The sequence below is a fragment of the Winogradskyella sp. KYW1333 genome (genome assembly GCF_003335675.1).
In the GTDB taxonomy this organism is placed as follows: Bacteria; Bacteroidota; Bacteroidia; order Flavobacteriales; family Flavobacteriaceae; genus Winogradskyella.
In genome coordinates this window covers 1-41535 of the sequence record NZ_QPHL01000007.1, presented here as the reverse complement: position 1 = coordinate 41535, position 41535 = coordinate 1, and the positions used below count along the sequence as shown (strand labels likewise).

Here is a 41535-nt window from a genome sequence, read left to right as displayed (position 1 = left end):
ATATATTTGACCGCTACGGCAAACTTCTGAAGCAGATCAGCCCTACGGGATCCGGATGGGACGGGACCTACAACGGGAACAGCATGCCGAGTAACGATTACTGGTTCACCGTAGAGTACGACGAGCCGATAACAAACCAAAGGAAGGAACTGAAAGCCCATTTTACCTTGAAACGATAATAAAGAGATGAATTTGAAAAAGTATAGTTTAATAACATTTATAGCCTTAATAGTTAATTTTAGTTTTGGGCAAGAGGGTATTCCTATTTATTCGGATTATTTGACTGACAATTATTATTTAATTCATCCATCAATGGCTGGTGTAGCTAATTGTGCAAAAATTAGAATGACTGCAAGGCAACAATGGTTTGGTATTGATGATGCTCCTAGCCTACAAACAATAAGTGCGAATGGAAGAGTTGGAGAATCGCCTGTTGGAATTGGAGGTGTTGTTTTTAATGATTCAAATGGGTATCATTCTACAGTAGGCGGTTATGCTACATTTGCTTATCACTTAATGTTTTCAAGAAATGAGATTGATTTAAATATGCTTTCATTTGGATTAAGTGCTGGATTTTTGCAGTATAAGTTAGATGAAACAGATTTTTTAGCACCAGGAGAATTTGATCAGTTAATCGCAGGAATTGAACAAAGTGCAACAAACTTCAATATTGACTTTGGGTTTTCATATCAATTCCTAGATTTTTACGCACATTTCACTGCGAAGAACATTCTTAAAAATGAAGGAATAAACTTCAATGAACAAGGATTTGAATTTGATAATTTAAGAACCTATTTATTTTCTACAGGATATGTTTTTAGTAAATATGGTAGTGATTGGAGTTATGAGCCATCTGTAATGTTAATGCATAGAGATGCGACTGAGGAAACGACTATTGATATAAACGCTAAGGTTTATAGAGAAATGGACTTTGGTAAAGTTTGGGGAGGATTATCATACAGACGTAGTTTAGATGGAGCTGAATTTGTTGACGGTTCTGGAATTAGTAATCAAAAATTACAATATTTTACGCCGTTCATTGGAGTTGATTATAATCAATTCGTTTTTGCATATACCTATTCTTATCAAGCAAATACAATTAATTTTAATACAGGTGGTTTCCACCAAATTACTCTAGGATATAATTTTAATTGTAGACGTGAGAAATACGAGTGTAACTGTCCAGCTGTAAATTAATAAATAAAAAAAGGCTCAAAAAATTTCAACCTTTCTTATTACCAAATAGAATCCTCAGTCTTATTATGAAATTTAATTAATTTATTATCCCGTTTTCTAATCCATTTTTTGATTCGGTGGATTTATTGAAATAATAGATACTACAGACATAATGTGTTACAAAGCAGATGACAGTTACACTGAAATATATTTAAATAACAAAAAAATTAGTGACTAAAACTCAAAAATATTGAAGAAGGTCTAAAGGATGGTAATTTTGCAAGAGTTCATAAAAGTTATTTAGTCAATATCAATGAAATTGTAAAATACGTGAAAGGAGAAGGAGGAAGTGCTATGTTAAGTAATGGAAAAGAGCTTATGGTATTGGCTTCTAGAAAATCTGAATTGTTATCTTATTTTAAATAATTATGCCAATTATAAAACAAGTAAGAGGAATAAATCCTCAAATACCAGAAGATTGTTTCGTCGCAGAGAATGCAACAATTGTAGGAGAAGTCATAATGGGGAAAAAATGCAGTGTATGGTTTAATGCTGTAATTAGAGGAGATGTGCATTTTATAAGAATGGGTAATAAAGTTAATGTACAGGATGGTGCTGTGATACATGCCACATACCAGAAATCTCCGACGACGATTGGTAATAATGTTTCCATAGGGCATAATGCAATTGTGCATGGATGTACTATACATGATAATGTTCTTGTGGGTATGGGTAGTATAATAATGGATGAATGTATTGTAGAAAGTAACTGTATAATTGCTGCAGGCGCTGTTGTAACCCAGAATACAATTGTTGAGTCTGGAAGTATCTATGCAGGTGTACCAGCTAAAAAGGTTAAAGATATAAGTGTTGAGTTAATTTCTGGTGAAATAGACAGAATTGCGAATAATTATGTGAAGTATTCAAGTTGGTTTAAAACCGATTCTTGAGAATCTCAGTCAATTCCTCAATACTTTGGATGGAATTTAGTTTTTCATTATTTAATATAGGAGTTAACAGTTTATTCATAAGTTTTAATACAGAAGGATATTCAACTCTAATATTTGGATAGATGGCTTCAAATTCATCTTTATGGTAAAAGATCAAATAAGGGTTACTTTCATCTCTAAAATTTTTCCATGTATTTTTTTCAGAAAAGGCATTGTAAGTTAGGGTGCATAAACTGTAAGGATAGGTTTTTTGGACTTAATAGTTTGTGTCCTGCATCAAATAGGGCATTTAACTTAGCTGAATTGACATTATATATAAAAATGAACTTCACTATATTAATACATGACAGAACATATTCCTTACTAAAATTCTAAAAACGAAGTATCAAACCTATTATTAAGAATTGAGTTGAGTACTACAATATCTCTATTAGAATACAATTTTATTAAAGGCTTAGTCATATTGGAGTTTAGTAAGTCATTTGCCTTTAATATAGCTTGAGTTTGCTTGGCAACTGCTAGCCCAGAATCTATAATAGTTACCTTTTTAGGCAACATCTTTTCCAAAATTGGAATTAAATATGGATAATGTGTGCAACCTAAAACTAAATAATCTATATCTGCTTTGATCATTGGGTCAATATAGTTTTTTAATAAAGCCAGCATCTTTTTTGAATTTAATTGACCTGTTTCAATTAAAGGAACAATGCCTTCACCAACTTGTTCAATGACTTTTATACCACTAGCATATAAGTCCGTGGTCTTATGAAATAATTGACTACTCAAAGTACCTCTTGTAGCCAGGATACCGACTACTTTAGTCCTAGTCTTTAAGGCTGCTGGTTTAATTGCAGGTTCAATTCCTATAAAAGGCACTTCATATTTTTCTCTTAAATAGGATATGGCATTTGTTGTAGCAGTGTTGCATGCAACTACAATAATTTTACATCCTTCGTCAAGCAATAATTCTGTATTTTTGATACTTAGGTGAACAATTTCATCCTTTGTTTTATTACCATAAGGCGCATGTTTACTGTCTGCCAAATAAATAAAGTGTTCAGCCGGTAGTAGGCTATGTATCTCCTTAAAAATAGAAGTTCCTCCAATGCCAGAATCGAATATTCCTATGGGTTTATTACTCATTATCACAAAAATAAAAAGTCGCTTATTAAATAAGCGACTTTAATAATATTTATTTGAGTCTGAATTATAATCCTAATTCAGCCTTTACGTCTGCCATTAAATTTTTTCCCTTAGCAACAATTAATCCTCCTGCCTCAAGCACATATTCAATATTTTGTGCAGTAGCAACTTTTTCAATTGCACTCTTCGCTTTTTCTGTAATTGGCTTTAATAGATCAAATTCCTTTTTTTGCAGGTCTTGTTGAGCTTGTTGCTGGTATTGACCTAAGCTTTGCTTCATTTCCTCAACTTCTTGCATACGCTTTTGATTCTCTTCTTGTGTCTGGCTTGGTGCTTCAGCATCGTACTGCTTTAATTTTGTCTCAAGTTCTTTAATAGAGCCTTCTATTGTTTGTTGATAGGTTTTCCCAAGTTTTTCAATTTCCGCTTGTGCAGCTTTATACTCAGGCATAGCTTTTATTAGTTCTTGTGTGTCAATATGTGCAATACTACTTTGTGCAGCTGTAAAACTAGTAGCTCCTATAAAAAGTGCTGTTGCAAATAATAAAGTTTTTAAATGTTTCATTTTTTCTAAGTTGTATTTGTGTGTTATAATTAATTATTTCCTTCCTCTTTCTTAGCTTTTGCTATAGAATCTCTCTTTTTTAGTTGTTTCTCTCGTTCTTCACGAGCTTTTTTACGCTCTTCGATTATTTGTTTTTTTCTATCTTCTAATGCTTTCTTTCTGGCCTCTCTTTCCTTTAATTTTTCCTGACGCTTTTCTTCTAAAATCTCAGCTTGTGTTTTAGGCTTTGTTGTTTTACTTGAGTCTTTTTTTGGTTCAGCTTCAGGTTTATTGGTTTCTATTTTATCCTTACTTTTTTCTTTTGCAACCTCTCCTACAACTGCTCCTTCTTTAGTTTTAGTTTTGGCTTCTGTTTCTTTCTTAATTGTTTCTGTCTTAGCTTCAGTCTCTGCTCCAGTATTATTCGGAGCATTTCTTGCCTCAAGAACCTTTCTACGTCTTTCCTCTGCCTCACGCTTTTTTGCTTCCCTTGTTTCTTGCTGTTGCTTTCTTCTTTCTTCAAGAGCTTTTTCTCTTTCAGCGCGTTTAGCCGCTAATTCAGCTTCACGAGTTGCTTTGCGTTCTTCTAAGGCTTTCTGACGTTCATCCTTTTCTGAATCTACAATTGGTACAACTTCTTCCTCTTCTAATTCCTTTCTTTCTTTTTTGCTTCTCGCTTGAGTCCTCTTAGATGTTCTAGTAATAGTTCTTAGAACTTGCTCACTAATGTCATATCGTTCAGCTGAATAAAGCATAACAACGTCAGCAGATTTATCAAAAACAAAATCATATTTCTTTGTTGAAGCTATCTCTTGTACAGCTGAAAAAATTTGATCTTGAATAGGAGCAATTAATTGTCTTTTTTGAATCATTAAATCTCCATTAGGACCAAAACGTTTTTGTTGATAATCTAAAATCTCAGCTTCTTCAAAAGATATGTCTTCCATTCGTTCTTCATAGAGCTCCTTGGTTAAAAGAACACTTTCATTTTCAAGTTCTTTCTTCTTCTGCTCAATGGCGCTAAGCTGTTTTTCAATTTCAGATTTCCATTGCAATACTTTCTTGTCTAATTGCGTAGTAGCTTCTTGATATTCAGGGACATTTTGTAAAATGTATTCAGTATCTATATAACCAATCCTAACACCACGTTGTGCCATAGCACTAAAGCTCATTAACCCAGTAATTGCCAGTAAAAAAAGAACTTTAAATTTCATCATGAGTATGTTTTTATTAAGAGTCTTTAATGGTGTGACCAAATGTTTCACTTGTTTTGAGTATTACTTTACTTCAAATTAACGAAATATATTCTTAAAAATTTTAACACCATGATGAAATCCTTATATAGCTTTCAGAAAATATCGTGCCAAACTTAAAATTGTTGTCCGATAATGAAATGAGTTTCCCATCCATTTTTAACAGTTTGACCTGGTAATGGATCGAAACCATGACCAAAATCTATACCCAATAATCCAAAGGCTGGCATAAATATTCTTAAACCAACACCTGCAGATCTATTGAGATCAAACGGATTGAAATCTCTAAAGCTATTAACAGATGCTCCAGCTTCTAGAAAAGTTAAAGCATAAATTTTAGCTTGTGCACCCAAAGTTACAGGATACCTCAATTCTAATGAAAACTTATTATATATTGATCCACCATCTTGAGTAGATAGCGATTGATTTGGATAACCACGTAACTGAATTATTTCTCTTCCATCTAATGAAAAGTTTCCTAGACCATCACCACCAAGGAAGAATCTTTCGAAAGGTATAACACCTCTATCATTGTTATATGCGCCTAAAAAACCAAATTCTACACTCGGTCTTAAAACGAGCTTTTTAGTTAATTCGGTATACCAATCTGCTTTAAACTTTATTTTGTAAAATTCTAACCAATTAAAGCGTTCTTGGTCAATTTCACCAATGCGCTCCAAATCATCTGGATCAGTTGGATCTAGCGATTCCCTTTCATCAGCTAAGGCTTCATAATCAACACCATTAACCAAGGAATATGGAAAAGTAGCTTTTGCTGATATAGAGAAGTTTGATCCGCCGGTTGGATATATAGGGTCGTTGTAAAGGTTATTTCTACTTAAACCAATGGTATAAGATAAATTATTTGAGGTTCCGTTTCCAAATGTAAAGAGCCCTGTATTATAATTATTAAGATCATAATGCTGAAAACTAATTGCTTGAGAAAGCAAAAAGAAATCATCTGGTTTCTTTAATCTGGTAGATGCACCAAACGTTATACCTGTAATATTAAAACTTCTACTTTTATCTGCTCTTCTACTTTGAGGATCAAATAAAAATTGTCTAGAATAGGATAATGAAGTTGAAAGTTGGAATGGTTTTTTACCACCTAACCATGGTTCACTAAAAGAAAAACTATAAGTCTGAAAGAACTGACTAGCCTGAAGCCTTAATGCTAAACTTTGACCATCACCTCTAGGTACTGGCTTATATGCTTCCTTTTTAAATATGTCTTTTATTGCAAAGTTGTTAAAAGATAAACCTAGTGTTCCGATAAAGCCACCACCACCGTAACCACCTTGTAATTGAATCTGGCTAGAGCCTTGCTCTACAACTGAATACTCAACATCGAGAGTTCCATCAACAGGGTTTGGGTTTTTGATATTTGGAGCAATTTGCTGAGCGTCAAAAAAGCCTAATTGACCAAGCTCTCTAATAGTTCTAATAATTTTCGCCTTACTATACAATTGTCCTGGACGAGTTCTAATTTCTCTATAAATAACATGGTCGTTAGTAACATCATTTCCAACTACAGTTACATTATTAAAATAGGCTGGTTTACCCTCTGAAATTCTTATCTCCATATCAATAACATTGCCTTCTGCACTAACTTCTACGGGATTAATAGTAGAAAACATGTATCCGAAGTTTTGATATGCATTTGTTAAATCATTGGCATCAGGATTATTTGGATCTGCTATACGCTCTCTTAATTCAACACCATTATAAGTGTCTCCTGGTTTAATTTTTAAGATACTTGATAAATAGCTATCTGAATAAACCGTATTACCTACAAAATCTATTTTACCAAAGGTGTATTTTTCACCTTCCTCAACATTAATATTTAAACTTATGGTGTTGTCATTGTTGTAAATAATTGAATCTGATACTACCCTGGCATCTCTATATCCTTTAGCTTTATAATAATCTACAACACTTACAAGGTCGGTTTTATAGTCTTCCTCAATGTACTTAGATCTTTTAAGAATACGAATTGGATTTTTCTGCTTCGTATTTTTCATTGCTTTACGAAGCTTTTTCCCTTTAATTTTTTCATTGCCGATAAAAGATATGTCCTTAATCTTAACCTTTTCACCTTTATCTATCTTAATAAGCATATTAACACGCTCCTTCTTAACTGAATCTATTACCTCAGAAGTGACTATGTTTATTTTAGCATTAAGAAATCCTTTCTTTTGGTATTTATTGGAAAGATAATTACGCGTATTAGCTATTAAATTTTCAGTAACCTTAACCCCAGATTGAAGATTGTTTTCTTGGATGATTTCATCTTTTTTTCCTTTTTTTACCCCAGATATCGTAAGGTCCAATAATTCTGGTAAATCCATAAGGTTAATCTCTAGATTTGCAGTATTCCCATCAATGTTAGTTATGTATATATCTATACTGCTAAATAGGTTAGATTTCCACAATGTTTTTACAGCATTTGCTATTTTCTCGCCACCTATTTGAATTTCTTCATTTTTTCTGAGTTTAGAATAAGCTATAATTGTTTGTGGACTAAAATTAGTATTTCCAGTAACTGCAATTTCTTTAATTAAATACTTAGCGCCTTCAACCTGAGCATTAATAGTTATCGTTGCAATAAAGAACAATACTATGGTTAAAAACGTTGTAAAGGAGATTAGTACTCTATTAAGGGGTAAGTTGTTCGCTTGTTTTTCCAAATCTTCGTTCTCTATTTTGATAATTTATGAGGGCCTCATACAGATTTTCTTTTTTAAAATCTGGCCATAAAATATCTGTAAAATATAATTCTGCATAGGCGATTTGCCAAAGCAAAAAATTACTAATTCGTTGTTCTCCACTTGTTCTAATTAGTAGGTCAACGTCTGGTAAATTTTGCGTGTAAAGATGCTTATTTATAATGGATTCATCAATACTTTCAGAGGAAATTATATTATTTTTAACTTTAACTGATAATTCCTTAATGACATTAACAATTTCTTCCCGAGAACCATAGCTTAACGCTAAAGTTAATGTCATATTCGTATTATTTTTCGTTTTTTCTATAACATCTAATAGTTCAGAATGTGCCTTTTTAGGTAAATCTTTTAAGCAACCAATAGCAGAAAGTCTAATATCATTCTCTTGTAAAGTTTTAATCTCTTTTTTTAAAGACCTGACCAACAACTTCATTAAAGTTTGCACTTCTAATTTTGGTCTATTCCAGTTTTCTGTTGAAAACGCATAAAGGGTGAGGTTTTTTATACCAAGTTCAGCACTAGCTTCTACTGTTTCCCTTACAGCTTTTGTTCCGTTTTCATGACCAATGACACGCACTAATCCTTTCTGTTTTGCCCAGCGTCCATTACCGTCCATTATTATGGCAACATGGTTAGGTAGTTTGTTTTTGTTTATTTGGTCTTTTAAGCTCATTTAAAAATTACAATAGCAAGGTCTTCTTCCAAAGGTGTAAGTTAGTGTAAATCCTGTAAATACATACCAATCATTACTATTAGTATTTCCAAAACTAAATCGTTCTCTAAATTCTGCATCTGGAACGCTTCCATCAATCTCGTCAGTAAAGGTATATCTTGCGCCAATTTCTGCTGCTAGGACCAAATGATTTGAGATGTTAGTTTTATAGCCTAAAACCATTGGTATTCCATAGGCCCAACTAGAAGTGTTTTCAGATGTTATAATGCCGTTTTCATCAAAATAGAAATTATCATGATTTGTTGTAGTTATACCAGTATATAAATATGGTGTACCTTGTATGCCTACCTCATGAAGATCAAAATCCCAAAAGGTAAACTCCATACCCACAGAAATTTCTAATATATCGTTACTAAAACTATAGCCTCTTTCTACTCGCCTAGGATCACTAGATTTAGTATCAAGCCCTTCTAATTCGCTAAAAATAATTGACGCTCTAAAGGAATGTCTGGAGCTTCTATTCCATTTAAAAATAGCACCTAATGCAGGTTGATTTGGAGAAATGTAATTGGTAGCTCCAACATCACCTATAAAATTACTTCCGCCAGCAAAAATACCAACTTCATAAATCTGAGCGTCTATTGTTTGGCTTATGAAAATACTCAATATAACTAGGAAAAAATACCTCATAAAATTCTCAAAGTTTGCAAATATAATAATTATGATGAGCCTTTAACAATTTGAATTAAATTGTCTTAGAGATAAACAGATTAAATGGGTATTTATTGTTTAGTTTCTACGATCTTCTCCCCAGAGTAATTTTTTTCTTAATGTATCTAAAAATGACTCATCAATCAATTCTACCATTCTTATTACAAAGTCAGCTTTTTTAATAATCACCTTAGTGCTGTTTGGTAAAGTAATGATCCGGGAATCTAGTGACAAGAGAAACTGGTCCTCTCTACCGTCAACTTTAAACTTCACTGACGTGTTATCTGGTATTATTAGAGGCCTGGCACTGAGGTTATGCGGTGCAATAGGCGTTAATACAAAGTTGTTAGCATCCGGTGTAATAACAGGTCCTCCACAACTTAATGAATAACCTGTCGAACCTGTAGGTGTGGAAAGTATAAGGCCGTCCGCCCAATATGAGGTTAAATATTCATTATTAAGGTGAGTTTCAACAGTAATCATTGAGGTTGTATTCTTCCTACTTATGGCAATTTCGTTTAGTGCGAAGTTCGTGTTTTCAATATCCTCATTCATTGGACTAGTTGTAACACTTAACAATGAACGCTCTGATATTTTATAGGCACCTTTGAATATTTCATTCAAGGCATTTGAGATTTCATCTGTTTGTATTGTTGCCAGAAATCCTAAGCGCCCAGTATTTATACCTACAATCGGAATCCCTAAATCTCTTACAAAAGTTATTGCTCTTAGAATTGTACCGTCTCCTCCAATACTAATTAATAGATTAAAGGAATCGTCCAGGGTATTGAAAAGATTTACAGATGAATTCTCTTGAATAGAATCAGTTTGCTTGCTTAAAAAACCTGATTCTACAAAGACATCTACGTTATGTTCTAAGAGTATTGTTAGAAGAAAATTAAAGGCCTCTTGGTTGGATTCCTTCGCATAATTTTGACCATAAACAGCAATTTTCATAGCAATTACATGTTTAAATATTTATCAAGATATTGTGAGCGTTCTTTCAAACTATTTAGATAAGTGTCATCTTCATGACCCGAAACTATATTGTAACTGTAACGTCTAAACGTCTGAATAACTTCATTGAGACTAGCGTTGGTAATCTTTAACGTAACCTTGACGAGATCTCCATCCATTTTTGAAATAAAGGCACCGAGTAATTTTGCATCATTAGATTCAACAATCTGGCTAATTTCACTGAAAGAATAGTCATTAATACCCTTTTCAACAATTATTATTCCGCCTGGCTCAGAAAAAAATGGAGTTTCATTAAATAAGTGAATAATATCATTTAGTTCATAATAACCAATATAGGTATTATCCATCCTTAACACAGGCATTATGTTAGAATCGTTTTGTGCAAAAGCCTCTAAAACATCAAGCCAATTTGTGGTGTCTCTAACGTAGAAGCCCTCTACAGCATAATTACAATCGCTTATAGAACTTGCACCATCAAAACAGTGCGCGTCTGTTTCAGAAATACAACCCATATAAATTCCATCTTTGTGAATTGGAACATGCGAATAAGTCAGATTATTAAATAGTAATTGTAAATCACTTATTTTATCTGTTATACAGAGTGGTTTAATATCATTTATTATGTATTGCTGTAATTGCATTATGGGACCATTAATTAGGTGCAAATTAATCAAAAATAACCACAAAAAGCGTCATGTACTTCGTATTTTTGTGTTTCAAAAAATTGAGATCAAATGACCAAGTTAAGTGTTAATGTTAATAAGATTGCCACACTAAGAAACAGTAGAGGAGGTGACCTACCAAATGTTGTTCAGTTCGCAAAGGATGTTCAAATATTCGGAGCAGAAGGGGTTACGATACATCCGAGACCTGATGAAAGACATATTAGATATCAAGACGCATACGATTTAAAACCAGTAGTACATACAGAATATAATATTGAAGGTAATCCAATACCCAAGTTTATTGATCTGGTTTTAGACATAAAACCAACTCAAGTGACTTTAGTCCCAGATGCTGAGGATGCAATAACATCAAATGCTGGTTGGGACACCATAAAGCACAAAGATTTTTTAGTTGATGTAATTAAGGAATTTAAGAGCAATGGTATAAGAACCTCCATTTTTGTAGATCCAGAACTGAACCAGATTGAAGGTGCAAAAGAAACGGGTACAGATAGAATAGAATTATATACAGAGGCATTTGCACATCAATTTAAACTTGGGAATAAAGAAGGTATTAAACCTTATATGGAATGTGCTGGTTTAGCAAATTCGTTAGAATTAGGCATTAATGCTGGACATGATTTATCATTGGATAATATAAAATTCTTTAAGGAAAATATTATAGGACTCCTTGAGGTGTCAATCGGGCACGCATTGGTATCGGAAAGTCTTTATCTTGGAGTTGAAAATGTAATTCAAATGTATTTGCACAGACTACAATGATTCTACATTCTAATGTTATTGGCGAAGGTAATCCCTTCATAATATTGCACGGATTTTTAGGTATGGGTGATAATTGGAAAACCCTAGCCAGAAAGTTTTCAGAATCAAATTTCCAAGTTCATTTAGTAGATCAGAGAAATCATGGTCGTAGTTTCCATTCAGATGAATTTGACTATGAGCTTCTAGCAGAAGACTTAAAGAATTATTGCGAAAGCAAACGAATGTCTGAGATTATTTTGTTAGGTCATTCAATGGGAGGAAAAACAGCCATGTTATTTGCTTCAAAACACCCGGATTTAGTAAAAAAATTAATTGTTGCAGATATTTCACCAAGATATTACCCTGTACATCATAATATTATTTTAGAAGGGTTAAGCCAATTAGATTTTTCATTCGTCAAAACGAGACTTGAAGCAGACCGGGTGTTAGAGGAATATGTTCCGCAAATCGGAGTTAGGCAATTTTTGCTGAAAAATCTCTATTGGGTACATAAAGGTGAACTAGGATTGAGAATAAACCTTAAAGTTTTAAAAGAAAATGTATCTGAGGTTGGTGAGGCTTTACCTCCACATGCTATTTTTGAGAAAGACACCTTGTTTTTGAGAGGAGATCGTTCCGAATATATCATGGAAAACGATGAGATGTTAATTAAAAGACAGTTCCCAAATTCTCAAATTATTACAATCAATAACTCTGGTCATTGGTTGCATGCTGAAAATCCTCAGGAATTTTATGTAACTGTGGTAAATTTCCTTTTAATTAATTAGCGATTAAAAGATTTTTCATGAAACAATTGACACTAATCATTTTACTTTCTTTAGGTATTCATTATTTAGATACACAGTAAGATGGACCGTATAAAGAATATTATGACACTGGAGAACTTATGGTTGAAGGACAGTTTTTTACAGGAAAACGATCAGGCGATTGGACAAGTTATTACAAAAATGGAAAAGTGGAGGTTGGAAAAATAAAGACTTCAAATGAAAATATGGAATATGAAGCAAACAGAGTTTTAAATTTGCTGCCAAATATTCAACCTGTTATCCAAAGAGGTGTGCCAGTTGTAGTACCTTTGTCAATACCAATAGTATTTCAAATTCAATAATTATGAATATCATTATTAGACTTTTATTAAATGCCCTTGCTGTTTTTATTCTTGCTCATGTATTAGAAGGAGTTCGTGTGAATGGTTATTTAGGTGCAGTAATAGTAGCTATTGTCATTGCAGTATTAAATGTATTGGTTAAACCATTGCTTATTCTTTTAACCTTGCCAGTAACCATAATGACATTGGGTCTTTTCTTATTGGTTATAAATGCATTAATTATCCTATTAGCAGATAAATTAGTTGATGGTTTTGGCGTTTCAAGTTTTTTAACTGCTTTGTTGTTTAGTATCTTATTATCCATTCTTCAATCAATACTCCATTCAATTTTTAAAGAGAAGAAGAAACCATAACAAATCAACGGCTTAAAGTATTGTTGGGTTGTAAAAAATATTGTATTTTTGCAGCCCAAATTTAGTTACAATAATAATGAATATCACTAGAGAGAACATCGACCAGCTTAATGCGGTAGTAAAAGTAGATATCGCAAAAGAAGATTATAGCGATAAAGTTGAAAAAATATTAACTGATTACCGTAAATCTGCTAATATACCTGGGTTTAGAAAAGGACATGTGCCAATGAGCTTAGTTAAAAAGCAATATGGTAAAGCAGTTCTTGTTGATGAGGTAAATAAATTATTACAAGATGCAATCGGTAAGTATTTAGTTGAGGAAAAGTTAGACGTTTTAGGAAACCCTTTACCAAAACCTCAAGACAATTTAGATTGGGATTCTGATGCATTTTCATTTGAGTTTGAACTTGGTTTGGCTCCAGAATTTGACGTTAAGTTAAAGGGTAAAAAAGCAATAACACGTTATAACATAGTTGCAGATGATAAAATGATTGACAATCAGGTTGATCACATCAGAAAACAATATGGAAAATTAATTTCAGAAACTGAGATAGCTAAGGAATCTGAAGTGACAGGTAAATTTACCAGCGAAGAAAATGGTATTGAAAATGTTGCTACATTTACTTTAGACAAATTAAAAGGAAAAACAAATCCTAAGAAGTTCATTGGTGCAAAAGTTGGTGAAGTGATTAGCTTAAAGACTAAAGGATTATTTAATGATGTTCACGATTTATTGACTTTCTTAAAAGTTTCTCACGATGATGCTCATAATTTAAATGTGGAAGTAGATTTTGAAGTTAGCGAAATAAACTCAAGAGAATTAGCCGATTTGGATCAAGAGTTGTTTGATAAACTTTTTGGAAAAGCTGTGGTGACTACTGTAACTGAATTGAAAGAAAAGATAAAAAAAGACTCTGAAAAGCAATTTGAACAACAAGGAGATCAAAAATTATTAAATGATGTTACCGAGTATTTGGTAGACAATACAAAGTTTGATTTACCTGCAACATTTTTGCAAAAATGGATGCAGACTGCTGGAGAAGAGCCAATGACTGAGGAGCAAGCTCAAGAAGAATACAAGAAGTCTGAGAAAAGTATGCGATATCAATTAATTGAAGGTAAATTAATTAATGAGTATGATTTACAAGTTCAATTTGAAGATTTAAAAGCCTACGCACTAGAAATGATCAAAGGACAAATGGCTCAATTTGGTCAAATGAATCCTTCGGAAAAGGAATTAGAGGATATTGCAGCTCGCATATTATCTAAGCAAGATGAGGTAAAGAGACTTTCTGAACAGTTAATGAGTCAGAAATTATTAGACTTGTATAAAAAAGAAGCAAATCTTAAAACCAAAGAAATCACTTATGATGATTTTGTAAAAGAATTTTACAGTTAATCAGTCTGTAAAAATATTAGTATCTTTAAAGCGTAAAACTGAAAAGTTTTACGCTTTTTTTTTAAATCAAAAAACAATTTAAAATATATGAACTACGGTAAGGAATTTAAAAAATTCGCTATTAAAGACCAAGGTGTAAGCAGTACATATTATGATAGTGTAATAACCAGTATGTATCCTACAAATTTAACTCCTAACATTATAGAAGAGCGTCAGATGAATGCTGTTGCTATGGATGTTTTTTCAAGGTTAATGATGGATCGTATAATCTTTTTAGGAACTGGTGTAAATGACCAAGTAGCTAATATTATCCAGGCTCAGTTGTTATTCTTGCAAAGTGTGGATGCTTCAAAAGATGTTCAAATTTATATCAATTCACCAGGAGGCAGTGTTTATGCTGGATTAGGTATATATGACACAATGCAATTTATTAAACCAGACGTTGCTACTATTTGTACTGGTATTGCAGCTTCGATGGCGGCAGTATTACTATGTGCTGGAGAAAAAGGAAAAAGATCAGCTCTTAAGCACTCAAGAGTAATGATTCATCAACCGATGAGTGGTACCCAAGGTCAAGTATCTGATATGGAGATTGCTGTAAGGGAAACCATAAAGGTTAAAGAAGAACTTTATAACATTATTTCAAGTCATTCAGGTAAACCATATGAGCAAGTGGAGAAAGACTCAGATAGAGATTACTGGATGAAATCCAGTGAGGCATTAGAATACGGAATGATTGATGAGGTTTTAGAACGCAAGTAGTCCTTGTTGTTGAAGACTATATCTACAAATTAGAATTAATATTATGGCCAAAGAAGAATTAGAATGTTCGTTTTGCGGAAGGAAGAAGCCAGAGACAAATTTGCTTATAGCAGGACTTGATGCGCATATTTGCGATCGGTGTATCGAGCAAGCCCATGGAATTGTAATAGAAGAATCTAAGCAAGGTGGTAATTCAGAATTAAGTGCTGAATTGATGCTTCGAAAGCCTAAAGAAATAAAGGTATTCTTAGATGATTACATTATTGGGCAAGAGTATACAAAAAGAGTAATGTCTGTTGCAGTATATAATCATTATAAGCGATTGTTGCAACCACCATCTGATGATGAAATAGAAATACAAAAGAGTAACATCATAATGGTTGGTCAAACAGGTACTGGTAAAACTTTGATGGCAAAAACCATAGCCAGAATGTTGAATGTGCCTTTGGCTATAGTTGATGCAACAGTTCTTACTGAAGCTGGTTATGTTGGAGAAGACGTGGAGAGTATATTAACAAGATTACTTCAATCTGCAGATTATAACCTTGAAAAAGCGCAACGTGGAATTGTATTTATTGATGAAATTGATAAAATTGCGCGTAAAAGCGACAATCCATCTATTACTAGGGATGTTTCTGGTGAGGGTGTACAACAAGCCTTATTAAAATTATTAGAAGGAACTGTTGTTAATGTGCCACCAAAAGGAGGTCGTAAACATCCAGATCAAAAATTTATTGAAGTAAACACCGAGCATATATTGTTTATAGCAGGTGGTGCCTTTGATGGTATTGAACGTATTATTACCAAAAGACTAAATATGCAGGCTATTGGCTACAGTTCAATTAATACAGATACTGTTGATAATGACAACATTCTTCAATATATAATTCCAAAGGATCTTAAAGATTTTGGGTTAATACCTGAAATCATTGGAAGGCTACCTGTTTTGACTCATATGGATCCCTTAGATGCTAATACTTTGAGAGCTATTTTAACGGAGCCCAAAAACGCGATAATCAAACAGTATAAGAAACTGTTTGCAATGGACGAAGTTGACCTTAGTATTACTGAAGGTGCGCTTAACTATATTGTGGAAAAAGCAATTGAATATAAACTTGGTGCTCGTGGTCTTAGATCTTTATGTGAAGAAATATTAACTGAGGCAATGTTTGACTTACCAGGTTCAGGAGAGACAAAATTGAATGTTACCAAAACATATGCTGAAGATAGACTTTCTAAATCTACATTGAAAAAACTGAAGGCAGTCTCTTAAGACGTTTAGTGCTACTAAAACAGAAACCACAAGATCTAAATTAGATTTTGTGGTTTTTATATTTAGTTAGGATTGATTAATAAAATATTGCATGCAATATTGTTCTGTTGAGGAGATAAAATCATTATTATTTCTCTTCGATACGAATATATAATCAAAAACAAAATTTTCTTAAAATCTTGATAATTATTGGATAAAATCAACTTAAAAATCGTTGATCAAAATATATTTTCAAATTTTAGCGTTGAATGAATCGAAGTGATAACTAATTAATTTGAGATTTTAACTGTACTGTTTCAGTGAAAGCTACATCTCGATTATTTTCATTTGACTGGAATCTAACGAAAGAATCTTTATAGCCATCTTTAATGGCTCTTAGATTGTAGACTTCATATGGTCTAATTTGAAATTCGTAAATGCCATTTCGATCTGTTATTTTTCGCTCAATTTCGTTGCCATATGCATCATAAAGCACAACAATAGAATTTATTAATTTTTCGTCGTTTTCTGCAACAATCACTCCTCTTAAAGTTTGGAGAATTTCCTTAGCATTAAATCTATACATATTAAAACGTCTTGCATTATTATCCTTATCTGAGGAAAACACACCATTTTCGTTATCTATGAAAGTAAATGCTATTTCATCTTTCTGAGAATTAACGTCTGGTCCTAAACTTCTAGGTTCAGAATAATTAAGATTTCTATAATTATTCGCCACAAAAATATCAAACCCACCTACACTATTGTGGCCTTTGGAGGAGAAAAAAAGTTCAGATTCGTTATTAACCGTGTAAGGATATTTTTCGTCAGCAGATGTATTAATTGTACGACCTAAATTAATAGGCTCACTCAACGAACCATCCTTTCTTATGTAAGCCTTATAAAGGTCGTATCCACCAAAACCACCTTCTCTATTGGAAGAAAAGTATAAAAATTTACCATCAGATGTTGCATGAGGGTTTTCAATAGAGTGACTAACGCTATTTATTTCAAGGCGTTTATGATTAATCCAATTACCGTATGAGTCTTTTTCTAAATTAGCGACATATAATTGAAAATTGAAAGGATTTTCTTTTGAATTTCTTGTGTAATATACTGTGTGTTGATCAGGGGAAAATGCTACTTGTCCTTCACTATTTTTTGTATTCAAGATTCTACTAAACAATATAGGCGTGGTAAAGTCATTTTTCTTTTCATTAAATTCTGTACAAAACAGATTTGAGATTGGTTCACCAGTAGATTTATCTATTTTACCACCTAATGCTCCTATTTTTTTGGAAGACACTATAACTAACTTATTCCTAAAAACAGCAGCTGGTATTTCGGAATACTTTGAATTTATTTTAGTTACATTTATCGTAAATAGATAACCACTTTTATTACTACCATCATTTTTAAGTATTTTTTTATTATCAGAAAAAAAGATTCCAATAGCTAAAAATAATAATGCAGTTATTGAGGATAAAACTTTCATTTGAGGTTAGGAATTAATTAATTACAGATAAAATTGATAAAAAACTTTATTTAATTCAAAAAATTTAGTTGAATAAACTAATTATAAAGATTAATGGTAAGTAAATTCCTTTTTAAAAATTATTATTTGCAGTAAATAATGTTTAACAATTCATTAATAAAAACGCGATCGTTCGATAATCGAGGCACTTTATGTTGCCCTCCAAGTTTGTTTTTTTCTTTTAACCAATCATAAAATAAATTGGTTCTCGCAGAATGGATTACCGGTTTGTTGAGAGTCATGTTATTATAGCGCTTCGCTTCATAATCTGAATTCAATGCCTTTAAAGCGTTATCAAATAATTCTTCGAAATAAGACATATTTTCTGGAGGTGTCTTAAATTCTATAATCCATTCATGGGCACCCTTTTCTTTTCCTTTCATAAATATTGGAGCGGCAGTGTAATCTACAATTTCTGAATTGGTCCGTTTGCAGACCTTTTTAAGAGCATCTTCTGCATTCTCTATTATTAATTCTTCACCAAATGCATTAATATGATGTTTAGTTCTTCCAGAAACTTTTATTCTGTGTGGTTTTAAACTCACAAACCTTATTGTATCCCCAATTCTATAACGCCATAAACCAGCATTAGTAGTAATAAGGAGCGCATAGTTTGTATTAAGTTTTACATCACTTAGTGGGATGACTTCTTGTTCACTAGTGCCATAGCTGTCCATTGGGATAAATTCATAAAATATTCCATAATCCAACATTAGTAATAAGTCACCAGTATAGTTTTGATCTTGTATAGCAAAGAAACCTTCAGATGCGTTGTAGATTTCGTAATATTTAAATTTCTTAGAAGGCAGCATGGCCCTATATTGTTCTATGTAAGGATTGAAACTTACGCCACCATGGAAATAAACCTCTAAATTTGGCCAAACATCAAACAAACTATCCTTTCCTGTTTTGTCCAATACATTGTTTAACAATACTAGCATCCACGATGGTACACCTGCAAGACTAGTAACATTTTCATTTATTGTTTCTTCTACTATAGCAGTCATTTTAGTTTCCCATTCACTCATAAGCGAGACTTTACTGCTAGGAGTACTGCTAAATTCTGCCCAAAAAGGCATATTATCAATAAGAATTGCACTCAGATCTCCAAATACTGTTCCATTTTCTTTATACAATTCTTTGCTGCCGCCCAATCTTAAACTCTTACCAGTAAATAATTGAGCATCTTCATTATTATTTAAATACATACAAAGCAAATCCTTACTTGCGGCATAATGGCAATCTTCAAGGGATTCATTACTTACAGGTATAAATTTACTTTTAGCATTGGTTGTTCCACTGGATTTTGCAAACCATTTTATAGGCCTTGGCCAAAATATATTTTGTTCACCTTGTCTAGATCGTTCAATTAAGGGTTGAAGGGTTTCATAATTAATTATCGGGAGACGTTCACTGAATTCTTTGTAGGTTTTTATAGACGCAAAATCATACTTTTTCCCATATTCTGTATCCTTAGAAAATTTTAATAGGCTAAAAAGAAGCTCATTTTGTACTTCATTAGGATATTTTAAAAACAAATCAATCTGATGAAATCGTTTTTTTAGAAACCATGAAGCAATAGAATTTACAATAGGAATTGGCATGGATTGATTATCTTTACTCGCAAAGCGAAATATAATTAGTTTTAACTAAAATATTATTATTAAATCTATTTCTTCAAAATTCTTTATGCTAATCTTATTAAGGCATAGATGCTAAAAATAATAAATTTCTTTTATGATTTACAGAGGTGTTCTTACTAAAATGCAAACTGAGTTTTTAGAACCAATTCAATATTATTTGGTCTTTGAGAATGACTTCATTCATATGAATCAATTATTGAATAAAAGTGTATCCATAAAACTTGTTGGTAGTCAATGTTTAAGTTGTGGTCTTGATAGGCCAATATACAGGCAAGGATTTTGTAGAACATGTTTTTTTGATAAACCAATTGCTGGTGATTGGATAATGCGCCCGGAATTAAGTACTGCTCATTTAGATAAAGAAGATCGCGATTTAGAATATGAGAAAAAAGTGCAATTACAACCCCATATTGTATACCTGGCTAACTCCAGTAACGTTAAGGTTGGTGTTACGAGGAAAAGTCAGGTTCCGACTAGGTGGATAGATCAAGGTGCCCACGAAGCTATTGAAATAGTTGAAGTTCCTAACAGATACCTTGCAGGTATTACGGAAGTTGCTCTAAAAGAGCATGTTGCTGATAAAACAAATTGGAGAAATATGTTGAAAAATGACGTGAAAGATGCAGATTTAATTGAATGGCGAAATAAGCTTAAGAAGTATATTCCTGACGAAGCTAAAGATTACTTTATCGAGAATAATTCCGAGACACATTTACATTTTCCAGTTGGACAATATCCTGAAAAACCAAAGAGCTTAAATCTGAATAAAGCCATTGAATTCGAAGGCAAATTAGTTGGTGTCAAAGGACAATATTTAATTTTTGAAGACAATACCGTTTTTAATGTTAGAGCGAATGAAGGTCTAGTGATTGAGTTGAGTATGTAACTTGTTTATTATTATGGTATTAGTTTTCAGTTCAAATTTATATTATTTAAAAGTACTAGGACAGGGTTTTTAATAGCAATGATTTATAAGATGCTGACAGATGATTATAAAACAGATAGAACATTCATCATTGTTATAAAGAAGGGCCAATTGCCCCATCAGAATTAAAAGCAGAATATAAAGTGAAAAATTTAGATTTTAATAAAACACAAGCCTGGATTGAATAAAACTTATTGAATATAGCTTCATCTTTCCTATGATTAAAAAGTCAAAAATGGTTTGGTTTGAGCAAATTTTGATAAAAAAAAGAGCAACTGTTAAGTTGCTCTTTCAATTTATATAAATCTAAAATTATATGTTTTCTTGATCTCTTAGGCCCTGAATATATTCAGCTTTTTGGATTTCTCTTCTTCTCTTAACTGAAGGTTTTGTAAAATAACGAGACTCTTTCAAATTATTCATAATCTGAACGTTTCTATGCTTACGCTTATAACGCTTGAGTGCTCTTTCGATATTCTCTCCTTCTTTAATTTCAATCTTTATCATCTAATGATATTTTATTGTGTTTCTAATAATGGACGGCAAATATATGCCAACTATTTGAAAATAAAAAATTAATTATCCCAAATAGGTCTTTAAAATTTTACTCTTACTGGCATGTCTTAATCTTCTAATGCCCTTTTCTCTGATTTGTCTTACGCGTTCTCTTGTTAAATCATAAATTCCACCAATCTCTTCTAGCGTCATAGCAGGTTGATCTCCAATACCAAAATTTAATCTTATGATATCACTTTCCTTTTGCGTTAGCGTATCTAGAGCTCTTTCAATCTCTATGTTTAAGGAAGCTTTCATCAATGATTTGTCTGGGTTGGGTGATTCGCTAGCGCTGACTACGTCGTATAAACTAAAGTCTTCGCCTTGTTTTAATGGGGCATCCATAGATAAATGACGGCCCGAATTTTTCATGGATTGTTTTACCTCTCTCACACTAATTTCTAACTCTCGAGCAATTTCCTCAGCATTTGGAGGGCGTTGATGTATTTGTTCTAAATGAGAAAATGTTTTATTGATTTTATTGATAGTTCCGATTTTATTGAGTGGTAATCGAACAATTCTAGATTGCTCAGCTAATGCTTGAAGAATAGCTTGTCTTATCCACCAAACTGCATATGAGATAAATTTAAAGCCTCTGGTTTCATCAAATCTTTTAGCGGCTTTAACCAAACCAGCATTTCCTTCATTAATTAAGTCTGGTAATTTTAATCCTTGGTTTTGGTATTGCTTCGCTACAGAAACTACAAATCTCAAGTTAGCAGTGGTCAATTTTTCTAAAGCTTGCTGATCCCCTTTCCTTATTCTTTGTGCTAATTCTACCTCTTCATCTGCAGTAATCAAAGGAATTTTACTAATGTCTTGTAGATATTTGTCTAAAGATTTGTCTTCTCTATTGGTTACCTGCTTGGTAATTTTTAATTGCCTCATGGAATTAGTTTAAAATTAATCAACCCCCAACATAACTTTATAATTAAGAAAAGCAAGAAAAATATGAATTATTAACAGAAATTGGCAAAAAATGAATCTTTTTTGTCTAAAATCAATCATTTTTAGTCGAATCAGGAACTTTTCTGGCTTCTCTTACTTTACTCTTCTTTTTTTCGAAAATATCGTATAGTACATTTTCCCCGCCCTTTTTTAACAGCATCTTCAGATGAATTTGTTTTGGTAATTGTGGTGTTTATTTTTGTTTTATTTTCATGCTAATATTTTACCATCCGTTGTATTGACTATGGTTTTACTTATATTAAGAAGTTACTTTTTTATTATTCTATAATTTGATCGGTATAATTAGTCACAGTGCTCAATCAATGGTTTTTTACTTGAGTACTTCTTAATGAATTTTATATTAAAGTTACCGTTAAAGTAATTCAATTTCTTCATTTAATTTTAGCTTAAATCGTCTTCTAAACATATACACTCCTAAATAAAGAAATGGGGTATCAAATAAGGCAACGAGCACTTTAAATAGAAAACCAGCGATTAACAAACCCGTGAACTTATCCCATTCAATTTTGCCGAAAATACATAGTAAAAGTAGGACCGTAGCAGTATCGACAAATTGGGATAAAAATGTTGAGAAATTATTACGTAACCAAAGGTGTTTTCCTTTGGTTAGATTTTTCCAGAAATGGTAAATATGAATATCTACAAATTGAGCTAATAGATAGGCCATCATACTTGCAAAAACTGCAATTGCTGTACTTCCAAAAACTGTAGAAAACATATTGTCTTGCACAGGTGACCATGGCGTAGCAGGAACCGCATTTGAAGTATATATAATAAGCATTGAAAAAAAGGAAGCGAAAATGCCTGCGACTACAACATCGTTTGCTCTTTTTTTACCATAAATTTCACTAATTAAATCTGTAATTAAAAAAGTAATAGGGTAAGGCAATATGCCAACCGAAATTTCAAATAGTTTACTCCCAAAAATTTCAATGTCTATAGGGTACCAATAAAAAAACTTTTGAAAAATTAAATTAGATACAACAAGCGAGGTTATAAAAAGGCCACCTAATAGTAGGTATATGCGTTGAGCTAAAAGTTTGTCCTTTAATTCCATTTAAAATTGTAGATAAAATGTTGACTCAAAGATAATCTTTTAATATATCTTTTAGTTAATTTGCTTTCTCCATGATATTAGCGAAGACAGTTTACATAGCACTAGGTAGTAATAAGGGTTTGAAATTGCTAAATCTGCAATCTGCCATTGATGCTATTTTTAAAACTGTTGGTACTATTGAAAAAATATCGAAAGTATATAATACACCTGCTTTTGGATTTGAAGGTGAAGATTTTCATAATGCTTGCATTATGGTTAATACCGAATTGAAACCAAAAAAGCTATTAAAGTATCTTTTGAAGATTGAAAAGGATTTAGGCCGCATGAAGTCAAGCTCTGAAGGTTATGAATCACGTGAAATTGATTTGGATATATTGTTTTATGAAGATGAAATAGTTGAGCAAAAGAGTCTTGTAATTCCTCATCCAGAATTACATCATCGTAGATTTGTGCTGGAACCTTTGATGGATATTGCAAAAGATGTAGCGCATCCAAAATTGAATAAAACAGTTTCAGAATTGTTAGGGGAATGCTCAGATAATTCAAAAATTGAACCTATTAATAAATGGTTAAAAAATCCAAAAAAGGCCTACAGCTTTAGTGATTTTAACTTTATTGCAATAGAAGGGAATATTGGTGCAGGGAAAACGAGCTTAGCTAAAAAGATTTCAAAAGATTTTAATGCTAAGTTAATTTTAGAACGTTTTGCAGATAATCCGTTCTTGCCGAAATTCTATAAAGAACCAGAGCGTTACGCCTTTACGCTAGAGATGTCTTTTTTAGCGGATCGTTATCAGCAAATAAGTGATGATTTATCGCAATTGGATTTATTTAAGGATTTTATGGTAAGTGATTATGACGTCCATAAATCGCTCATTTTTTCAAAAATAACCTTGCCCGAAGATGAGTTTAGGCTATATCGAAAATTGTTCTATCAGGTTTATAAAGACATCGCAAGACCAGATTTATATGTCTATCTCTACCAAAACACAGAGCGATTACAAAAAAATATAAAAAAACGCGGACGTAAGTATGAGAAAGAAATACAAGATGAATACCTAGAGAAAATTAACTCAGGATATTTAAGTTTCTTGCGGAACCAAACAGAATTAAACGTAAAAATCATAGATATTTCAGATCGTGATTTTGTAAAGAATCGTGAAGACTACTTATGGTTGTTGAATGAAATTAATGGCTAGAACAATTCGTATAAAACAGTTTTAATTATTCCTTTATTAGTGCCTAATTTTATTTCATTCAGTAGTATTTCCTTTTTCACTTTGAGATTAAAAGGCGTTGCCAGTAAATCTACACCACTATTATATTTTAGGCGAATTCCTTGACCAGAAATAACATCTTTGTTAACAGTGAATTCACCGATTGGAATATGCTCAGTAAGTACAATATATTTATAGTTTGATAGCTTTCTTACAATTCGAATTATTTCATTATTTGATAAATGCTGAAGGACTTGCCTCAGGATAATACAATCTGCTTTTGGTAATTCATCTTGGGAAATATCTAAACAATAAAACTCTAAATTATCTGCCTTAAATAATGCTTTGTTTCTTTTGATTAGGTTTTCTACAATATCAATAGCAATGAATGATTCAGTAAATTCAACAAGTTGCTTTCCAACATTAAAATCACCACATCCAAGGTCGCAAACAATTAGGTTTTGATTATGCAATTCAAAAAACGTTCTAATCGCGTCAATGTAAGGTTGAACAATTTGTAAATCATGCGAACCATATCCAGAATAAAAATCAAACTCTTCTCCGCCCCAAAAATGCTTATCATAAATCTGAGTCATGGTATCTCTTGTTGGCCAAGCTTGTTTTGATGAAGATATCATTTAGTGTCTTTAAGGCATTCAAAATATCTTAAAAGTGAATGTGTAATCATTAATACAATTAGTGTCACAATCAATACATATATAATATTCCAGTAAAGAATGGATGCTTCTGGACTAACGAGATATCCGGTAGCACTTGAGCTAAAATCAAAATTAAAATTTCCAGATAGTAGAAATGCAATACCAAACCACAAAATTGAAACTATGGTCAAGACCAACATAAGAATACGGATAAATTTTCCGACCATGGATTTGCTAGCCTTAAAACCTTTGTTAAAGCTATAGACTGCGAGTTGAATAGATATGAAACCAAACCAAATGATGAGGTTACCTGCTGGGATTCCTAGTAAGGCATAGGCCAAGATTGATAATCCCGTAGAAAATAGAATTACAATTATACCTATTACGACTAACGAAATTGGAAATATTTTTTTGTTTGTTATATTCAAGATTTTAAACTTTTAATTTTAGAAAACACATCCCATATTACCACACCAGCGCTTACAGAGATATTTAGGGAATGCTTGGTGCCATATTGAGGGATTTCAATCACAACATCACTATTGTCAACCACATCTTGCTGTACACCTTTAACTTCGTTTCCAAAAACAAAGGCATATTTAGTATTTAGTTGAGGTTCAAAAGTATTGAGAAATGTGGCGTTTTCTGCTTGTTCAATTGAGCATATAATGACGCCTTCAGATTTTAACTTGTCAATTACATTAATTGTGTTTTCATGGTATTCCCAACTTACAGATTCTGTGCTTCCTAAAGCCGTTTTTCTAATATCGTTATGTGGTGGTTGGGCTGTTATTCCACAGAGATAAATTTTCTCAATTAAAAAGGCATCACTGGTTCTAAACACCGAACCAATATTATTTAAACTTCTAATATTATCAAGAATTATTATAATAGGTGACTTGTCAGCTTGTTTAAATTCTGAAATATCTAATCGGTCTAATTCTTCGTTTTTTAACTTTCGCATGTTGAAATCTTGGTCTAATTGTAGATAACTTATAGCTTTTTTACTTTATATAACTAAGCTATTTGGCTAAATTAGCACACTTACATTTTAGACAAAAATACACAAAACTCTTGGCTAAAAAGGCAAAAAAAGAAACACCATTAATGAAGCAATACAATGCTATTAAAGCAAAGTATCCCGATGCTTTATTGTTGTTTAGAGTTGGTGATTTCTATGAAACCTTTGGTGGTGATGCCATAAAAGCATCTAAGATTTTAGATATAATTCTAACAAAGCGAGGCGCAGGTAGCGAAAGTGAAACAGAACTGGCAGGATTTCCACACCATTCGTTAAATACGTATTTGCCAAAGTTGGTGAGAGCAGGTGAACGTGTAGCGATTTGCGATCAATTAGAAGACCCTAAGCAAACCAAAAAAATTGTAAAACGCGGTGTAACGGAATTGGTAACACCTGGTGTAGCGTTGAATGATGATATACTGCACTCAAAATCAAACAACTTTTTATGTGCGGTCCATTTTGATAAAAAACATATTGGTGTTTCCTTCTTAGATATTTCTACTGGAGAATTTTTAACATCTCAAGGTGATTTAGAATATGTAGATAAGTTACTCCAGAATTTTAGTCCTAGTGAAGTTTTAATATCCAAACAATGTAGAACGGAGTTTATTAAAACTTTTGGAAATGACTTCCATACATTTTATATGGAAGATTGGGTATTTCAAGCCGATTATGCTCACCAAACCTTAACCAAACATTTTAATACTACTACTCTAAAAGGCTTTGGGATTGAAGATTTATATGAGGGTATTATAGCTTCTGGTGTGGTGCTACATTATTTATATGAAACTCGGCATAACAGGTTAGAGCATATTGCGGCCATATCAAGGATTGCAACTGATGATTATGTGTGGATGGATAAGTTCACTATTAGAAATTTAGAGTTGTACCATTCCACAAATGCAAATGCAGTTACACTTATTAACGTTATTGACAAGACCATTTCTGCGATGGGAGGGCGAACTTTAAAACGATGGTTAGCCTTACCGCTAAAGCATGCAGATAAGATAAAGCAACGACATGAGATTGTAAAGTTTTTCCTAGATAATGAAGCGGTTCTTCAAAAAATACAAGCGCAAATAAAGCATATTGGTGATGTAGAACGTCTTATCTCAAAAATTGCAACGACTAGAGTGAGTCCTCGCGAAGTGATTCATTTAAAGAATTCATTGGAAGCAATTGTGCCGATAAAATCTTTGGCAGAAACTTGTGAAAATGAAGCTCTAAAAGTCATTGGTGAGAATCTAAATAATTGTGATTTAATAAGGGATAAGATAAAGCAAACACTTAATGAAGAAGCTCCAGTCAATGTATTGAAGGGTAATACAATTGCTGAAGGTTATTCTCAAGAATTAGATGAGCTAAGAGGATTGTCAAAGTCAGGTAAGGATTACCTAGATGCTATGCTAAAACGTGAAAGTGAATGTACAGGAATTCCATCGCTAAAAATAGCGTCTAACAATGTATTCGGCTATTATATAGAAGTTAGGAATACACATAAAGATAAGGTACCAGAGGAATGGATTAGAAAACAAACCCTGGTTAATGCGGAGCGTTATATTACTGAAGAATTAAAGGAATATGAAGCTAAGATTCTCGGTGCAGAAGAGCGTATTTTAGCCATTGAACAACAACTGTTTTCTGAGCTAGTGCTTTGGATGCACCAATTCATTATTCAGGTGCAACAAAATGCACAACTGATAGGTCAATTAGATTGTTTATGTGGCTTTGCAAGTTTGGCAAAATCCAATAAATATAATTACCCACAGATTGATGAGAGCTTTGAATTAGATATCAAAGATGGTCGTCACCCAGTTATTGAAAAGCAACTACCACTTGGTGAGCCCTATATTGCAAATGATGTTTATCTCGATAGAGAGTCACAACAAATCATTATGATAACTGGACCTAATATGTCTGGTAAGTCAGCTATATTGAGACAAACAGCTTTGATAGTATTGCTGGCTCAAATAGGAAGTTTTGTCCCGGCAAAAGAAGCGAGAATAGGCTTGGTAGATAAAATATTTACGCGTGTTGGTGCTAGCGATAATATCTCAATGGGCGAATCTACCTTTATGGTTGAGATGAATGAAACGGCATCTATTCTAAACAACATTTCTGAACGAAGCTTGGTGCTTCTAGACGAAATTGGTCGTGGCACAAGCACTTACGATGGTATTTCTATAGCTTGGGCCATTAGTGAGTATCTACATGAGCATCCTGCAAGACCAAAAACCTTGTTTGCAACGCATTACCACGAGCTTAACGAAATGACTGAGACCTTTGGTAGGATTAAAAACTTTAATGTTGCGATTAAGGAGCTAAAGGACAATGTTCTATTTGTGCGGAAACTGGTTGAAGGAGGTAGTGAACATAGTTTTGGAATTCATGTAGCTAAGATGGCTGGTATGCCACAACAGGTTATTCGTCGTGCAAATAAGATATTATCAAAATTAGAAAAGTCCCATTCTAGCGAAGAATTAACGGATACGGTAAAATCGCTTAAAGATGATATGCAGTTGAGCTTCTTTAACCTAGATGATCCATTGTTAGAAGAAATTAAAGACGAAATATTACATACAGATATTAATACCTTGACTCCTGTTGAGGCTTTAATGAAGCTTAATGAGATAAAGCGTATGCTGATTAAGAAAAAACAAGCCTAATTTAATTTCTATTTATTTTAAAAAAAGACTTTGCTTTTCTAAGAAATATTTTAAATTTGCATCCGCTTTTATAGCGAATATGTTCTTTAAAAAGACTACGCGAAAGTAGCTCAGGGGTAGAGCATCACCTTGCCAAGGTGAGGGTCGCGGGTTCAAATCCCGTCTTTCGCTCTATACAATATATACCAATATGGTTACAGTTCGTAACCTTGATGCTGAAGTGGTGGAATTGGTAGACACGTTGGACTTAAAATCCAATGGCCATTATGGCCGTGCGGGTTCAAGTCCCGCCTTCAGTACAGATGAAAACCGTAATTACTTTATTTACAAAGTGTTACGGTTTTTCTATTAATGATTTGTCAACATTTAGACAACAAGTGACAAAAAAGCATCATTTTTTAGATATTTCATTACAAAAAACAATAAACAAGAATAGTACGATTGGAAATAAAGATATAAAAAAAGAGCATTGGTAAATCTGACAAAACCAACACTCTTTAGTGCTTCACAATCAATCAGCTACTATGAGATAGCTAAATCGAAATTAATTATTATCCATAGCCTTAACCTTTCTAAAAAGACGAATAACATTTATATAACGTTGAATATACATTTACTGTCGTTCAATGGGAATTGCCGTCATGTACTTCACTACGTTCTTAGGCTCATTAAGATGGTTCGATAATAAGTCAAGTTTTTGTGCCTAGAAAAACTGTAATTAATATATTTATATGGTGTTAGTTTTTTTTTATTATTTACTAAACATATTCTAAGCCGTTCTAAAAAAGTAATGTTTTTAATATTTTTCTCACACGTTGAAGTCTCTCGTCATGCATAAATATAAAAAAAGAGCGTCACTACGGACGCTCTTTTAACCTTATGATAAAATTAGTACTTGGGCTAAAGGTTAAATCATTTTTACTTGAACTTAACACAAATGTAATCTAGTCCTTTTTTTAAATCGTTGAATAGTGGTTTTAAGCCTTTGAATAAACATTAACTGTCGATTAATGGTTATTACTCATTATGCTTTAAGATATTTAATACATAACTATGCTGAGTAGGTAAACCTAACAGGCGCTTTCAACTGCTTGTCTTAGTTTAAGCGATAATTTCATTCATGGCTTAGTTCGGATGAGCAATCTGAAAAAATTGATTAATCAAAAAAGAGCGTTATCTTAAAAAAGACGTGTAGCAATTTAAACGACCTGAATTACGGATAACTGTCGGTAAATGGTGATTTTTTAGAACGAGTAATAATTATGTGTAGTTTAAGGTAATCTACCAAATATTTAATAAGGCTTTTTTGTATTTTCAACTCATAACTATTTTCAATATTATTTGTTGTAAACTAAAATGTTTAAATATCTTTAAGGAGTTTTTTCTAGTTAAACTATTTCTTTTTACAACCAAAATTTTCCAACGATACAATTACAAGATTTATGAGATTGAAGCATACCATATTAGCAACTATAGCAGTATCAATTATCAATATATCCTGTAAGGATTCAACTAAAAGAGAAATTTCAATGGATGAAAAAGTGCTATCTAAAACCTATCAAGGTGAATCTATAACGCATGATTTTGACGCGGAAATAGATGCTTTAATAAGTCAAATGACATTAGAGGAAAAAACGGGAATGCTACATGGTACAAGTATGTTTTCCACAGCTGGTGTAGAACGCTTAGGAGTACCTGAATTGAAAATGGCAGATGGTCCATTAGGTGTACGTGAAGAGATTTCAAGAGATTCTTGGGCGCCTGCCGGATTAGATAATGATTTTGCCACATACTATCCTGCTGGAGGTGGACTTTCTGCTACATGGAATACTGAACTGGCCTATACATTTGGATTTAGTGTCGGTGAAGAAACTCGTGCCAGAGATAAGGACGTGTTGTTATCTCCTGCTATTAATATTATTAGAACGCCTTTAGGTGGTAGAACCTATGAATACTTTACAGAAGATCCGTTTCTGAATAAAAAACTCACGGTTCCCTTTGTGGTTGGTATGCAAGAAAATGATGTTGCAGTGTGCGTAAAACACTATGCGACAAACAATCAAGAAACCAATAGGGATTTCGTAAATGTACAGATTGATGAACGTACACTACGTGAAATATATCTACCTGCTTTTAAGGATGCCGTAGTGGAAGCGAAGGCCTATAGTATGATGGGAGCATACAATAAATTTAGGGGAGAATACTTGTGTGAGAATGGCTACATGCTAAATGATGTTTTAAGAGATGAGTGGGGATTTGAAGGTATTGTCATTTCAGATTGGAATGCTGTACATACTTCGGTTAATTCATTGAGAAGTGGTTTAGATATTGAGATGGGAACTCCAAAACCATTTAATGAGTTTTATTTAGCAGATCCACTGATAGATTCTATTAAAGTAGGTAAAATCTCTGAAGATGAAATAGATATTCACTTAAAACGTATCATGCAATTAATGTATACAGTAAAAAGAATGGGAGCTAATGACCGCAAAAAAGGTATCATTAACACAGAAGCTCATTTTAAGGACGCTTATGATATTGCTTCAGAATCTATAGTTCTATTAAAAAACAGTAATGAACTTTTACCAATAGATGCTTCCAGAATTAAATCCGTTGCTGTAATTGGCAATAATGCAAAAAAGAAAAATGCTCTTGGTGGTTTCGGTGCAGGTGTAAAAACAAAGCGTGAAGTTACGCCATTGGAAGGATTACAAAATAGACTTCCAGAATCAGTAACAATTAATTATGCTGAGGGTTATCAGGAAAGATATGCTCCGAAAAAGGAATCTGTTTTTGGAGATGTTACACAAGAAAGAGTTGACACCATAGATGAGTTAGATCCGAAGATGCTTCAAGATGCTATTGATACTGCGAAATATTCGGATATTACAATAATATTTGCAGGTTCTAATAGGGATTTTGAAACTGAAGCTTCAGATAGAGCAGACCTAGAGCTTCCATTCGGTCAAGTAGAACTTATTAAAGAGGTGCTTAAGGTAAATCCTAATACGATTGTGGTTATGATAGGTGGTGCACCTTTTGATTTAGGGGCCATAAAAGAAAAGTCAAAAGCATTGGTATGGAGCTGGTTTAATGGTTCTGAAGGGGGTAATGCATTGGCGGATGTGCTTTTAGGCGATGTTAATCCTTCAGGTAAATTACCATGGACAATGCCAAAAGCTCTAAACGATTCTCCAGCCCATGCAACTAATAGTTTTCCTGGCGACAAATCTGTAACCTATGAGGAAGGATTATTGGTGGGTTATCGTTGGTTTGATACAAAAAATGTAGAGCCATTATATCCATTTGGTTATGGACTTTCTTATACGTCTTTCAGCATTAAAAATACTAAAACAGATAAGAATGAGTATTCTAATGATGATACAATTTTAATTTCCTTAGAGGTTGAAAATACTGGAGAAATGGATGGAAAAGAGATTGTGCAGTTATATGTTAGTAAATCAAATTCTGAAGTTGAAAGAGCTGAAAAGGAATTAAAAGGATTTATAAAGGTGATGGTAACCTCCGGAGAAAGTAAAAAGGTTACTTTAGAATTACCAGTTAAAGAATTAGCGTACTATGATGTTTCTCAAAAAGCTTGGACAGTAGAACCAGGTAGTTATAGTTTGAGAATTGGAAATTCATCACGGAATATTACATCAGAAGTTACCATAAATGTGAAATAATCTATTTTGATTTCTTCAATCCTTTATTTTAAGTTTTTTAATTGGCCAAGTATTGTCCTTATTCTGTTTGGCAATTAAGTAATCAAATATGAATTTTGATTTAATTCTAGGAGGTTTGCCTAAGAAGTTCTTTTCTAAGGTAACATGATTTGGTTTTCTTTTTTCCACAGTCGAAAAATTGATTTTAAATTAGAAATCTATCCTAATATAAACTATCATAATGGTCATGCTTTATATTTCAAAATATTCAATAAAAATGTCATTATGTTGTCATTTAATCTATATAAAAATTAGTCATATTCAATAAGATAAAAATTGTTTAACCACTACATATGGGGTAAAAAACCATATAAATGCTTATCTTTTAGCCTTAATAAAACAAAACACAAATGTTGTGGTACTTTCAATTATTTTTTTCAAATGATAATTTTTAGAAATTTAATTTGTCTATTATTTGTTTTCCTTGGTTCCTTTCTTCAGTCTCAAGAAATTCCTCCAATAAATGTTTTTACGCCACAAGATTATCGAGCTGAAGATCAGAATTGGTCAATCTCACATGATGACAATAACTTTATTTATGTTGCTAATAATGGAGGTCTGTTAGAATACAATGGTGCCTCATGGCGGGTATATAAATCACCAAATGATGTGATTCTCAGAACCGTAAAAAGTGTTGGAGATAACATATATACAGGTGGATATATGGATTTTGGTTATTGGCAAAGAAATGAATATGGAGAACTATTTTATTCGTCTTTAGTCCATGAAAATAATTTAAATATGTTGGAGGATGAAGAGATTTGGGGCATTATTACCGTAGAAGATTTTATTCTTTTTCAGTCTTTTGAAAGAATATATATCTACAGTACCGAAAATAAAAAGTTTAGTATTATAAATTCTGACCTTAGGATCAATAAAATCTTTGAAGTAAATGGTATGGTCTATTTTCAAAAGCGAGGTGTGGGTTTATTTAAATTAGAGAATGGAAAGGAGTCTAAATTTATTGACTTTGAAGATATTAATGGTATTCAAGTAAATAATATGTTCAGTTTTGAAGATGATTTAGTTCTCATATCTCAGGAAAGAGGTTTTTATAAGGTTAGAAATAAAAGCCTTGAAAAATGGTCCATTAATGCTGACAACATAATTTTAAATGAAAGTATTTATAGTAGTATTAGGCTTAAAGACGGCAGTTTTCTTTTGGGTACAATATCCAATGGTTTAATAAACATTGATACTAATGGAAATTTAGTATTCTCTATTAATCGAGAAATTGGCTTAAGTAATAATACAGTTCTATCTATTAACGAAGATTCCTATGGTAATGTATGGCTCGGATTAGATAATGGCATTAACGTAATTAATCTGAATTCTCCATACCGAGTTTTTCAAGACAAGTTGGGTATTTTGGGAACAGTTTATGTTACAAAAAAAATTGGAAACACACTCTACCTAGGGACAAATCAAGGACTATTTTATAGAGACTTCAATAGAGATAAAGGTTTTACTTTTATTAAAGGAACAAACGGTCAGGTTTGGAGCTTGGAGGTTATAGACGGCACTTTTTTTTGCGGTCATGATAAGGGAACCTTTATTATAGAAGATAATCGTTCAACCCTAATTTCAGAAGAAATAGGGACTTGGAATATCAAACAAATTGAGAATAATCCAAATTTGATAATCACCGGTAATTATAAAGGTCTTCATGTATTAGAAAAGACAATTAAGGGATGGAGAAAAAGAAATAAAATTCAAGGTTTTGATATTTCCAGTAGATATTTAGAGTTTACATCACCAAGAGAGATTTTAGTTAGCCATGAATACAAAGGAATATATAGGTTAATTATTGATGAAGAATATAGGAATGTTATAAAATCGTCACAAATTTCAAAATTAATGGGATCCAAGTCTGGTATTTCACAATACAATAATGATATTTTGTATTGCAATCAAGACGGTGTTTTTAAATATAACAAAGTTAGTTTCACTTTTAATAGAGATAGTTTGTTCAGTTCTGTTTTGAGTGGCAATCAATATCTTTCCGGAAAACTAATTTATGATTCTGATGATAAGAGACTTTGGGGATTTCCCAAGAACGAGATTGTTTATATAGAACCTGGAAAACTTACTTCTAATCCCAAAATAGAAGCATTACCTATTTCTAGTAATATCAGAAAGGGTAAACCTGGTTATGATAACCTGTTGTATTTGGATAACAAAAGATATTTAATTGGTACAACTGTTGGGTATCTAATTATAGATTTAGCCAAATTTAAAAAAGAAGAGAAAGAGATATTCTTAAATGGTGTATCGTATAATTCAATTCGTAATGAATCTATATCATTAGCTACAAATACTTCTGTAAGCTTAAAAACTGAAGAGAATAACTTACGCTTTAATTATAGTGTAGCGAGTTATAATGCATTATCATCTAATAAGTATCAATATAGATTATTGGGTATCTATGATGAATGGAGTAAATGGTCTTCTAGCCCAGAGGTTGTATTTGAGAATCTTCCTCATGGTGAGTACACTTTTGAAGCGAGAGCAATAACCGATGGAGTAACTTCTAAGAATAGAATAAGTTATAGTTTTTCTATTGAAAAGCCATGGTATATTAAACCATTAGCCCTAATTATTTATGTGATTTTAGCTATGGTGTCTATCTACCTTATTCATTATCTCAATAAGAGATATTACAAAAGGCAAAAAGAGACTTTACTTAAGAAAAAGGCACAAGAACTTGAACTTGAGCAGTTAGAAAATCAAAGACAATTAATTCAATTTAAGAATAAGAATCTTCAATTGGATATTGAAAACAAAAACAGGGAATTGGGTATGGCTACTATGAACCTTGTTAAACGTAATGAACTACTTAATAATATTAAAGAAGAATTAACAAGGGCACAATCCACTAACGACATTAAAAGTGTAATTAAGGTAATCAACTCAAGTCTAAACAGTACTGGAGATTGGAAATTATTTGAAGAAGCGTTTAATAATGTCGATAAAGACTTTATGAAAAGAATTAAAGCATTACACCCTGCAATTACACCGAATGATTTGCGTCTTTGTGCATATTTACGACTCAACTTATCATCAAAAGAAATTGCTCCACTTTTAAATATTTCACATAAAAGTGTTGAGGTAAAACGCTATCGTTTACGAAAAAAAATGGGACTTGAGCACGACCAAAGCCTATCTAATTACATTATAGAGCTTTAACACTCCTATACATCCTTTAAAAATACCTATACAAAAACTATACATCGGTGTTAAAACCACTGTATTAAAGGAATTCTATTAATTAAATGTTAAATTCAAAATTCCTTATTTTATTGGCTAAATATTGAATTTACCTTAAAAATAGGCCTTAATTATTGCCTTGTATATTTATTGTATAGCCAATTATTAATGATTTCTTAACAACTTGTTTTAAGTTGCAATAAATCAAAATAATTATGCGTAATCAATTTTTAACTTTAATCGTAATGCTAATGACAGGTTCAATCGCCAGTCAAAACATTAGCATTTCAGGAATAGTTACAGAAGCCTCTTCAGGCCAACCCTTACCAGGCGTAAATGTTATTATCAAAAACACTGCAAAAGGCGCTTCAACTGATTTTGACGGAAAATTTACTCTGGACGATGTTCCTCTAAATTCTATTGTCGTTATTTCTTACATAGGGTATCAATCTCAAGAAATAATAGTGGAAAATGAACAACCGTTAACAATTCAACTTCAAGAAGATGCTGAAGCACTAAGTGAAGTTATAGTTATTGGTTATGGGACACAAAAAAAGAAAGAAGTTACAGGTGCAGTTAGTGTACTAGACTCAAAGGCAATCGAAAAACTTAATCCTGTTAGGGTTGAGCAAGCAATACAAGGTCAAGTGGCTGGTGTAAATGTTACTTCTAACTCTGGTTCGCCAGGTAGTGGTCTTAATATAAGAATTCGCGGTATTACTACAAATGGTAATAACGCACCTTTAATTTTGGTAGATGGGAATAGAATTACAGATTTATCTGTTTTAAATCCAAATGATATTAAAACGATAAATGTACTTAAAGATGCAACGGCTGGTATTTATGGTGTACAGGCAGCAAATGGTGTTATTTTAATTACAACTAAATCTGGTCGCACTAATTCCGAATTGAATTTTCAAATAGATACATATTCTGGTTTCCAAGTCACAAGTAAGAAGATGGATCTATTAAACGCAAGAGATTTTGCTATATATGTAAATGACGCAGCTGACGCTACTGAATTTTTTGTATATCCAGATAGCGGTACAGACTGGCAAGATGAAGTTTTTGAGGTTGCACCTATAACTGATTTTAGTTTAAATGTTAGTGGAGGTACTGAAAAATCAGCATTCTCTGCTGGTGTGTCATACCTAAATCAAGATGGTATTGTTGGTGGTGAAAAAAATAACTATGAAAGATTAACAGGTAGAATAAATTATCAGTATGATATTTTAGATAATTTAAAATTAACAGCTAATACTTTATTAACGAAGTCAGAAAAAAATAATCTAGCGGAAGGTGGTATCGGAGCAGTATTATATAATGCAGTTAATATAAATCCAACGATGCCAGTTAGAGATGAAAATGGTGTATTTGCCTTCGCTAACGATATTTCTCAGATTGAAATTATTAATCCTGTTGCTCAAATAGCTGATTCCTATAATACAAGCAAAGTGGAACGCTATAGTGGTGTGATCGGATTAGATTACACATTCTGGGAAAACTTTACTGTTACTTCTAGATTTCAAGGAAACCATGCCAATGTTCGTGATGATGTATTTAGGCCAGAAGTTTATTACGGTAATGGTAAAGGAGCTAATACGGTAAGTTCACTATCGGCCTTAGAAGACGATGTTGTTTTCAATGAAGTTGTTGATTTTGGTGCAGATTATACAGATTTCACATGGGATAATTTAATCACATATACTAATACCTTTAATGACAAACATGATTTAACGGTGTTATTAGGAACCTCTTTATATAGAACTAAAGGACGATTTTACGGTGATATTGGCCGTACCGAGATAGGTACTAATGAACCAGGACAGTCTATTTATGACGATGGAATGGTTAGACAACCAAGATTTACTGAGGCAGCCTTAGAAAACGGAGCTGATTGGTTTGATGCTCGTCTTTCATCACTTTTCACAAGAATACAGTATAATTATAAGGGCAAGTATTTATTGTCTGCTGTATTAAGAAGAGACGTTTCTTCTCAATTCTCGTCTCAAGATGGGAATAATGTTGGTTACTTCCCTTCAGGATCTATTGGATGGAATATTTCTGACGAGGCTTTTATGAAAGAAGTTAATTGGATTAACAACTTAAAATTAAGAGCTAGTTACGGTGTCATTGGAAATGACCGTATACCAGCTTTTGCCTTTGTTACAAGGTTAGATGGGCAAGCAACAATTGACGTTGGATCAGATGATTTATTATTTGGATTAGCACCTGGTAGACCAGGAAATCCAGATTTAAAATGGGAAGAACAAGAAACTGCAAATATTGGTCTAGACCTTCGCTTCTGGGATAATAAAATTAATATCACTGCAGATGCCTATAGAAAACAAACAAAAGACTTGTTATTAACACCTCAAGCTTCAGGTATTACTGGTGTAGGTGCACCAGCAACAGGACCATCTGTTGTTAATGCTGGTACTGTTCGTAATACTGGTTTTGAATTTGCAATTGGATATAACGATAATTTTTCTGATGATTTTAAATTCAATCTAAATTTTAATTTTACAACAATTGATAATGAGGTTATTTCACTTAATGGCAGAACAACACCAGTGGGTGGAGAATACGGAGTAGGTATTAATCAAACAGGTATTACTCGTATGGTTCCTGGACTTCCTTTAGGTCATTATTATGGTTATGCTACGGATGGTATTTACCAGACACAAGCGGAAATTGATGCGTTAAATGCTACTGCACCTTCAGGCTCTTACAGTACCATTGGAGATGTAGCACCTGGTGATTTAAAGTTTGTTGATACAAATGGAGATGGAGAGATTACAGCTGATGATAGGACCAATATTGGAAACCCAATACCAGATGCAACATTTGGCTTAAATATTGGCTTTTCTTATAAAAACATAGATTTTAGTGCGAACGCCTTTGCATCGATTGGTAATGATATGATTAGAGACTATGAGCGCAAGGATTTATACGCAAATAGAGGTACATATATGCTAGAAAGATGGCAAGGTACAGGTACTAGTAATTCTGTACCAAGGGCTGTTTCTGGTGCCAACGTAAATACTGATGTATTTAATGATTTTCATGTTGAAGATGCATCATTTTTACGTTTACAGAATGTGCAGATAGGTTATACATTTGGAGAAAAATTAGTTAACTCCTTAGGTGTAAATAGCTTTAGAGTCTATGTGTCTGGTAATAATTTATTTACCATCTCTGACTATTTTGGGTTTGACCCATCTGCTAATACCGGTGCTCCTCTTGGAGGAGGAATTGATAAAGGATTTTATCCGGTTGCCGCATCTTATCTTTTAGGAATTAATTTAAACTTTTAATTTGTTATGAAAAGAACGTTAATAATTTTATTTGGTCTCGCTTTACTCTATGTTGTAGGTTGTAGTGATGACTTTGTTGAAGTGGAACCAGATGGTTTTAATGATACTGATTTCTTCAATAATCAAGAAGAATATGAAAGTGCTCTTGTAGGCGCATATGACATGCTTCAATCAACATTTTGGAATGTGCTTACAGGTATTGTTGCTTCACCAGACTATGCGGCCGGAGGTGATGCGTTTAATTACGATCAGCCTACCCTGCAAAATATCAATTTAATGATACACACTCCGGCTGATGAAAATCAATTGAGAAGTATTTGGGGGTTAATGTACGCCGGTTTAAATAGAGCTAATTTTATCCTTGAGTTCAAGGGAAAAACAGATTTTGCTGGTAAAGAGGAGCTTATTGCAGAGACTTACTTTTTAAGAGCATATTACACTTTTGAATTGGTAAAGTACTTTGGTAATGTGCCATTAAAACTTGAAGAGCGTAATGGTGTTATGAGAATTGCGGATGAGCGAATTTTTCCAGAAGAAGAATTTGGTTTGGAAAGAGTTGCAGATATAGCAACTGCATATAGTTTAATTGAGGAAGATTTAAAAGAAGCTATGCCCAATTTACCGGTTTCTCAAGATTTTCCATATGAAGCTACTAGGAGTGCAGCACAAGCATTATTAGGTAAAGTTTATTTATATCACGGTTCTTTCGACCAATCAAAATTTGCTAACGCAGCAACAGAACTAAACCAAGTAATCGCGAGCAATCAGTTTTCTTTAACACACGGAGATAACTACGCTAAACTTTTTGAAGGCGAAGGTGAAAATAGTACAGAAGCAGTTTTCGAGATTCAGTATACTGGTGTAGAACCAGCAGGTTGGGGGTGTATAGAATGTAGTCAAGGCACTTATTTCCCTCAATTTTGTGGACCTCGTTCACCTTGGAGTAATAGTGAGTTTTCTTCAGGTTGGGGTTTCTGCTTACCGTCAGTAGAATTATTTGATTTATTTGAAGAGGGTGATGCAAGACGTGACGTTACATTTTTTGATTTGAGAGAGGATCAAGACAGTTATTCACAAGGTAGAGATGATACCGGGTTGTTTAATAGAAAATATATGCCAAGAAAAGATGCGGATGGAGTTGGTTCAGATCCATTAAATTATTCACAAAACTATAGAGCTATAAGATATGCAGATGTATTATTAATGGCGGCTGAGGCAGAAATCCAAAGTGGAGGCGCTAATGCAGTAAGTTATTTAAACGAAGTAAGAGCAAGAGCTTATGGGGATAACAGCCATGACTTTGATACTTCTGAAGGTACGCTTTTAGACGCTATTTATATAGAAAGAAGAAAAGAATTAGGTGGTGAAGGCCATGGATTCTTTGATTTGGTTCGAACAGGTAGAGCAGCTTCTATGATAGAAGGCTTTACACCAAATAAAAATGAAGTTTTCCCAATTCCATTAATTGAGCTACAGTTAGCCAATGCAGAAGATCGTTGGGGAAATCCTGGTTATTAAAAATAAGTTATTAAAATAAAAACAAATAAAATGAAACTATTAAAAAAAGGAGCTTTTAAAATTATAGCATTATTGTTGTTAATAAGCACGCCATATTCTTGTTACGAAGACGAGGAGGATTTAAATATAATCGCAGGTTTAGATTTTACAGTGGCTACATTAAACGCTGAAGGAAATGAAACAGGTGTAATTCCAGTAACAAGCCCTCCCGATGGCAGAATGTTATTCACGATAGATTTTGGTAATTCGAATGATGATTCAGATGTGTTTCAAACAAGCGGACCAATGGTAATTTATAACTACCCTTTAGAAACGGCTACATACACAATTACTGTAACAGCTTCTCTTCCAGGAAGAGACAGCGTAACTATTACAAAAGAGCATACTGTTATTTATATTACAGAACCGGAACCAACACCAGATTCCCCTATTGCAGGAACATGGAAATTTGCACCTGAGGCAGGTGCTTTTGGGGTCGGCCCAGGATTGAATGATGTTTCATGGTTTTCAAGCTCGGTAGATGATATTACAACAAGAGCATGTCTGTTTGATGATGAATATGTATTCGGTGAGGATGGTACATTTCAAAATGTTTTAGGTAATGATACTTGGTTAGAAGGTTGGCAAGGCACCACTCCAGATGCATGTGGTACCCCGGTATTTCCTCATGACGGATCAGCTTCAGCTACTTATAATTATAATGCGGCAATGGGAACGTTAACTATAGATGGTACAGGCGCATTTATGGGGCTAGCTAAAGTTATCAATGGTGCAGAATTGAGTGCACCTGGAGAAGCTCCAACATCAATAACTTATCAAGCAGAACTCTCTGCAGATGGCAATACATTGGACTTAGACATCCAAGTAGCTGGAGATGGATGGTGGTCTTTCAAATTTCAAAAGAATGCTGTTGCGCCACCACCGCAACCATCTGCCCTTGATGGAGTATGGAAAATGGCACCAGAGCCAGGAGCATTTTTTGTTGGTCCTGGTTTTAACAGTAGCGAATGGTTTTCAAGTTCAGCAGATGACGTAACAACTAGAGC

General features: G+C 33.0%; 34 protein-coding genes, 2 tRNA genes and 2 pseudogenes. 21 read left to right on the top strand and 17 right to left on the bottom strand.

Annotated elements, in window-relative coordinates:
• The 4 genes and pseudogenes from DUZ96_RS00250 to DUZ96_RS00235 all read left to right on the top strand — a co-directional run.
• On the top strand, positions 1-179 hold a 179-nt coding region (locus DUZ96_RS00250), incomplete at its 5' end, for a T9SS type B sorting domain-containing protein (protein WP_147267035.1).
• Positions 180-186: 7 nt separating this feature from the next.
• Positions 187-1197: a type IX secretion system membrane protein PorP/SprF gene (locus tag DUZ96_RS00245; protein WP_114299302.1), complete on the top strand. Its 1011-nt coding sequence runs from the start codon at positions 187-189 to the stop codon at positions 1195-1197.
• A 145-nt stretch (positions 1198-1342) separates the two neighbouring features.
• Positions 1343-1602, top strand: a pseudogene (locus DUZ96_RS13175) (LytR/AlgR family response regulator transcription factor); the annotation flags it as partial.
• Positions 1603-1604: 2 nt separating this feature from the next.
• Positions 1605-2126, top strand: a complete 522-nt coding sequence (locus tag DUZ96_RS00235) for a gamma carbonic anhydrase family protein (protein WP_114299300.1) — start codon at positions 1605-1607, stop codon at positions 2124-2126.
• Between the two features lie 363 nt (positions 2127-2489).
• Here DUZ96_RS00235 and murI read toward each other — a convergent pair whose 3' ends face one another.
• The 8 genes from murI to DUZ96_RS00195 form a co-directional block, all read right to left on the bottom strand.
• Positions 2490-3269, bottom strand: coding sequence for a glutamate racemase (gene murI, locus DUZ96_RS00230; protein WP_114299298.1), 780 nt, complete (start codon positions 3267-3269; stop codon positions 2490-2492).
• A gap of 64 nt (positions 3270-3333) precedes the next feature.
• A complete protein-coding gene (locus DUZ96_RS00225) occupies positions 3334-3834 on the bottom strand; it encodes an OmpH family outer membrane protein (protein WP_114299296.1) in 501 nt (166 codons plus the stop codon).
• A gap of 29 nt (positions 3835-3863) precedes the next feature.
• The gene (locus DUZ96_RS00220) at positions 3864-5030 is read right to left on the bottom strand and encodes an OmpH family outer membrane protein (RefSeq protein WP_258774273.1); all 1167 of its coding nucleotides are present in this window, start codon (positions 5028-5030) and stop codon (positions 3864-3866) included.
• Positions 5031-5182: 152 nt separating this feature from the next.
• On the bottom strand, positions 5183-7753 hold the full coding sequence (locus tag DUZ96_RS00215; protein ID WP_114299292.1) for an outer membrane protein assembly factor: 2571 nt from the start codon (positions 7751-7753) through the stop codon (positions 5183-5185).
• Entirely contained in the window at positions 7722-8465 is a 744-nt protein-coding gene (locus DUZ96_RS00210; RefSeq protein WP_114299291.1) for an isoprenyl transferase, read from the bottom strand. Before DUZ96_RS00210 ends, DUZ96_RS00215 begins: the two co-directional genes overlap by 32 nt.
• Positions 8466-9155: a DUF6089 family protein gene (locus DUZ96_RS00205; RefSeq protein ID WP_114299289.1), complete on the bottom strand. Its 690-nt coding sequence runs from the start codon at positions 9153-9155 to the stop codon at positions 8466-8468. It lies immediately after the preceding gene.
• Positions 9156-9254: 99 nt separating this feature from the next.
• A complete protein-coding gene (locus DUZ96_RS00200) occupies positions 9255-10133 on the bottom strand; it encodes an NAD kinase (RefSeq protein ID WP_114299287.1) in 879 nt (292 codons plus the stop codon).
• A 5-nt stretch (positions 10134-10138) separates the two neighbouring features.
• Positions 10139-10795, bottom strand: a complete 657-nt coding sequence (locus DUZ96_RS00195; protein WP_114299285.1) for a CBS domain-containing protein — start codon at positions 10793-10795, stop codon at positions 10139-10141.
• Positions 10796-10888: 93 nt separating this feature from the next.
• On the opposite strand from DUZ96_RS00195, the gene DUZ96_RS00190 reads away from it, so the two are divergent.
• The 7 genes and pseudogenes from DUZ96_RS00190 to clpX all read left to right on the top strand — a co-directional run bounded on the left by DUZ96_RS00190 (position 10889) and on the right by clpX (position 16497).
• Entirely contained in the window at positions 10889-11602 is a 714-nt protein-coding gene (locus DUZ96_RS00190; protein ID WP_114299283.1) for a pyridoxine 5'-phosphate synthase, read from the top strand.
• A complete protein-coding gene (locus DUZ96_RS00185; RefSeq protein ID WP_181855201.1) occupies positions 11599-12369 on the top strand; it encodes an alpha/beta fold hydrolase in 771 nt (256 codons plus the stop codon). Before DUZ96_RS00190 ends, DUZ96_RS00185 begins: the two co-directional genes overlap by 4 nt.
• 80 nt (positions 12370-12449) lie before the next feature.
• Positions 12450-12710, top strand: a pseudogene (locus DUZ96_RS00180) (hypothetical protein); the annotation flags it as partial.
• A gap of 2 nt (positions 12711-12712) precedes the next feature.
• Positions 12713-13063 carry a phage holin family protein gene (locus tag DUZ96_RS00175; RefSeq protein WP_114299279.1) on the top strand — a complete coding sequence of 117 codons (351 nt, stop codon included), beginning with the start codon at positions 12713-12715 and terminating at the stop codon, positions 13061-13063.
• Between the two features lie 76 nt (positions 13064-13139).
• Positions 13140-14462 carry a trigger factor gene (gene tig / locus DUZ96_RS00170; RefSeq protein WP_114299277.1) on the top strand — a complete coding sequence of 441 codons (1323 nt, stop codon included), beginning with the start codon at positions 13140-13142 and terminating at the stop codon, positions 14460-14462.
• 87 nt (positions 14463-14549) lie between these two features.
• Entirely contained in the window at positions 14550-15224 is a 675-nt protein-coding gene (gene clpP, locus DUZ96_RS00165; RefSeq protein ID WP_114299275.1) for an ATP-dependent Clp endopeptidase proteolytic subunit ClpP, read from the top strand.
• 43 nt (positions 15225-15267) lie between these two features.
• Positions 15268-16497, top strand: coding sequence for an ATP-dependent Clp protease ATP-binding subunit ClpX (clpX, locus tag DUZ96_RS00160; RefSeq protein WP_114299273.1), 1230 nt, complete (start codon positions 15268-15270; stop codon positions 16495-16497).
• A gap of 265 nt (positions 16498-16762) precedes the next feature.
• Here clpX and DUZ96_RS00155 read toward each other — a convergent pair whose 3' ends face one another.
• Together DUZ96_RS00155 and DUZ96_RS00150 are read right to left on the bottom strand one after the other, a co-directional pair.
• Positions 16763-17971: a carboxypeptidase-like regulatory domain-containing protein gene (locus DUZ96_RS00155; RefSeq protein ID WP_114299271.1), complete on the bottom strand. Its 1209-nt coding sequence runs from the start codon at positions 17969-17971 to the stop codon at positions 16763-16765.
• Between the two features lie 122 nt (positions 17972-18093).
• Positions 18094-19614, bottom strand: a complete 1521-nt coding sequence (locus tag DUZ96_RS00150; RefSeq protein ID WP_114299269.1) for a GH3 auxin-responsive promoter family protein — start codon at positions 19612-19614, stop codon at positions 18094-18096.
• 133 nt (positions 19615-19747) lie between these two features.
• Here DUZ96_RS00150 and DUZ96_RS00145 point away from each other — a divergent pair, with 133 nt between their 5' ends.
• The gene (locus tag DUZ96_RS00145; protein WP_114299267.1) at positions 19748-20539 is read left to right on the top strand and encodes a DUF2797 domain-containing protein; all 792 of its coding nucleotides are present in this window, start codon (positions 19748-19750) and stop codon (positions 20537-20539) included.
• A gap of 351 nt (positions 20540-20890) precedes the next feature.
• On the opposite strand, the gene rpsU is transcribed toward DUZ96_RS00145, so the two are convergent.
• The 3 genes from rpsU to DUZ96_RS00130 all read right to left on the bottom strand — a co-directional run bounded on the left by rpsU (position 20891) and on the right by DUZ96_RS00130 (position 23159).
• Complete coding sequence (gene rpsU, locus DUZ96_RS00140) at positions 20891-21085, bottom strand: 30S ribosomal protein S21 (RefSeq protein WP_114299265.1); 195 nt, start codon at positions 21083-21085, stop codon at positions 20891-20893.
• 72 nt (positions 21086-21157) lie between these two features.
• Positions 21158-22021: an RNA polymerase sigma factor RpoD/SigA gene (locus DUZ96_RS00135; protein ID WP_114299263.1), complete on the bottom strand. Its 864-nt coding sequence runs from the start codon at positions 22019-22021 to the stop codon at positions 21158-21160.
• Positions 22022-22454: 433 nt separating this feature from the next.
• Positions 22455-23159: a queuosine precursor transporter gene (locus tag DUZ96_RS00130; RefSeq protein ID WP_114299261.1), complete on the bottom strand. Its 705-nt coding sequence runs from the start codon at positions 23157-23159 to the stop codon at positions 22455-22457.
• 71 nt (positions 23160-23230) lie between these two features.
• Here DUZ96_RS00130 and folK point away from each other — a divergent pair, with 71 nt between their 5' ends.
• Entirely contained in the window at positions 23231-24358 is a 1128-nt protein-coding gene (folK, locus tag DUZ96_RS00125) for a 2-amino-4-hydroxy-6-hydroxymethyldihydropteridine diphosphokinase (RefSeq protein WP_114299260.1), read from the top strand.
• Here folK and DUZ96_RS00120 read toward each other — a convergent pair.
• From DUZ96_RS00120 to DUZ96_RS00110, 3 genes are read right to left on the bottom strand one after another with little or no spacing between them, the layout of a single operon-like run.
• On the bottom strand, positions 24355-25014 hold the full coding sequence (locus DUZ96_RS00120; RefSeq protein ID WP_114299258.1) for a class I SAM-dependent methyltransferase: 660 nt from the start codon (positions 25012-25014) through the stop codon (positions 24355-24357). The genes folK and DUZ96_RS00120 overlap by 4 nt on opposite strands.
• Positions 25011-25463 (bottom strand): hypothetical protein, encoded by a 453-nt coding sequence (locus DUZ96_RS00115; protein ID WP_114299256.1) that lies wholly within the window; start codon positions 25461-25463, stop codon positions 25011-25013. Before DUZ96_RS00115 ends, DUZ96_RS00120 begins: the two co-directional genes overlap by 4 nt.
• The gene (locus DUZ96_RS00110; protein ID WP_114299254.1) at positions 25460-25999 is read right to left on the bottom strand and encodes an RNA methyltransferase; all 540 of its coding nucleotides are present in this window, start codon (positions 25997-25999) and stop codon (positions 25460-25462) included. Before DUZ96_RS00110 ends, DUZ96_RS00115 begins: the two co-directional genes overlap by 4 nt.
• 110 nt (positions 26000-26109) lie before the next feature.
• Here DUZ96_RS00110 and mutS point away from each other — a divergent pair, with 110 nt between their 5' ends.
• The 4 genes from mutS to DUZ96_RS00085 all read left to right on the top strand — a co-directional run bounded on the left by mutS (position 26110) and on the right by DUZ96_RS00085 (position 32408).
• Positions 26110-28722: a DNA mismatch repair protein MutS gene (gene mutS / locus DUZ96_RS00105; RefSeq protein ID WP_114299306.1), complete on the top strand. Its 2613-nt coding sequence runs from the start codon at positions 26110-26112 to the stop codon at positions 28720-28722.
• Between the two features lie 99 nt (positions 28723-28821).
• A tRNA-Gly gene (locus tag DUZ96_RS00100) sits at positions 28822-28893 on the top strand.
• A 43-nt stretch (positions 28894-28936) separates the two neighbouring features.
• A tRNA-Leu gene (locus DUZ96_RS00095) sits at positions 28937-29021 on the top strand.
• 1143 nt (positions 29022-30164) lie between these two features.
• The gene (locus DUZ96_RS00085) at positions 30165-32408 is read left to right on the top strand and encodes a glycoside hydrolase family 3 C-terminal domain-containing protein (protein WP_258774272.1); all 2244 of its coding nucleotides are present in this window, start codon (positions 30165-30167) and stop codon (positions 32406-32408) included.
• A gap of 15 nt (positions 32409-32423) precedes the next feature.
• On the opposite strand, the gene DUZ96_RS12845 is transcribed toward DUZ96_RS00085, so the two are convergent.
• Positions 32424-32576 (bottom strand): hypothetical protein, encoded by a 153-nt coding sequence (locus tag DUZ96_RS12845; protein ID WP_181855200.1) that lies wholly within the window; start codon positions 32574-32576, stop codon positions 32424-32426.
• A gap of 252 nt (positions 32577-32828) precedes the next feature.
• Between DUZ96_RS12845 and DUZ96_RS00080 the strand changes: the two genes are divergently transcribed.
• From DUZ96_RS00080 to DUZ96_RS00065, 4 genes are all read left to right on the top strand, one after another.
• Entirely contained in the window at positions 32829-35633 is a 2805-nt protein-coding gene (locus DUZ96_RS00080) for a triple tyrosine motif-containing protein (protein ID WP_114299249.1), read from the top strand.
• 236 nt (positions 35634-35869) lie between these two features.
• Positions 35870-38971, top strand: coding sequence for a TonB-dependent receptor (locus DUZ96_RS00075; RefSeq protein WP_114299247.1), 3102 nt, complete (start codon positions 35870-35872; stop codon positions 38969-38971).
• A gap of 6 nt (positions 38972-38977) precedes the next feature.
• Positions 38978-40489, top strand: coding sequence for a RagB/SusD family nutrient uptake outer membrane protein (locus tag DUZ96_RS00070; protein ID WP_114299245.1), 1512 nt, complete (start codon positions 38978-38980; stop codon positions 40487-40489).
• A gap of 30 nt (positions 40490-40519) precedes the next feature.
• Positions 40520-41535, top strand: a 1016-nt coding sequence (locus DUZ96_RS00065; protein ID WP_220222671.1) for a hypothetical protein, incomplete at its 3' end; no start/stop codon positions are given.

Coding starts and splice junctions, on each gene's coding strand:
- DUZ96_RS00245 (WP_114299302.1), top strand. CDS start 187: ATGAATTTGAAAAAGTATAGTTTAATAACATTTATAGCCTTAATAGTT.
- DUZ96_RS00235 (WP_114299300.1), top strand. CDS start 1,605: ATGCCAATTATAAAACAAGTAAGAGGAATAAATCCTCAAATACCAGAA.
- murI (WP_114299298.1), bottom strand. CDS start 3,269: ATGAGTAATAAACCCATAGGAATATTCGATTCTGGCATTGGAGGAACT.
- DUZ96_RS00225 (WP_114299296.1), bottom strand. CDS start 3,834: ATGAAACATTTAAAAACTTTATTATTTGCAACAGCACTTTTTATAGGA.
- DUZ96_RS00220 (WP_258774273.1), bottom strand. CDS start 5,030: ATGATGAAATTTAAAGTTCTTTTTTTACTGGCAATTACTGGGTTAATG.
- DUZ96_RS00210 (WP_114299291.1), bottom strand. CDS start 8,465: ATGAGCTTAAAAGACCAAATAAACAAAAACAAACTACCTAACCATGTT.
- DUZ96_RS00205 (WP_114299289.1), bottom strand. CDS start 9,155: ATGAGGTATTTTTTCCTAGTTATATTGAGTATTTTCATAAGCCAAACA.
- DUZ96_RS00200 (WP_114299287.1), bottom strand. CDS start 10,133: ATGAAAATTGCTGTTTATGGTCAAAATTATGCGAAGGAATCCAACCAA.
- DUZ96_RS00195 (WP_114299285.1), bottom strand. CDS start 10,795: ATGCAATTACAGCAATACATAATAAATGATATTAAACCACTCTGTATA.
- DUZ96_RS00190 (WP_114299283.1), top strand. CDS start 10,889: ATGACCAAGTTAAGTGTTAATGTTAATAAGATTGCCACACTAAGAAAC.
- DUZ96_RS00185 (WP_181855201.1), top strand. CDS start 11,599: ATGATTCTACATTCTAATGTTATTGGCGAAGGTAATCCCTTCATAATA.
- DUZ96_RS00175 (WP_114299279.1), top strand. CDS start 12,713: ATGAATATCATTATTAGACTTTTATTAAATGCCCTTGCTGTTTTTATT.
- tig (WP_114299277.1), top strand. CDS start 13,140: ATGAATATCACTAGAGAGAACATCGACCAGCTTAATGCGGTAGTAAAA.
- clpP (WP_114299275.1), top strand. CDS start 14,550: ATGAACTACGGTAAGGAATTTAAAAAATTCGCTATTAAAGACCAAGGT.
- clpX (WP_114299273.1), top strand. CDS start 15,268: ATGGCCAAAGAAGAATTAGAATGTTCGTTTTGCGGAAGGAAGAAGCCA.
- DUZ96_RS00155 (WP_114299271.1), bottom strand. CDS start 17,971: ATGAAAGTTTTATCCTCAATAACTGCATTATTATTTTTAGCTATTGGA.
- DUZ96_RS00150 (WP_114299269.1), bottom strand. CDS start 19,614: ATGCCAATTCCTATTGTAAATTCTATTGCTTCATGGTTTCTAAAAAAA.
- DUZ96_RS00145 (WP_114299267.1), top strand. CDS start 19,748: ATGATTTACAGAGGTGTTCTTACTAAAATGCAAACTGAGTTTTTAGAA.
- rpsU (WP_114299265.1), bottom strand. CDS start 21,085: ATGATAAAGATTGAAATTAAAGAAGGAGAGAATATCGAAAGAGCACTC.
- DUZ96_RS00135 (WP_114299263.1), bottom strand. CDS start 22,021: ATGAGGCAATTAAAAATTACCAAGCAGGTAACCAATAGAGAAGACAAA.
- DUZ96_RS00130 (WP_114299261.1), bottom strand. CDS start 23,159: ATGGAATTAAAGGACAAACTTTTAGCTCAACGCATATACCTACTATTA.
- folK (WP_114299260.1), top strand. CDS start 23,231: ATGATATTAGCGAAGACAGTTTACATAGCACTAGGTAGTAATAAGGGT.
- DUZ96_RS00120 (WP_114299258.1), bottom strand. CDS start 25,014: ATGATATCTTCATCAAAACAAGCTTGGCCAACAAGAGATACCATGACT.
- DUZ96_RS00110 (WP_114299254.1), bottom strand. CDS start 25,999: ATGCGAAAGTTAAAAAACGAAGAATTAGACCGATTAGATATTTCAGAA.
- DUZ96_RS00085 (WP_258774272.1), top strand. CDS start 30,165: ATGAGATTGAAGCATACCATATTAGCAACTATAGCAGTATCAATTATC.
- DUZ96_RS00080 (WP_114299249.1), top strand. CDS start 32,829: ATGATAATTTTTAGAAATTTAATTTGTCTATTATTTGTTTTCCTTGGT.
- DUZ96_RS00075 (WP_114299247.1), top strand. CDS start 35,870: ATGCGTAATCAATTTTTAACTTTAATCGTAATGCTAATGACAGGTTCA.
- DUZ96_RS00070 (WP_114299245.1), top strand. CDS start 38,978: ATGAAAAGAACGTTAATAATTTTATTTGGTCTCGCTTTACTCTATGTT.